Consider the following 57,110-nt stretch of genomic DNA (forward strand, 5'->3'; position numbering starts at 1 on the left):
CGGATAGGCCTGCTTGAGCTGCATGGCGGTGGACATGCCCAGGATGCCGCCGCCGATGATGATGAAATCGTACATGCCGTCCTCTTCTGCCAATGCGACGGCCACGCCGCGATGACGGCGTGGCCTCGTCAGGATAACTGCGTCGTCGGGGCCTTGCGTGGCGCCCGCCTTGCTTCAACGTTGCCGTTAGCCTCGCAGGGTTCTGGCATGAGTGAAATAGCCACGCTGACGCATCAGCTCACGACGCAGCTCCGGATGCGATGTGAAACGATCCCGGCCATGCAGCCAGAAGTGGTTATTGATCAACAGGAAGCTACCCACCGGGTTGGGCACCGAGAGGGTACCCGCGCTGCCCTCCAACGACTCGGAGAGATCGGTCAGCCAGTTGCCTTCCTCGAAGTCCTTGGGCTGCACGAACTGATCGATGTAGGACATGATCGGCCGACCCTCGCCGTCCACGTCGAACACCGCATGATAGACGTCGCGGCCGACGTTCTTGCTGGGCGGCGCGGCCCAGCGCAGCTCGCGGTGCGCCATCGGTTGCGCGAAGAAGCGCGACAGGTCTTCCCAATCGTCCAGGTGCAGCAGCAGCGAGTCGCCACCCTGCATGTGCCGCTCGTCGATCTTCATCATCAGCACATAGTCGGTGTCCTGCTCGACGAAGGTACCGTCGTTGTGCAGCTCCATCACCCGATGCGGCTGACGCAGGTAGCTGTCGGACTCGTCGACGTCCTTGACCACGAAGCGCGCGTAGTACTGACCGCTCATGGCATCGAAGTTGGAGCGCCCCATCAGATGCGCCACGGCGGTGGCGAACTTGACCATCTCGTCGGCCTGCTCGACGTCGTCGAGCCCCTCGGGCACCACCTGCAACCCGCCCGTATCACGATCCACCAGGGTGTTGATCAGCACCGGCTGGAGGGTGTTGCCACACAGGTCGTCGAGGATCTTCGCCACCCGAAAGCGCAGCATCGACTTGTATTCCAGCGCCTGCACCGGCCAGTCGGCCACGGCCTCGACGAAGGCCGCGACGACCTCGCGGGAGAAGGTCATCTGCAGCAGGCGCGGCGACTGCGCCGACGGCGTCAGGGTGAAGCCCTGAAGGTCGGCGGGCAGCGGCATGGCGGGTTCGGGAATCCGGGTCAGTGCGGTCATGTCGGGGGTCTCCATCGTCTCGAGCGTTGATGACTCAAAAATATCTACGTTTTATAAAAACGTCAATATAAACATGTGAGCTAAAAACGCATAGCCGCCAGCCGACGCAAAAAACCCCGGACTCGTAGCCGGGGTTCGGATCGGGTGGCGACAGAGTGTTCGGTCAGCGCTCTACAGGCGGCTCGGCATCCCGCCACTCGCGCCGCATCACGCGGTTGCTGTAGTCGACGCCATAGCGCACCCGCGACCAGCCGTAGAGCGCCAGGCCCAGCAGCATCCAACCACCGAACAGGGACCATTCCAGCAGCGACAGTGCCGAGGGGCTGCCGGGCAGGTAAAGGCCGATCAACATCAACGACAGGATCACCGACAGCGCCCCCACCGTCTTGCCATAACGCACCCTGAAGGGACGCTCCATCCCCGGCTCACGGCGGCGCAACAGCACGAAAGACAGGGCCACGAACAGGTAGGCGACGACGATGCCAAGGCCGCCCGCGACCACTAGCCAGACCAACGCGGGTCGACCGAGAAGAGGCGCGGCGGCGGACAGCAGCCCCATCACCAGGATGGCGTTGGTGGGCGTACGGTACTTGGGATGCAGTTTAGCCAGGAAGGCCGGCAGCATACCGGCGTGCGCCAGGGCGTAGATGGCCCGGGAACCACCGATGTAGAAGGCGTTCCAGCTGGTGATGATGCCAGCGATCCCCGCCAGGACCATCAGGTTGCCGGCCCAGGGCGCCTGGAATACCGCCTGCATGGCATCGGGTACCGCCAGCGAACTCCCGCCCAGCGCCGCCGGGTCCAGCATCAGGGCGGTACCAAGGATGATCAGGGCGTACCAGAACACCGCCAGGATCACCGAGATCATCAGCACTCGGCCGATCTCCTTGAAGGGCAGGTCGATCTCCTCGGCGGCCTGAGGGATGACGTCGAAGCCGACGAACATGAAGGGCACCATGATGATCACCGCCATGATCCCGCCGACCACGCCCTCCTCGACGTTGAACAGCGGCTCCATGGCGGCGGTGCTGCCTTCGAACAGGGCGCCGGTGATAAACATCACGCCCACCGCCAGGATCAGCAGGGTCACCACCTTCTGCACCAGGGCTGCGGTGCGCACGCCGATGTAGTTGATCGCCATCATGATCAACGAGCCGGCCACACCGACCGCCACCCAGGTGGCCTTGACGTCCCAGCCGGCGATGGTCCAAAGCTGCCCCACCGCATAATCGGGGAACAGGTGCTCGACCACCGTGGGCAATGCCACGGCCTCGAAAGCCACCACGCTGACATAGCCCAGGGTGATGGCCCAGGTGCACAGGAAGGACGCGAAATGCCCCATGGCGCGATAGCTGTAGACGTGCTCGCCGCCGACCTGAGGCATGGCCGAGGCCAGCTCTGCGTAGGTCAGGCCTACCAGCACGATCACCGCGCCGCCGAGCAGGAAGGCGGTGATGGCCCCCAGGCTGCCCGCAGACTGAATCCAGTTGCCGGTCATCACGATCCAGCCCCAGCCGATCATGGCGCCGAATGCCAGGGCCAGCACGTCCTTGCGCGCCAGCACGCGGGAGAGATGTGTCGTATCGCTGTTCATCTTATAATGTCCTTGGGTCGCAAGTGGTTGCGTTGTATTTATGCAACGACGTAAAAAATAAGGAACAAACGCCACGAGTTCAATCTGAGTCGCCCATACGTGTGCTGTTTCTTCGATGCGGGCTTCTTGCTCCCCGCCCCGCGCTTCAATGCCCCACGCCACAACCACCCTCCTCCATAAACGGGGCTAGCGAAACGCCGCAAAAGGCTTCATGCTGTGAAGGTCGATTCTTCCTCTGGAGCATCATGAGCACGGCAAGTCCTACCCCCGGCGCCGATTGCGCCGAACCTCCGCCAAGGTGCCCTGACCTCGACGTCAGGGATCTCGAGCAACGCACGCGCCTCATGCGCATCACCACCCGGCTGATCGCCGTCTCGGATCTCGGTAACCGCGAGATCGCCCGCCGCGCGGGCCTGCCCATGCAGAAGATCAGCGACCTGCTCGCCGGGCGCCTGGAGCAGCTCAACCTCGATGAGCTCCAGACACTGCGCACCACCATCGACCACGAACTCACGCCTTCCTAGCCGCCAGGCGAACGCTTCGCCCGCGACCAGGACCCGGGCCGGTGCCGCCGGCCCACTCAGCCCATGGATTCGAGATCAGGGAGATCCCCGATGCGCCACCTCGTGACCGGCCTGCTGTTGGCCGCTTCGCTGCCCGCCCTGGCCGACGGCCAGGCCACCCTGGAGAGCCGCTCCGACCAGGGCAACAACACCATGGAAGTCAGCTGGGCAGGCGATGACCTGCGCATGGACTTCCCCCAGCAGGCCCAGGCGGGCTTCATGCTGCTCAAGGGTGACAAGGGCTACATGGTGAGCCAGGTGCAAGGCCAGACCCTGGTCATGGACATGGCCAAGCTCAAGGAGATGGCCGAGCGCCGGGGCGGCGATCAGGCCGTGGCCGGGCTGACCAGCCAGCAGGCCGACTCGGTCGACACCCTCGAGGCCACCGGCGAGCAGGAGACCATCGCCGGCCTGGAGGGCGACGTCTACCGGCTGGAGTGGACCGACAAGGCCGGCGACGGCCACGACGACACCCTGGTGCTGAGCGACGACAGCCAGGTCCGCGAGCTGATGCGTGCCTTCCACGCCTACCAGCGGACCATGACCGGCGAACCCGACCCCATCGCCACCACGCTGGAGTCCAAGGGGCTCGGCATGCTGCGCTTCGGCGACCGTTTCCAGATCGCCGAGCTGTCCGATGAGACCCCCGCGGCCTCCGCCTTCACGCTGCCCGAGGACGCCGTGACCTTCGAGGACATGATGAATAACGCCATCTCCCAATAGGTCGCAACGCGCTTTCCTACGCTCGACGCCGCCCCTCGGGGCGGCGTCGTCGCGTCTGGCCCCTGACACCGCGCCGCCACGAGACCGCCTGCCCATTAACAAGAGGCGCTCGACTCATTGGAATTAAATTCCCGTTAACGACAACAAAGGGGAAAAAAATTGCGTATCGATGCCTTCGACTCAAAAATCCTTGATCAACTTCAGCGTGATGCTAGCTTATCAGTTGCAAAGATCGCAGAGCGGGTCGGCCTCTCGCCCACCCCCTGCTGGCGGCGCATCCAGCGCCTCGAGAAGGAAGGCTTCATCGAAAAACGCATCGCGGTCCTCAACCCCCACAAGCTCGACCTGGGGCTGACCGTCTTCGTGATGATCAAGACCGACAAGCATCACCAGGAGTGGCTCGATCAGTTCCAGGCCGTCACCCGCTCGATGTCCGAGATCGTCGAGGTCAATCGCCTGGCGGGCGAGTACGACTACCTGCTCAAGGTCATCACCTGTGACAACCAGTCTTTCGATGCCTTCTACAAGCGACTCATTTCCCGAATCGAGCTGAGCAATGTCACATCCTGTTTCTCCATGGAACAAGTCAAGCAAGTCACCGAACTGCCCCTCCCCACAGGCCGGTGAGTGGGTCACGCGCGTTCGCGACGACATCATCGGGGAAGGCCGCGCCATGCCCGGGCCCTTCGGCCCTCGCCCCCTCGTCTATGCCGACTACACCGCCTCGGGCCGTGCGCTGGGCATGATCGAGGGCGCCATCCAGCGCGACGTGCTGCCCTACTATGGCAACACCCACACCGACACCTCCTTCACCGGCATGCACACCACCCGGCTGCGCGAATCGGCCCGCCTGGCGATTCGCGACGCCGTGGGCGCCGCCCCCGAACACGCGGTCATCTTCGCCGGCTCGGGCACCACGGCGGCCATCGATCGCTTCTCGCGCATCCTCGGCCTGCAGGACACCGATCAGCCCGACGGCGTACACCGCCCGGTGGTCTTCATCGGCCCCTTCGAGCACCACTCCAACGACCTGGCCTGGCGCGAGTCCGGGGTCGATCTGGTACGCATCCCACTCGATGAGCACGGCGTGCCCTGCCTGGCGACGCTGGACGCCCGGCTTCAGGAATACGCCGACCGCCGGCGCAAGGTCGTCTCCTTCTCGGTCGCCTCCAACGTCACCGGGGTCGTGATCGATGTCCGCCGCCTGGCCAGCCTGGTGCACCGCCACGGCGGCATCGTCGCCTGCGACTATGCCGCCGGCGGCCCCTACATGCCCATCGACATGGCCGCCAGCGCCCCCGACGGCGACGATCATCTGGACGCCCTCTTCCTCTCGCCGCACAAGTTCATCGGCGGGCCGGGCACCTCCGGCGTGCTGGTCATTCGCCGCGAGCTGTGCACCAACGAGGTCCCCGGCGTGGCCGGTGGCGGCACCGTGGCCTACGTGACGGCCGACGAACACCGCTACGTGGACGACCCCCAACGGCGCGAGGAAGGCGGCACGCCGGGGATCGTCGAGAACATTCGCACCGGGCTGGTATTCGCCCTCAAGAGCCAGGTCGGCGCACAGCATATCGCCGAGCTCGAGGCCACCATGGTGGACAAGGCCATGGCACGCTGGGCGCAACGCGACAACCTGCACCTGCTGGGGCCGCTCGAAGCGCCCCGCCTCGGTATCTTCTCGTTCAACCTCTCCGCCGGGTCACGCATGATCCACCATAATCTGGTGGTGGCCATGCTCAACGACCTCTTCGGCATCCAGGCCCGAGGGGGATGCTCCTGTGCCGGCCCCTACGGCCATGAACTGCTCGACATCGATGACGAGCAGGCACGGCGACATGCCGACCTGGTACAGGAAGGCAAGAGCCTGTATCGCCCGGGCTGGGCGCGGCTCGGTTTCAATTACTTCTTCGACGACGAAACGGTGGACTACATCATCGATGCCGTCGATTTCATCGCCCGCCACGCCGCCGAGCTGATGCGGCTATACAGCGTCGACATGCGAAGCGGCGTCTGGCGGGCCAGCGACGCCCAGCCGCTGCCCGAGACGCCGTCGCTGGCCGAGCTGCTGAGCCCCTGCGAGCCCCGCCAGGGCATGGCGCCCCCACCCGATTTCGCGCAGTGCTTCCGCCAGGCCCAGGCGCTGCTGGAAACGGCACGCGCGACCGACATCGACGCCACGCCCCCGCCGCTCGGCGACGCCGAGGACGCCTTGCGCTGGTTCTGGCTGCCCCACGAAGCCGACCGGGCCGCCGGCCGGGCCGAGTGAAACCAAGCCCCGGCCACCGGTGCGGCCAGGGGCTGCCTGCCACCTAACGACAGCGTCCCGCGCCGGGTACCCGGCGCGGGACGCTGTCGTCACTGCGCGACGCTCACACCGCCGGCCGACGCCATGCCACCAACAGGGCGACCGCGCTGGACGCCAGCAACGCGCCAAGGAAGGGCGCCAGGGTCGGCACCCCATCGGGGAAGCTCGCCGCCAGCAGGCCCGCCCACGGGCTGCCGGTGGCGACCCAGCCGGGCAGCACGGCGCCGAGCATTCCCGCGATGCCACCGGCCAAGGCCGCGGCGGCACTCATCCGCGCCCACAGCCCGAGCAGCACCGGCACCACGATGGCGGCGCACAACAGGTCGGCGATCAGGAACAGCCGCAGCACCGAGAGTCCCTGCAGGGCGATCACCACCACCGGCACCATGATCGCCACGGTCACCAGGCGTGCCGCCCTCAGCGACAGGCCGCGACGACCGCTGCCGGCCACCGCCAGCGAGGCGATGCCGTTCTGCAGCGTATCGACGCTGGAGGCCACCAGGGTCACCGCCAACACCAGAGCCGGCACCGCCAGCCAGCTCGGCGCCTCGGAGAGCAGCGCGAAGAACGGGATCGGCGGCTCACCGAGCGGCACCCCGGCCATGCTGGCGAGCATGCCCAGCCCGCCAACCACCGCCACCACCAGCACGGTGACCGCGCCGCCCAGCCAGGCGCCGCGCCCCAGCGCTCGCTCGTCCCGGGCCGCCCAGACCCGCTGCCAATAGCCCTGATGGAAGAGGTTGGCCGCAGTCACCGCGATCACCAGCGTCAGCGCCACACTCAACGCATCGCCGGCAGGCACCGACGGCAACGCGGCCTCGGCCGGCAGTTCGGGCAGGCGAACCAGCGCCACCCCGCCGACCACCAGCAACAGGGCCAGCAGCAACCAGGCCTGCCAGCGGTCGGTGGCCAGGCTCGCCCGCAGGCCACCCAGCGCGGTATAGAGCAGCGTGGTCACCGCCACACCGACGATCACCAGGTCGACCGGCACGTCGGACAGCAGCCCAGTGATGGCCCCGATGGCGGTCAGCTCGGCGGCCAGGAAGCAGCCCATATAGAGTATCGACACCAGCGACACCCAGCGCCGGATGCCGGCGCCGAAGCAGGCCTCGGCGTACTCGCCGATGCTGCGGCCCTCGGGCAGGCGGCGACGGATCGCCGGGCCGAAGGCGCCGAGCACGATGAACGGCAGCGCCGAGCCGATGGCATAGCCGGCCAGGCCCAGTGGGCCGACGAAGGCACCGATCTCCGGCGGCGCGAAGAGGATCCAGGCGCCCATGCCGGAGGCCAGGAAGGAAAGCCCCAGGGTCGAGGCCGACTGGGAATTGCGGGCGGTGACATAGTCATCGAGCAGGCCATCGGCCCGGCGGGCCCGGAGACCCAGAACGGTAAAGCACAGCAGCGCCGCGCCGAGCACGGCTGACGTCAGGTAGGGCATGTCGCACTTCCTCCGCCGGTATGAACCGGATCAGGTTCCAGGGTCAGCGACGAACGCTCTCTCAGTCCCGCGCATGGCGAGACTCCCCTGGCGACAGTGAATGAATTGTGGGGCGATCCTCACTACACGGCGCGAATGGCCGTCGTCCGGATCGCCCGACCAGCATGACACATCGACGCTCGGATTCGAACGCCCCTCGGCGCGCGGCGGTTGTGTACCATGCTATTCATCGGCGCCAAGAAACATGTCCCTGGGTGCCTGCATCGGGTCTTCGCCGACCTCTACGCCGTCTTCGAAAACCGAGCCGGCGAACGCCTGCTCCACCTGCTCGTGGCCCTGCTGGCGGCGCCGATGCGCCAGGGGCGGGCTCCTGACATTGTGGATGATCCACAACTGGGACAACGCCTGCCGCCCGATCCGCTGCGCGACGCCCGAAGGCACACACCAGATCCACGAGCTCCACCTGGAGGAAGGCGAGTTCGCCATGGTCCTGCCCGTCGGCGGAGCGCTCGGTAACAGCATGCTGCTGCTCCACAAGAGCCAGCTCGAGTTGCTGGATGAGTGTAAAAGCCATCCATCTTGATTAGGATGGCTGAATACGGAAGGCATTCTCCAAGGAGGCAGCTTTGCTGAATATCGACACCCGTATTCGACAAGCGGCCTTCCAGCGCCTGAAGGCAATCTCTCAAGAATACTCTAGCGATGTCCCCTGGAATGAAGTGGCCGAACCGGTCAATTTCGACGATGGCACCTGCTTCCTCGCCAGTCGTGCCATCGGGATCTTCAAACCTAAACAAATGCCGGACGGCATCTTAAGCATCAAGACCGTGGTGCCAAAACAAGGCCGAATCAACATCTATTCCGATGGCGCGAGTGATGATGGCGGCTTCTGGTATTCGCTTGAGTCAGGAGGACTCGCGAAACCAGCGAATCGTCAGCTGGTGATCAGCTACGAACGAAAAGATCCAATCATTTACCTTATGGGGGTCGCGCCTGGTCGATATTTTCCTTTGTGGCCTTGCTATATCGACAGCATCGACACAAGTCGGAAAATGTGCCACATCAGCATGCATGACCATATCGGCGACATACAAAATGTAGCTGAGCCAACAGCAGGCTACCAGGTCGATGACCTGGAGAAACATCACATCATTCGTGAGGTTAAGACTCGAGTACATCAAGCGGAATTTCGTGCCAGAGTCATGCAAGCTTACTCCAATCGCTGTGCGATGACGGGCTTACCCGTACCTCAGTTACTTGAAGCGGCTCATATCATCCCCGACAATCATCAAGCCAGCACTGCCGAAGTAAGCAATGGGATTTCGCTTTCTCGCCTTCACCACCGGGCCTATGATGCCGGGCTGGTCGGCATCGATCCCGACTACATAATCCATCTCAATGAAAAGCTTCTGACAACAAAAGACGGCCCACTACTTGATAGCATGAAGCAGCTCAATGGCCAGAAAATCTCCCTCCCCCACAACACAGGGCAAAGACCCAACCGAGAAGCCCTTGAGCTGCGTTACCAGCAATTCCTTACAAAGTAGCGTGTCTCACTTGTCCCGCGGCACCCGCCCCATCAGGTAGAACTCGTCGTTGGGCGGAGTGGCGGTAAGCGTCACCAGGCGGTTGGAGAGCCCGAAGAAGGCAGCGACGGCCCCGATGTCCCAGATGTCCTCCCGAGTGAACCCCGCCTCCGTCAGCTTGGCCTCCCACGCATCGGTGAGTTCGCCAACCTCCAGGCCGCAGTACAGCGCGAAGTCGAGCATGACCCGGTGGCGTTCGATGAGCGGCGCGGTGCGATGGTTGATCGCCACCTGGTCGGCGAGCAGCGGGTCCTTACCGTAAATGCGCACCAGGGCGCCATGGGCCACCACGCAGTAGAGGCAATGATTGCGGGCGCTGGTGGCCACCACGATCATCTCCTTCTCGGCCTTGGTGAGGGTCTCGGACTCACGCTCCATCAGCGCATCGTGATAGGCGAAGAAGGCCCGGAATTCCGCCGGGCGATGGGCCAGCATCAGGAACACGTTGGGCACGAAGCCGGCTTTCTCCTGCACCGCCAGGATGGCCTCGCGGATGTCTTCGGGGAGTTCGTCGATCGACTCGGGCACGGGGAAACGGCTGATCGGGGCGGTCATGTCGGCTCCTGGTGGTATTGGGGTGATGGCCACTCAATCAGCAGTTAACGTCAACGTCACCACTGTGTCCACTCGCGTCCCTCCCGAACGACCACGGCCCCACCTCTCTCGAGGCGGGGCCGTGGTCATCGGGCGGCGAGGATCAGCTCAACGAGATGGTGCTGTTGATGCCGCTGGAGACGTTCTCCGGCTCGAACCAGCGGGCGGTGATCGTCTTGGTCTGGGTCCAGAAGGCGATCGCCTGCTTGCCGTTGGGGCCCAGGTCGCCAAGCTTGGAGGCCCGCGAGCCGGTGAAACTGAAGTAGGCCACCGGCACCGGGATCGGCACGTTGATGCCGACCTGACCGACGTCGATCTCGGTCTCGAAGCGCCGCGCCACCCAGCCGGAATTGGTGAAGATCGAGGTGCCGTTGCCGTTGGGGTTGGCATTCACGAACTCGATGGCCTCGTCCAGCGTCTCGACGCCGAGCACACAGAGCACCGGGCCGAAGATTTCCTCGCGATAGACGGTCATCTCCGGCGTCACGTCGCTGAACAGGGTCGGGCCGACGAAGTTGCCGTTCGGATAGCCTTCCACCTGGCAGCCGCGTCCATCGACCATCAGCCGGGCGCCCTCCTGCTCGCCGGTGGCGATCAGCTCCTCCACTCGGGCCTGGGCGGCCGGCGATACCAACGGACCCAGATCGGCATCGCGCTGGGTGCCGGGGCCGACCACCATGTGACGGGCGCCCTCGACCAGGTCGTCCAGCCACTCGCGGGCCTCGCCCACCAACAGCACCACCGAGTTGGCCATGCAACGCTGACCGGCGGCACCGAAGGCCGAGCCCAGCAGGTTGTTGATGGCCTGGCTGCGGTTGGCATCGGGCATCACCACGCAGTGGTTCTTGGCGCCCATCATCGCCTGGGCACGCTTGCCGGCCTCGCTGGCGCGGCGATAGAGCTGGGTGCCGACATGCGTCGAGCCGATGAACGACATCGCCTTGACGTCCGGGTGCTCGCAGAGGCGATTGGCCACGTCCGGGCCGCCATGCACCACGTTGAGCACGCCGGCCGGCACGCCGGCCTCATGGGCCAGCTCGACCAGCCGCATGGTGGCGCTAGGGTCCTGCTCGGAGGGCTTGAGCACGAAGGCGTTGCCGGTCGCGATGGCCAGCGGGAACATGAAGCAGGGCAGCATGATCGGGAAGTTGAAGGCGGTGATCCCCACGCCCACGCCCAGCGGCTGGTTGAGGGTATAGACGTCGACCTCGCTGGCGGCGTTCTCGGCCAGCTCGCCGAGCTGCAGCGAGGTGATCGAGCAGGCATGCTCCACCACCTCGAGGCCACGGCCGATTTCGCCGGCGGCATCGGGCAGGGTCTTGCCGTGTTCCTCGGTGATCAGCGCGGCCAGCTCCTCGGTGTGCTCGCGGATCAGTGCCTGTAGCTTGAGCATGATGCGCTGACGCTTGGCCAGCGGCGTCTTGCGCCACTCCCGGAAGGCGGACTGGGCGCTGGCCACGGCCCGATCGACCTCCTCGATGGTGCAGAAGGGCACCCGGGCAACCACCTCCTGGGTGGCCGGATTGACCACATCGCGCCATTCCTGGCTCTGGGAGGCGACGGCCTGGCCATCGAGGTACAACGGAATCTCTCGGACGGACATCTAACGGCTCCTTGGCGGCCCCGGGAAAGGCCCCGCCTTCCCGGACCCCGCGGTTTATGATGGTTCTCCGGCGTCGGGGCCCACCGGCGCCTCATTGAGGCCGGCCCCCTGACGGCGAAACGCTCATGCAAGGCTCACGATTATCGAGCATCGAGTGTAGGGAGGCCGCGAATCGCCAGGCAACCAGGGGGCGACCAATGGACGAGGCAAACGCCGGAATCGTCGATGAACGAATGCCGATAAAGGTTTGCTATCAAGGTGTTCAAGAAAGAAAAATGGCGGCCGCTGTCCTCATCGCTACGCTATGGATAGCACATCGCCACGCACCGAAGGAGAGACGAGATGAGTGATGCAACACAGCCAGGGCAGTGTCCGGTGATGCATGGCGGCCAGACCGCCACCGATCCCTCCAACACAAGCGGGGGGCCGAAGGCGCTGAACCTCGACATCCTTCACCAGCACGATCGCAAGACCGACCCGATGGGCGCCGACTTCGATTACCGCCAGGAGGTCCGCAAGCTCGATGTCGAGGCCTTGAAGAATGATCTCCGCCAGCTGATCAACGGCAGCCAGGCCTGGTGGCCGAGCGACTGGGGTTCCTACGTCGGCATGTTCGCACGCGTCGCCTGGCACGCCGCCGGCTCCTATCGCCTGGCCGACGGCCGCGGTGGTGGCGGCACCGGCAACCAGCGCTTCGCGCCGCTGAACGCCTGGCCGGATAACGTCAACACCGACAAGGGTCGTCGCCTGTTTTTTTTTTTCTGGGCCGACCTGATCATCCTGTCGGGCACCATCGCCTACGAACAGGCCGGCCTCGAGACCTTCGGCTTCGCCTTCGGCCGCGAGGACATCTGGCATCCCGAGAAGGACACCTACTGGGGCGCCGAGCAGGAATGGCTGGCCCCCTCCGACGAGCGCTACGGCGACGTCGACCAGCCCGACAGCATGGAAAACCCGCTGGCCGCGGTGCAGATGGGCCTGATCTACGTGAACCCGGAAGGCGTCAACGGCCAGCCGGACCCGCTGAAGACCGCCGCCCATATCCGCGAGACCTTCGCCCGCATGGCCATGAACGATGAAGAAACCGCCGCCCTGACCGCCGGCGGCCACACCATCGGCAAGTGCCACGGCAATGGTGACGCGGAGGACTTAAGCCCCGACCCCGAGTCCGCGGGCCCCGAATACCAGGGCGTCGGATGGATGAACACCCAGGGTCGCAGCATCGGCCGCGACACCATGGCCTCCGGCATCGAGGGCGCCTGGACCACCGACCCCACCCGTTGGGACATGGGCTGGTTCGAGATGCTCTTCGGCTACGAGTGGGAGCTCAAGAAATCGCCGGCCGGTGCCTGGCAGTGGATGCCCGTGGATATCCGCGAGGAAGACATGCCCGCCGACGTGGAAGACCCGTCGATCAAGTGCCTGCCGATCATGACCGACGCCGACATGGCGATGAAGATGGATCCCGCCTATCACGCGATCTGTCAGCAGTTCATGGCCGACCCGGGGTACTTCTCCGAGACCTTCGCCCGCGCCTGGTTCAAGCTGACCCACCGCGACATGGGGCCGAAGGCCCGCTATATCGGCCCCGACGTGCCCGACGAGGAACTGATCTGGCAGGACCCGGTCCCCGAGGGCCCGACGCAGTACGATATCGGCCGCCTCAAGGCGCAAATCGCCGACAGCGATCTGAGCACCGCCGAGCTGGTATCGACCGCCTGGGACAGCGCCCGCACCTATCGCGGCTCCGACATGCGCGGCGGCGCCAACGGCGCCCGCATCCGCCTGGCCCCGCAGAAGGACTGGCAAGGCAACGAGCCGAAACGCCTGGCACGGGTGCTGGCGGTGCTCGAGCCACTGGCCCAGAAGGCCGGCGCCAGCCTCGCGGACACCATCGTGCTGGCCGGCAATGTGGGGCTGGAACGCGCCGCCGAGGCCGCCGGTCAGCCGATCGAGGTGCCGTTCGCGCCGGGTCGCGGGGATGCCAGCGACGCGATGACCGATGCCGAGAGCTTCGATCCACTCGAGCCACTGGCCGACGGCTTCCGCAACTGGTGCAAGACGGACGAGATCGTCAACCCCGAGGAAATGCTGCTCGACCGCGCCCAGCTGCTGGGGCTGACCGCGCCCGAGATGACCGTGCTGATCGGCGGCATGCGCGCCCTCGGCACCAACCACGGCGGCACCCAGCACGGCGTGTTCACCGCCCGCGAGGGGCAGCTGACCCATGACTTCTTCGTCAACCTGACCGACATGGACAACAGCTGGCACCCCACGGGCAAGGGGCTCTACGAGGTGCGCGACCGCCAGAGTGGCCAGGTGAAGTGGACCGCCACCCGCACCGACCTGGTGTTCGGTTCCCACTCCGTCCTGCGCGCCTATGCGGAGGTCTACGCCCAGGACGACAACCAGGCGAAGTTCGTCGACGACTTCGTGGCCGCCTGGACCAAGGTGATGAACGCCGACCGCTTCGACCTAGCCTGATCGTCAGGCATCGCCGCCGCTGGCGACGGCGGCGGCCTTCTTCCATCCAGTACACACCGCCGCGCCGGCCCGAGGGCCGGCGCGGCGGTGTCGTATGCGCCCTGCCCGGTCGCTCAGGTGCCGCAGAAGGTCCGCAGCACCTTCTCGTCGTCCTGCGGCGGGCGGGTGTAGTCGACCTCGCCGGCCGACGCCTCGAAGGGCCGGGTGATCGCCGCCAGCAGTGACTCGAAGGGGCCGAAGTCGTCCTCCTCGGCCGCCGCGATGGCCTCCGCCACCCGGTGATTGCGCGGAATCACCGCCGGATTGACGGCGCGCAGCCGCCGCGCCAACGCCGCCTCGTCGGCCTCCTCACAGCCCAGCCGCTCGCGCCAGCGCGGCAGCCACGCATCCAGCGCCTCACGCTCACCGAACAGCTCGGCCAAGCTCGCCTCGCCCTCGGCACCTTCCAGGGCATCGGCCAGGCGCCGGAAGGCCAGGGTGAAGTCGGCCTGGCCGGCCTGCATCGCGTCAAGCAGCTCATCGATCAGCGCGGCGTCGCCCTGCTCGGCGGTCTCGAGCCCCAGCTTGGAGCGCATCACCGCCAGGCGCGCCGCCTCATAGCGCTCGCCGAAGGCTTCCAGCGCCACCGTGGCACGCTCGATGGCTCGCTCGCGCTGATCGTCGATCAGCTCGAGCAGCGTCTCGGCGAAGCGCGCCAGGTTCCACTGGGCGATCGCCGGCTGATTGACATAGGCATAGCGGCCTCGCTCGTCGATGGAGCTGAACACGCTGCGCGGGTCATAGGCATCCATGAAGGCGCAGGGGCCATAGTCGAGGGTCTCGCCGGAGACCGTCGCGTTGTCGGTGTTCATCACTCCATGAATGAAGCCGACGCCCATCCAGCGGGCCACCAGCTGGGCCTGGCGCTCGACCACCGCCTCGAGCAACGCCAGGTAGCGCTCGCCCTCCTCGCGTTCGGCGCCATCGGGGCCCAACAGGTGTGGATAGTGGCGCGCGATCGTCTCATCGGCGAGCAGCTTCAGACCCTCGCTGTCGCCGCGCGCGGCGACGTACTGGAAGGTGCCCACACGCAGATGGCTGGCGGCCACCCGCGTCAGCACCGCGCCGGGCTCCGGCACGCGGCGATAGACTCGCTCGCCGGTAGTCACCGCGGCCAGCGCGCGGGTGGTCGGCACGCCCAGGGCATGCATGGCCTCGCTGACCAGGTATTCGCGCAGCACCGGGCCTAGCGGGGCGCGGCCGTCGCCACCGCGAGAGAACGGCGTGCGCCCGCTGCCCTTGAGCTGGAGATCGCGCACCCGGCCGGCATGGTCGGTCACCTCGCCCAGCAGCACCGCCCGCCCATCGCCGAGCTGGGGCACGAAGTTGCCGAACTGATGCCCGGCGTAAGCCAGGGCCACCGGCTCGGCGCCCTCGGGCACGACATTGCCGGCCAGCGCCTGGGTGGCCCGGTCGGGGTCATAGACATCGAGATCGAAGCCCAGCTCCTCGGCCAGCGGCCGGTTGAAGGCCACCAGCCGCGGCCGCTCGACCGGCGTCGGTTGGCATTCGGCACGTAGCCGATCGGGGAAGCGAACATAGCGCAGGGTAAAGGGGGGAAACATCATGCCTCCTGGGTGCGAATAGCCCTAGCTTACCGCTACCGGGGGCCCGCACCCAAGGCGCATGGAAGCGGGCCTCGTCAAGCTGGTCGCGGGCGCCCTAGCGGGGGTCAGCAGGAGGACACCCAGCACCGAATTAACATTTTACCGGCATCTGGTGACTTTTCCTTCTTGATAGAGACCGGTTGGACATTTTTCCATCTTACCAGTAGGGTTGCGCCTTCCGAGCCACCGCGGTTCGGAAGGCCCCGCTCGGGGCCAGAGAGCCTTGCCCTGTTACAGACGGGATCACCGGTACTTTCGACTGTCCGTCGCCGACGTCATCGATAGAAGAGGGAATCCATGTCGCCCCACTACGCTGAAGCGGGCCGCTGCATGCCACGCCGCCCGCCCCCCGCTCGCTTCCCCAAGTAGCGACGCTGCCCACGACGCCTTGCCGTCGCGCCATCGCACGATGACATTCCGCCCCTGACACGCTCAGGTCCGGCGATACCCGTGCGTGCGCGCCCCGGCGTCTCCATCACCGCACCGGACAAGCCGAGCCCGCTCGACACATCCGATGCCTGCCCTGCCACCTACTGAGACACTGCTCTTGAATAACGAATCGCTTTATCAATTCTCGACCCTGACTGTCATCTTGCTGATGCTGGCTTTCTACGGCGGCACTTACCTGCTCACGCTCGGCATCCGCAAGAAGAAAGAAGATGCCGACGCCTTCATGGTCTCCAACCATCGCGTCGGCTTCGGCATTGGGTCGGCGAGCATGACCGCCACCTGGATCTGGGCCGCCTCTTTCTATGCCGCCGCCTCTTCTGGCTACACGTACGGCGTTTCCGGCCCCATCCACTACGGGCTATGGGGCGCGCTGATGATCCTGTTCATCTATCCTTTCGGGCGCCGCTTTCGCAAACTGGCCCCCAATGCCCACACCCTGGGCGAGCTGATCCATGCTCGACATGGCGCCTCCAGCCAGCTGATTCTGGCGCTGTCCAACGTCCTCGGCAGCGTGATCAGCTTGATGGTCAATTTCACCGCCGCAGGCGCCTTGGTCTCCGTACTCTCGCCGCTATCGTTCCAAGCTGGCGTCATCATCGCCGGCGTCGGCGTGCTGTTGTATACCCTGTGGTCAGGCTTCCGTGCCTCGGTGATGACCGACTTCGCCCAACTGATAGCACTGATGGCGATCGCCGTGGTGATCATTCCCGCCGTCTTCTTCGCCATGGGCGGCCCGACCGAACTGGTCGCCGGCCTCGACAACCTGAGCGCCGAGCAGGCCAACTTCTTCTCCGTTGACGCCATCCTCAACCAGGGGGCGCCCTTCTTCGTCGCCGTGCTGGCCTACGCCATCGGCAACCAGACCATTTCCCAGCGCCTCTTTGCGGTGAACGAAGACCACATCAAGCCTACTTTCATCACCGCCACCGTGGGCTACGGCGCCATCGTCATCGGCCTCGGCATGATCGGCTTGATGGCATTGACGCTGGGCATCGAGCCGCTGAACGGCGACATGAACAACCTGATCCCGCAGATGGTCTCCGGTTACCTGCCGCCGCTGTTCATCGCCCTGTTCTTCATCCTGGTCATCGGTTCGCTCTCGTCCACCGCCGACTCCGACCTCTCGGCGCTGTCGGCGATCATGATGGCCGACGTCTATGGCAAGAATATCGCCAAGGGCAAAGCCGACCCCCAGCGCATGCTGCTAGTCGGGCGCTTGACCATGATCATCGCCACCGTAGTAGGCATCGTCTTCGCCAGCTTCTCGCTGGATATCCTGGTCATGCTGGTCTTCGTCGGCGCCTTGTGGGGAGCCATCGTGTTCCCGGTCATTGCCAGCTGCTTCTGGAACCGCATCACCAACGCCGCCTTCACGACCTCGGTGATCGTGGCCATGGTGATGTTCTGCCTGGCGCGCTTCGAATGGCTGCCGCTGGACGGTGCCACAGGCCTGCTCTTTGAACTCCTGGCCAGCATCGGTGGCGGCGTCATCATCGGCTTGATGACGTTCGGTTTCCTCGGCCGCGTCGCCGGGTTCATCGCCGGGATCCTGGCACTGGTGGCGATGCTGGTGTTTGCCACCGACTTCCTGCGCGACTACACGGTGTTGCTGGCCTCCCTGACGGCCTACGGCACCAGCACTCTGGTGTGCGTGGTGATGAGCCTGGCCAGCCGCCAGGAGCGCTTCGACTTCGACAGCATCCGCGAGCGAGTCGGTAACTACGATGACCAGCCTACCGACGCGGACCCCAGCGCAACGGAGCATCAGCCCGCGAGCGCCTCTCTCGCCGCCCAGCACTGACCCCTTATCCCCCTTCGGGGCGCCCGTGCAGCACCGGCGCCCCCTCAACAGGAGAACGATCATGACAACGCTTTTCGCACTTTACGTACTGATATGGCCGGCCTTGACCCTGGGCGTGTTGGTCCTGATCTGCCGCGCCGTCCTGCGCGACCGCCGTGAAGCCCAAAAAGAGCAACGCGAGCTGGTGTGACGCGCCCCGGCCCGCCCGGCCGTTACCGGGCGGGCCGCGCCTCATTGATGATGACCAGGGTTCGAAGCTCGCTCGGCCCACCACTCACGCTAGCGCACGTTAACCCGCACGACGGTAGGCAACACCGGGCAGACGACGCGGATCTACCAGGGCCATAGTTTCCAGAACAGGCTGTTCTCGATCTCCGGGGCCCCTCGACTCCGCTCCTGGAGCGTGGCGTGGTGCAATCATTGCCGCCGGCATGCCATCGAAAAGCAGGATCGAAGAACTCTGCCCCTCCCCGCCGGCATCGAAGATGCCCCCTCCCAGATCAGCAGCCGGCCCAGGCCCGTTTTCGCACAGAGCCTAGAGACGATCGAGGACATCGAAATGATCGCAACCGGGCAGGTCGACGAGCACCGCCTCGCGTCCGGCGGCGTGCAGCGCGGCCACGAAGTCGCTCCCCTGGCGACGCAAGGCCGGCGGGTCGTGCTCGGCGATCACTACCCGACAGCGCGGCAACGCCGAGAGATCGGCGAACATCGGGCTCAATGCGCCTGCCCTCGCCCGGTCGAGGGCAAGCGGCGCATTGATGTAGGTACCCACCAACGGGGTCAGGTCGAAGACGCCGCTGACCAGCAGCAGCGCATCGACGCGAGCCCCGCCCTCGTCGGCCACCCGGCAGGCCAGCTGAGCACCGGCGCTGTGGCCGCCGAGGCTCACGGGGCCGACGCCGCCTCGCTCATCCAGCGCGGCACGGGCCATCGCGAGACCACGGGCGCACTGCGCGGCCATGGCCTCGAGCGGCGTCGCCGGGGCCAGCCCATAGCCCAGCGAGGCGAAGGCCATGCCGCGGGCCAGGTAGCGCTCGGCCAGGAAGTCGGTGGCGGTATGGTCCAGCTCCTGCCAGTAACCGCCGTGGATGAACGCCATCAGCGGCCAGGGCCCCTCACCCTCGGGGAGGAAGAGGTCGAGTCGGGTGGCCGGCTCGTCGGCATCGGCAAGCTCCAAGGGCCTCAGGCGCGCCACCTGCTCGCCGCCCTCGGCGGCCTGCCGCGCCAGGGTGGCCGCCACATCACGGGCGAAGCGGCTCGGTGAATAGGCGTGATCCCGTGCCTCGTCGGTCATGATCCCGGTCCTCGTTCAGGTCACCGCGGCGCGCACCTGGAAGCGTGGTTCCCGGTACGCGCCGCTCTCTACCACCTCGCGGAAGTGTCTTGCCGCCTGCCAGACATCCTCGAAGCTCAGATAGAGCGGCGTGAAGCCGAAGCGCATCAGGCCCGGCTCGCGGTAGTCACCGATCACCCCCCGGGCGATCAACGCCTGGACGATGGCGTAGCCGCTCTCGGTGTCCACCAGCGACACCTGGCTGCCCCGCGCCGCGGGTGCCGGGGTGATGTCCTCGATGCCATGGGCGTCGAGCAGGTCGGCCAGGCACTCGCGGAACAGCTCGCTCATCGCCAGGCTCTTGTCGCGCAGGGCCTGCATGTCGACCTCGGCCCACATCGCAAGCGAGGCCTCCAGGGCCCGATAGGCCAGCGCCGAATGGGTGCCGGTGCGAAAGCGCGTGATGTCGCCGGCCGGCGCATAGTCGGGTTCGAAGGCGAAGGGCGCGGCATGGCCATGCCAGCCCGAGAGCGGTTGCCAGCCGCCATCCTGGTGGTCGCGCCGCACATACAGGAAGGCCGGTGCACCGGGGCCGCCGTTGAGATACTTGTAGGTGCAGCCCACCGCATAGCGCACCCCGCTACCGTTGAGGTCCACCGGCAGCGCGCCGGCCGAGTGGGCCAGGTCCCAGATCACCTCGGCCCCGTGCGCGTGTACCAGCCGGGTGGTCGCGACCATGTCACGTAGTCGGCCGGTACGGTAGTGAACCTGGCTCAGCACCACCACGGCGACGCCCTCCAGGTGCTCGGCCAGCTCGCCGTCTTCCGGCAGGAAGCGATGCGCGTGACCACTGACGCGGCAGAAGCCCTGGGCGATATAGCCATCGGTGGGGAAGTTACCGCCCTCGCTGAGCACCACGCGACGCCCGTCGCCGCACCGCCCGGTGATGTAGCCGAGCAGCTTGAAGAGGTTGAGAGTGATATTGTCGGTGATGACCACCTCGCCATCGGCGGCACCGATCACCGGGGCCAGCCGGTCGCCGAGCCGCTCGGGGGCATCGAACCAGCCCTGGTTCCAGCCCTTGATCAGCTCGTCGCGCCACTGGTCCAGGGTCTCGCCGACCGCCTCGCGGGCCGCCACCGGCTGGGCGCCGAGGGAGTTACCATCGAGGTAGAGCACGCCCTCGGGCAAGGCGAAGCGGCGCTTGAAGCCGGCCAGGGGATCCTGGCGGTCGAGGTCGCGGGCATGGTCCAGGCTTACACTCATATCGGGTCTCCGGAATCAGGAAGCGAAGCGCCTGGGCCCATTCTAGGAGGAGACGGGTGACGACGGCTTGCCTTTTCCTGCGCACCCTCCCGCCTTCCTAGCCACTTTTTGCAGGATGAGGCGCAAGGCGCGATGGTGTATCCGATCGCCGCGCCCCCTTGACCCTCGGGGCATGAGCCCCCGAACAACGAGGAACCACGCCATGACCGACGATGCCCTGGACTACTATCGACCGCCCCAAACCGAGGCCCTGGGGCTGATCCGGCTGAGCGCCTGCCCCGACGGGCTGACCGAGATCACCTTCGTCATGGAAGCAGACGCCCCGGCCCACCCCAACGCCCACACCGACCAGGCGCGAGCCCAGCTCGCCGAGTACTTCGCCGGCGCGCGCCAGGCCTTCGATCTGCCGCTTGAGCCCGCGGGCACCGACTTCCAGCGCCGGGTGTGGCAGGCGCTGGCGACCATCCCCTTCGGCGAGACCCGCTGCTACGCCGAGATCGCCGAACAGCTCGGCTGCAAGGGCGGCCAGCGCGCGGTGGGCGCGGCCAACGGCAAGAATCCCCTGTCCATCGTGGTGCCCTGCCATCGCGTGATCGGCAGCGATGGCCGGCTCACCGGCTACGCCGGCGGCATCGGCCGCAAGCAGTGGCTGCTGGCCCATGAGGCCGGTGAGGTGCCCTTCGCGCTGAGTTAGGCGCCTCGCATCACGGCTGGGCTCGATGGTCGCGGGCGCTGCCCCGGCCACGCCGGGCCGTCGCGACGCGCCACATCTCTGGCGAAGCTTGAACTTCTGCGTTATGTCTGCAATTCTCGACACATGGACACAAAACGCATGCTTGAAGCCTTCACGGCCCTCTCCCAGGCGACCCGGCTGGAAACCTTCCGCCTGTTGGTGCGCCACGAACCCGACGGCCTGCCGGCCGGAGAGATCGCGCGCTTGATGGACGTACCGCACAACACCCTGTCGACCCACCTGGGCGTGCTGTCGCGGGCCGGGCTGGTGGTCTCGCGCCGTCAGAGCCGCTCGGTCATCTACCGCGCCAGCCTCGACCACATGCGCGACACGCTCGGCTTCCTGGTGCGCGACTGCTGCGCCGGCCGCCCCGAGCTCTGCGAGCCGCTGATCGAGGACCTGCGGCCCTGCTGCCCACCCCCGGAGGAGACCCCGACATGATCAGCGTGATCTATCACAACCCGGCCTGCGGCACCTCCCGCAACACCCTGGCCATGCTCCGCGCCTCCGGCGAGGAGCCTCATGTCATCGAGTACCTGAAGACGCCGCCCACCCGGGAAAAGCTGCGGCAACTGCTGGCGGCGATGGCGATGCCGCCGCGGGCACTGCTGCGCCGCAAGGGCACGCCCTACGACGAGCTTGGCCTGGACGACCCGGCGCTGACCGACGAGTCGCTGATCGATGCCATGCTCGAACACCCGATCCTGATCAACCGTCCCATCGTGGTGACCGAGCGCGGCACTCGCCTGTGCCGCCCCTCGGAGCGCGTCCTGGGGCTGCTGCCCACTCCCGTCACCGAGTTCACCAAGGAAGACGGCGAGCTCATCCGCTTCGAGGAACCCGCCTCATGACGCTCGACCCACTCCCCAACATCGACCCCGAGCGGCTCGACCCCATCGATGCCGACGCCCTGGTGGGCCCTGGCGAGCCGCGTCATGCCCCGCGCATCCTGGTGCTCTACGGCTCGCTTCGCGAACGCTCCTATTCGCGCCTGCTGTCCGAGGAGGCCTCCCGCCTGCTGCGCTGGTACGGCTGCGAGGTGCGCACCTTCGATCCCTCCGGCCTGCCGCTGCCCGACGATGCCGACGCCGACCACCCCAAGGTGCAGGAACTGCGCGAACTGGCCGAATGGAGCGAGGGCATGCTGTGGGTCAGCCCCGAACGCCACGGCGCGATGACCGGCATCATGAAGGCCCAGATCGACTGGATACCCCTGGCGCTGGGCGGCGTGAGGCCGACCCAGGGCAAGACCCTGGCGGTGTTGGAGGTCTCCGGCGGCAGCCAGAGCTTCAATGCCGTCAACCAGCTGCGCCTTCTCGGCCGCTGGATGCGCATGCTGACCATCCCCAACCAGTCCTCCGTGCCCAAGGCCTTCAACGAGTTCGACGAGGCCGGTCGCATGCTGCTGTCGCCGCTCTACCTGCGCGTGGTCGATGTCTGCGAGGAACTGGTGAAGTTCACCTGGATGACCCGGGGCCGCTCGGCCTACCTGACCGACCGCTATTCGGAACGGATCGAGAGCGCCGAGGCCGTGTCACGCCGCGTCAACCAATCGACCCACTGAGAGGGCGTTTACAAAAGTCACGAGCGACGGCCAGACAAGGCGAAATTCGGCGAGAACGCGGAGTTTAGCCCTCCTAAATGAGGGCTTCGAGCCGAATTCCAACGCGGTATGGTCGAGCGCAGTCATTTGTCTACACCCTCTGAACCGAACCACCGGGAAAGGAGTCCTCTATGCTGGCGTTCGCCATCTTCTTGATCACCCTGGTGCTGGTCATCTGGCAGCCCAAGGGGCTGGGCATCGGCTGGAGCGCGCTGGGCGGCGCCGCGGTGGCGCTGGCCACCGGCGTGGTCGGCTGGGGTGACGTCGGCACCGTCTGGCAGATCGTCTGGGATGCCACCTTCACCTTCGTGGCGCTGATCATCATCTCGCTGATCCTCGACGAGGCCGGCTTCTTCGCCTGGGCCGCCCTGCACATCGCCCGCTGGGGCAACGGCCGGGGACGGCTGTTGTTCCCGCTGGTCGTGCTGCTCGGGGCGGTGATCGCCGCGCTGTTCGCCAACGACGGCGCCGCCCTGCTGCTGACCCCGATCGTCGTCGCCATCCTGGCACGGCTCGACTTCCGCCCCGGGGCCGCGCTGGCCTTCATCATCGCCACCGGCTTCGTCGCCGACTCGACCAGCCTGCCGCTGATCATCTCGAACCTGGTCAATATCGTCAGCGCCAACTACTTCGATATCGGCTTCAGCCGCTATGCCCAGGTGATGGTGCCGGTCGACCTGGTATCGCTGCTCGCCACGCTCGCGGTGCTGGGCGTCTACTTCCGCCGCGACATCCCCGCCCGCTACGAGGTCGCGCGGCTCGAGGCACCGGCCACGGCGATCCGCGATCGCCAGGTCTTTCACGCCGCCTTCCCGTTGCTCGCCGTGCTGCTGGTCGCGCTGTTCATGACCACCCGCTGGGAGATTCCCTTCGCCGCTATCATGGGCGTGGCGGCGCTGGTACTGATGGCCATCGCCGGGCGCTGGTTCAGCGCGAGCCACACGCACGTCATCTCGCTCAAGAAGGTCATCGGCAACGCCCCCTGGCAGATCGTGCTGTTCTCGCTGGGCATGTACCTGGTGGTCTATGGCCTCGGCAACGCCTGGCTCACCGCCGAGGCCTCGCGGTGGCTGGAGTGGCTCGGCGGGCAGGGCGCGTTCGTGGCCACCGTCGGCACGGGTTTCTCTTCGGCGATCCTCGCCTCGCTGATGAACAACATGCCTTCGACCCTGGTGGGCGCCCTGGCCATCGACCAGGCCCAGGTATCGACGACGACCCAGCAGCTGATGGTCTATGCCAACGTCATCGGCAACGACCTGGGGCCCAAGTTCACGCCCATCGGCAGCCTCGCCACCCTGCTCTGGCTGCACGTGCTGGCCGGCAAGGGCTACCGCATCGGCTGGGGGCAATACATGAAGGTCGGGCTGATCATCACCCCGCCGGTGCTGCTGGCCGCGCTGGTCGCCCTGGCCATCTGGTTGCCCATGCTGCCCTCGCCCTAGGCTTTGTCTGAAAAGCCGGCGAGGTCATGGCGAGGAGGAGCGCACGAGGCGCTCCAGGGCCAGGTGCAACCAGTCGAAGTTGTCCCAGGGCGCGCCCGCCGCGGACGCCGGCTCCTCGAGCCGGCCGCCCTCGAGCGCGTCATCGTCGAGCAGGTCGCTCAACGCGGTGAGGGTCAGCCCCTGGCGCTCGGCCTCGCGCTCCAGGTCCTCCGCGGCCAGCCAGATCTCCTGCAGCACGGTCGGTACGGCGCTCATGGCGCAGGCGTGATCGGCGATCTTGTCGCGCCGGCGCATGGCCCGAATCTGCTCGGCGCGCGCGGTAAGACAGGCACTCAGGCGCGCATGGCCGGGCGCCTGGGAAGCCCCGGCGTCAGGCACGGTCGTCGCCTTCCGCGAGCCGTGCCAGGGTGGCATCGGCCCAGCCGACCTGGCGCAGGGCCGCGATGGCACTCGCCAGGCGCATGGCCTGATCGATGGCGGCGTCGCTTTCGCCGGCCTGCTGCAGGCTGCCCAGATGGCTGCGAAAACACATGTAGCCACCGTTGAGCATCGAGATGGCGATGCAGGCGTAGTGATAGGCGGTGGCATCCTGCACGCCCAGGGCGTCGAAGGGGCGCATCGCCAGGGCCTCGAGGCTGCCGCCCGCCTCCACCTGGGCGAACTGACGGCTGAAGAAGTAGGGGTTGGTCACCCCCATCCGGCTCAGCGCCAGCAGGATGGCGCGACGCGCCTCCCCCTCGAGAGGGCCGCTCAGCGCACGAACGCGAGCGACGATGCCCTCATCGCGAGCGGCCAGGGCAGCCGCCCAGGCGACCCAGTGACGGTGGGGAGCGGCCAGGGCGGAGCGCCCCGAATCCCCGGGGCAAAGGGTCGCCTCGAGCAGCGCCTCGGCATCGGCGGCTTCGAGGGGCAGGGGAGCGTCATCGATCATGGTCGGGTCCTCGGGCATGCGGATCATCGGGCAGAGGCGAACGATCCGAGACCACCGAGATCAGGGTAGCCAAAGGCGATTTCAAGGGGCCGGTCGTCTCGGCGCCGACGCCGTCCCGCTTCATGCCCCCGCCGATTTGCGGCACCATGGCTTCCTGCCCGCCCATCGCGAAGGAATCGCCATGCCCCTCACCGCCCTCCGGCCCCCCGAGCTCACCCCCGGCTTCATGGTGATCCACGGCAACCGCCTGGAGGCGCTGCGCGACCTGGCGGTGGAATGGCTGCGCCACCACCCGCTCTCGCCGCTCGAGGACGAGGTGATCCTGGTGCAGAGCAACGGCATCAGCCAGTGGCTGAAGCTGGCGCTGGCCGCCGACCCGCCCCAGGGCGCCGGCATCGCCGCGGCCATGGACGTCACCCTGCCGGCGCGCTACCTGTGGCAGGCCTACCGCGCGGTGCTCACCCAGCAGGACGGCCCCGACGCCGTGCCGCCGGCCTCCCCGCTCGACAAGCCGCGCCTCGTCTGGCGGCTGATGCGCCTGCTACCGGAGCTCACGGATGACGCCATCTTCGCGCCCCTGGCGCGCTTCCTGGCCGACGATGATGACCTGCGCAAGCGCCACCAGCTGGCCGAGCGGCTGGCCGACCTGTTCGACCAGTACCAGGTCTACCGCGCCGACTGGCTGGCCGCCTGGGCCGAGGGCCGCGACGAGTTGATCGATGCCCGCGGCCAGGCTCGGCCGCTCGCCGAGGACCAGCGTTGGCAGCCGGCGCTGTGGCGGCGGCTGCGCGACGATATCGGCGAGGCCGGCCTGGCCACCAGCCGCGCCTGGGTGCACACCCGCTTCCTCGAGGCCTGTCGCGAATTGACGCCCGAGACGCGGCCGAAAGACCTGCCGCGCCGGGTGGTGGTGTTCGGCATCTCCTCGCTGCCCCGCCAGACCCTGGAGGCGCTGGCCGCGGTGTCTAAGGTCACCCAGGTGCTGCTCTGCGTGCACAACCCCTGCCGCCACTACTGGGCGGACATCATCGAGCACAAGGACCTGCTGCGGGCCGCCCGGCGGCGCCAGCGCCAGCGCCCCGGCATGCCATTGGCGCTTGACGACACCGAGCTGCACCTGCACGCCCAGCCGCTGCTGGCCGCCTGGGGCAAGCAGGGCCGCGACTACCTGCGCCTGCTCGACGAGTTCGACGACCAGGACGCCTACCGCTCGCTGTTCGACGCCGAGGCGATGCGCATCGATCTGTTCGACTCGCCCGCCGAGGGCGAGGCCATGGGCCTGCTGCAACAGCTGCAGGACGACGTGCTCGAACTGCGCCCACCCCAGGAGACCCGCGAGGCCTGGCCGGCGGTGGCCCCGGCCGATGATCGCAGCCTGCGCTTCCACGTCGCCCATAGCGCGCTGCGCGAGGTCGAGATCCTCCACGACCAGCTGCTGGCTGCCTTCGACGCCGACCCCACGCTGCGCCCGCGGGACGTGCTGGTGATGGTGCCCGACATCGACACCTACGCCGCCGCCGTGCAGGCGGTGTTCGGCCGCCTGCCGCCGGACGATTCGCGCCATATTCCCTTTACGCTCTCCGACCAGACCAGCCGCCACCGCCAACCGCTGCTGGTGGCGCTGGAAGCCCTGCTGCACCTGCCGGAGTCGCGGCTCACGGTGAGTGACCTGCTCGACCTCTTGGAGGTGCCCGCGCTGCGTGGGCGCTTCGGGCTAGACGCCGAGGCCCTGCCGGTGCTGCGCCGCTGGATCGAGGGCGCCGGCATCCGCTGGGGGCTCAACGCCGAACAACGCGCCCGACTCGACCTGCCCGGCGGGCTCACCGCCAACACCTGGGCCTTCGGCCTGCGCCGGCTGCTGCTGGGCTACGCGGTGGGTCACGGTCACGACGGCCCCGGCGACGAGGGCCCGTGGCACGACATCGAACCCTATGGCGACATCGGCGGCCTGGAGGCGGCGCTTGCCGGCCCGCTGATGGACCTGCTCGACACGCTCGAGACCCAATGGCGCGCGCTCTCCGAGCCCGCCGACGTGGCCACCTGGTGCCGACGGCTGCGCACCCTCATGGCCGACTGCTTCACCGCCGAGGACGAGGCCGACCTCGCCACCCTGAACCGCCTGGAGGAAGGCCTGGAGACCTGGCAAGAGACCAGCGAAGACGCCAGGCTCAGCGAGGCGCTGCCGCTCTCGGTGGTGCGCGAGCACTGGCTCGGCCAGCTCGACGAGGCCAACCTCTCCCAGCGCTTCCTGGCCGGTGCGGTGAACGTCGCCACCCTGATGCCGATGCGCGCCATCCCCTTCCGCCACGTCTGCCTGCTGGGCATGAACGACGGCGAATACCCGCGGGTCCAGCGCCCGCTGGACATCGACCTGATGGGCCACGACTACCGCCCCGGCGACCGCTCGCGCCGCGAAGACGACCGCTACCTGTTCCTCGAGGCACTGCTCTCGGCCCGCGACAGCCTGATGATCAGCTGGGTCGGCCGCAGCATCCACGACAACGAACCGCGCCCGCCCTCGGTGCTGCTCGGCCAGCTACGCGACCACCTCGCCGCCGGCTGGCGCCTCGCCGGGCGGGAACACCAGGACGACGCCGGCCAGGCCCTGATCGACGCCCTGACCACCGAGCACCCGCTGCAGCCGTTCAGCCGGGAATACTTCCGTGCGGGGTCGGGCACGGTAGAGAGCCGCGCGGCCTCGGGCGCGGTAAAGAGCCGCGCTGGGGCGGGCGCGGTAGAGAGCCGTGCGGAGGACGAGCGGCTGTTCACCTACGCCCGGGAGTGGCGTGCCGTACATGCCGGCCAGCCGACGCCGGCATCCGACGCCGACGGCGAACTACCGCCCATGGCGCTGGACACCGCCCTGCCGCTCTCGCGCCTGGGTGGCTTGCTCAAGGACCCGGTGAAGGCCTTCTTCACCACCCGGCTCGGCGTGTTCCTCGAGCGCGAGGCGCTGGAGAGCCCCGACCACGAGCCCTTCGCCCTGAATGGCCTGGACCACTGGCAGCTTCAGCAGGCGCTGATCGAGGCCGGGCGCCGCGCGGTGGACGACGGTGAATCGCCGATGCCCGCCATCCACGACACCCTGGCGCGCCTGGAGCGCGAGGGGCGCCTCGCCATGGGCGGCTTCGCCGAGCTGATGCGCGAGCACCTGGTCGAGCCGCTGGACGGCGTGTTCAGTGACTACGCCGAACAGCTCGCCGCCTGGCCCCACGCCTGGGAGACGCCGGCCGCCGTGTCGCTGGAACTCGCCACCGACGACGACCCACTGTCGAGCGACCCGCTGCGAGTGGAGGACTGGCTGGACGGCCTGCGCGAGAACGACGCCGGCGAGCGCTGCCGGCTGGTGCTGATGACCAGCAGCCTGGTCCACAAGGGCAAATATCACTGGAAGCACTGGCTGGGCCCGTGGGTCGCCCACCTGGCCGGCCAGCTCGCCCTCGGCCCCATGACCACGGTGCTGATCTCCCGGGCCGGCGGCGGCACCCTGGCGCCGCTGGAGGCGGCCGATGCGCGCCGGCATCTCGAGGCCATCGCCCGCGCCTGGCGCACCGGCATGACCACCCCGCTGCCGCTGGCTCGCGACACCGCCTTCGCCTGGCACGAGAAAGGCGGCGACGAACATGCCCTGGCCCGCGTGTTCGGCAATGAAGAGAAGGCGGAAGAGGCCGACCTCAAGGCCTGGAAGGCCGCCGACACCGCCTTTCACGGCACCGGATTCAACGGCGACCATGGCGAGCTTGGCCGCGATCCCTACCTTGCCCGCCAGTGGCGCGACCTCGAGAGCCTGATACGCCACCGGGCCGCCGGGCGGCACTTCACCGAGCTGACCGCCGCGCTCTACGCCCCGCTGCATGATGCGGTGAAGAACAAGCGCGGCGACAAACAAGCCGGCAAGGGAGGCCGAAGCTCATGACAGCGCCCGAGACCCTGCAGGCAGCCGAGACGCCGCGGCTTGATCCGGTGGCCTTGCCGCTCACCGGCAGCCGGCTGATCGAGGCCAGCGCCGGCACCGGCAAGACCTTCACCATCGCCCTGCTCTACCTGCGCCTGGTGCTCGGCCCCCGGAACGAGGAGGATGCCGCCAGCTTCCCGCGACCGCTGACGCCGCCGGAGATACTGGTGGTCACCTTCACCAACGCCGCCACCCAGGAGCTGCGCGACCGCATCCGCGCCCGGCTGGTGGAAGCGGCAGAGGCCTTCCAGCCCGAGGTGGGGCAGCCCCCTACGCCTGCCGAAGGGGCCAACCTCGAAGATGAGCCGCCCCTGATCGGCGATCTCTTCAGCGACACCTGGGGTCAGACCCCTAAGCCCCCCGAGGGGGCTGGCCCCAAGGGGGGCTCAGGCGACCCGCTGCTGGCCCTGCGCGACAGCTACCCCCGCGAGAGCTGGCCGACCTGCGCCCGGCGCCTGCGGCTGGCCGCCGAGTGGATGGACGAGGCCGCGGTCTCCACCATCCACGCCTGGTGCCACCGCATGCTGCGCGAACACGCCTTCGACAGCGGCAGCCTGTTCGCCCTGGAGATGTCGCTGGACCAGTCGGAGATGGACCTGGAGATCGCCCGGGACTACTGGCGCAGCTTCTACTACGACCTCGACCCCGAGGCGCTGCAAATCATCGCCCGCTACTGGACCACGCCGGACGCCTTGAACGACACCGCCGCCCGGCTGCGCACCCACGCGAGCGCCCTGCCCGCAGCCCCGCCGCCCTTTGAGGCGCTGGCCAACTATCGCCAACAGCGCGCCGCGGCGCTGGCCGAGCTCAAGGCGCCCTGGCCGGCCTGGCTCGACGAGCTGGAGGCACTGCTCGAGGCCGGCGCCAAGCGCAAGGCCTTCAACGGCCAGAAGCTCAACGCCAAGAGCCGCACCAACTGGCTTGCCGCCCTGCGCGACTGGGCGAGCGACCCGGAACTCGCCAAGCCGGCGCTCACCGACGCCGCCTGGAAGCGCCTGACGCCCGAGGGCATCGCCGAGATCTGGAAGGAAGATCCCGTGCCGAATTTGCCGGCGCTGGAGGCCCTGGCCGAACTGCCTGAGGCACTGGCCGAGCTGCCCGACCCGTTCGCCGACCTGCTCGCCCACGCCGTGCACTGGATGGCGAGCCGCCGCGAGGCCGTGCAGCGCCGCCGTGCCGAACTCGGCCCCGACGACCTGCTGCACCGGCTGGACGCCGCCTTCGCGGGCGAGGCCGGCGAGACCCTGGCCGCGCGAATCCGCGCGCAGTTCCCGGTGGCGCTGGTCGACGAGTTCCAGGACACCGACCCGGTACAGTACCGGCTATTCTCGAGGGTCTATCGCCTCGGCGAAGCGTCAGGCCAGGACGACGCAAGCGCATCATCGGGCGCGGCGTCGGGCTCGGAAATGAGCGCCGTGCTGCTGATCGGCGACCCCAAGCAGGCGATCTACGCCTTCCGCGGCGCCGATATCCACACCTACCTGCAAGCCCGGCGCGACACCGCCGGCCGCCACGTCACGCTAGGCACCAACTTCCGCTCCGCCACGCCCATGGTCGAGGCCGTGAACCGGGTGTTCGCCCACGCCGAAGTCAATCACGAGGCGGGCGCCTTCCTGTTCCGTAAAAGACGCTCTGAATCTCTGGAACAATCGAGCAATCCCGTGCCGTTCACGCCCGTGGATGCGAACGGAAGGAAGGACTCACTCACCCGCCACGGCGCCACACAACCGGCACTCACCCTCTGGCACCTGGCCGCCGACGACACCCTGCCCAAGGGCGCCTACCTCGCTGAGCTTGCCAAGCGCTGCGCCACCGAGATGGCCACCCTGCTCCGCGAGGGCCAGGCCGGGCAAACAGGCTTCACCGCCACCCAGGGCGAAGACGACGAGCTACGCCCGTTGGCGCCGTCGGACCTGGCGGTGCTGGTCAACAATGCCGGCGAGGCCCGCGCCATTCGTGGCGCCCTGCAGGCCCGCGGCATCCGCAGCGTCTACCTCTCCGACAAGGAAGGCGTGTTCGAGACCGAGGCCGCCGCCGAGCTAGAGGGGTGGTTGGCCGCCTGCGCCGCGCCGGACGACGAGCGCTGCCTACGCGCGGCGCTCGCCACGCCGAGCCTCGGGCTCTCGCTTGCCGAGCTCGACGCCCTGAACGGCGGCCCCCAGCAAGACGAGCTGGCCTGGGAGGCGCGGGTGATGCAGTTCCGCGACTATCACCGCCAATGGCAGCGCCGCGGCGTGCTGCCCATGCTGCACCGGCTGCTGGCCGACTTCGCGGTGCCCGGCCGGCTCTTGGCGGTGCCCGAGGGTGAGCGACGGCTCACTGACCTCTTGCACCTCGGCGAACTGCTGCAGGAGGCCAGCACCGAGATCGACGGCGAGCACGCCCTGCTGCGCTTCTTGGCCGAGTCCCGCGCGCATCCACAGGCGCAGTCCGACACCCACCGCCTGCGCCTGGAGAGCGACGCCGACCTGGTGCAGGTGGTGACCATCCACAAGTCCAAGGGCCTGGAGTACCCGCTGGTGTTCCTGCCCTTCATCGCCGCCTTCCGCCCGGTGAAGAAAGACGACCTGCCGCTGCGCTGGCACGACGACGACGGCCACCTGCGCCTGACCCTTTCCGCCGACGAGGCGACGCTGGCCCGCGCCGACCACGAGCGCCTGGGCGAAGACCTGCGCAAGCTCTACGTCGCCCTGACCCGCGCCCGCCACGCCACCTGGCTGGGCCTGGCGCCGCTGGAGGCCATGGAGCGCAGCGCCGTCGGCCACCTGATGGCCGGCGGCGAGGCACTGACGCCCGACAACCTGCGCCCGGCGCTCGAGGCGCTGGCCGATGGCAACGGCAGTGGAGATAGCAGAGTCGCCGTGCAGGATGCCCCCGAGGCCGATGCCACCCCGGTCGACCTCGCCAGCGACGACACCCCGCTGGGCGAGGCCCGCGCGCCCACCCGGGCGATTCGCGAGCACTGGTGGATCGCCAGCTACTCGGCGCTGCGCACCGGCGCCACGCCGCTCTCACCAGGCGAGCCGCCGGGCGAAGAAGCCGCCAGCGAGGCCGAGCCGGCCCCCGAGCCCACCACCGCCAATGAAGCCACCGCCATGGAGGTGATCCACGAGCCCTTCGATGCCACGGCGGCCACGGTGAGCGAGGGCTCGCTTCACCGCTTCCCTCGCGGGCCCTCGGCGGGCACCTTCCTGCACGGCCTGCTGGAATGGGCCGGCGAGGAAGGCTTCGCCCGGGTGGCGGACGACGCCGAGCTGCGCGCCGACACCCTGGCCCGGCGCGCCAACCGCCGCGGCTGGGAGGGCCAGATCGCCGCGCTCGAACAGTGGCTGCCGGAGCTGCTGACCACGCCGCTGCCGGTGCCGGTTGATGCCGCGCCGCTGCGCCTCGATGGCCTGGAACGCACCACCGACTACCGCGTCGAACTGGAGTTCTGGTTCGCCGCCCACAAGGTCAATACTTGCAGGCTGGACACCCTCGTAAGCACTCACACACTCGGTGGGCGGCCACGTCCGGCGCTCGAGCCCGACACCCTCAACGGCATGCTCAAGGGCTTCATCGACCTGGTGGTGGAACACGACGGGCGCTTCTTCGTGCTCGACTGGAAGTCCAACCACCTGGGCGCGGATGACGCCGCCTACACCGAGGCGGCGATGAATGACGCCGTGCTCGAGAAGCGCTACGACGTGCAGTACTGCCTCTACCTGCTGGCCCTGCACCGGCTGCTCGAGACCCGGCTGCCGGACTACGACATCGAGCGCCACCTGGGCGGGGCGCTCTACGTCTTCCTGCGCGGCAACCGCGCGCCCTCCCGCGGCGTGCACGCCGAACGCCCGCCGAGCGAGCTGATTCTCGCGCTCGATGCCCTGTTCCGCGCCGCCGAGGAGGCCCCGTCATGACGCCGAACACTCCGAACCACGCCCCCCACCCGGCCGCGGAACACGCACCTAACCCCGAGCAGGCGCACGCTCGAGCGCCCGAAACCGCGCCTATTCAAGCGCCCGAACACGCGCTGGCCGATCACGCGGCGCTGTTCGCCCTGCTCGACCGCTGGGTCGAGCGCGGCTGGCTGCGCTCGCTGGACCGCGCCTTCGCCACCTTCCTGCACCGCGAGGCGAGCCGGGGCAGCGGGGAAAGTGTGGAAAGGGGGGAGAACGAGGTAAGTGAGGCCTCACCCCCGCTACTGCTGGCGGCGGCACTGGCCAGCCACCAGCTCGGCCGCGGCCACGTGTGCCTGGACCTGGCCCAGACGCTTGCCGCCCCGGATTTGGCGCTCTCGCTGCCGCCGGAGGGCGACAGCCTGGAGGACCCACCGCCGCTGCCCAGCCGGGTGATGGCCACGCTGGCGCTCGACGCCTGGCGCGCCGCGCTGGCCCAACCCGCGCTGGTGGCCGATGGCCCCGGCAACACGCCGCTGGTGCTCGCCGGCAGCCGAGAGCGCCCGCGGCTCTACCTGCGCCGCTACTGGCAGCACGAGCAGGATATCCACACCCGGATCCATGAACGGCTCGGGGTAACCGATAGCGACGATGCCCCCGAGGCTGCCCGCCTGCGCCCGATCCTCGATGCCCTCTTCCCCCACCGGGGCGAGGCGAATCCCCCGCTCGACTGGCAGAAGGCCGCCTGCGCGCTGGCCGGGCGCTCGCGCTTCGCGGTGATCACCGGCGGCCCCGGCACCGGCAAGACCACCACCGTGGTGCGCCTGCTCGCCCTGCTCCAGGCTCAAGCGCTAGGTGCCAGCGAACAGGCCCTGCGCATTCACCTGGCCGCGCCCACCGGCAAGGCCGCCGCCCGGCTCAACGAATCCATCGCCGGCCAGGTGGCCAAGCTCGACCTCGACGGCCTGGGCGACGATCCCGAGCGGCTGCGCGAGGTGATCCCCAAGGACGTCTCGACGCTGCACCGCCTGCTAGGCTCGCGCCCCGACACCCGCCGCTTCCGGCACGACCGCCACAACCCGCTGCCGCTGGACGTGCTGGTGGTGGACGAGGCCTCGATGGTCGACGTGGGCATGATGGCCGCGATGCTCGAGGCGCTGCCGCCCCGGGCGCGGGTGGTGCTGCTCGGTGACAAGGACCAGCTCGCCTCGGTGGAGGCCGGCTCGATACTCGGCGACCTGTGCGCCCGGGCCGAGGGCGGCCATTACACCCCGGCCACCACCGAATGGCTGAATGAGGCCACCGGCCAGCCGCTGCCCGCGGACACGCGGGATGCCGACGGCCAGGCCCTGGACCAGGCCATCGCCATGTTGCGCGTCAGCCACCGCTTCACCGCCGATAGTGGCATCGGCCAACTCGCCGCGGCGATCAACGCCGACAAAGAGCCCGCCACCAAGCGCCGCGCCATCACCACGGCGCTGACCCATGGCTTCGCGGACCTCTCGCATCAGAAACTAGGCGCCGACGACGAACGCGGCCTAGCCCACCTGGCCGTGACCGGCTGCCCCGAGCGCTTCCCCGGGGCCGGCAACACCGACGCGCCGCCGGTGGGCTACCGCCACTTCCTGAGCGTGATGGGCGAGCGGCGCCCGCCGGACGACGCGGATCAGGAAGGCTTCGATGACTGGGCAAGAGAGGTGCTCGCGGCCCACGGCCACTTCCAGCTGCTGTGCGCGCTGCGCCGCGGCCCCTGGGGCGTGGAAGGCCTGAACGAGCGGGTGCGCCAGGCGCTGGAACGCGAAAAGCTGATCGACAGCCAGGACGGCCGCCAGCGTTGGTACCCCGGCCGCCCGGTGCTCGTCACCAAGAACGACTACGGCCTGGGGCTGATGAACGGCGATATCGGCATCACCCTGGACATGCCGCGCCCGGGATCGGCTCACGCTTCACAGCGCCCGAACAATGCGCCTGCCGACAACCGCCGCCTGCTGCGGGTGGCCTTCCCCTCCGGCGATGGCACCGGTCGCATCAAGTGGGTGCTGCCCAGCCGCCTGCAATCGGTGGAGACGGTGTTCGCGATGACGGTGCACAAGTCCCAGGGCTCGGAGTTCACCCACGCCGCCCTGGTGCTGCCCGACGCGCCGAACCCCATCCTCACCCGGGAGCTGGTCTACACCGGCATCACCCGTGCCCGCCACTGGCTGACGCTGGTCGAAACCGGCCGCGGCCAGCTGATGGACGCGGCGCAGAGAAGAGTGATGCGGGTGAGTGGGTTGGGGGGTTGAAGGGCCTCTGCTCCCGTGCTCAAACGGAAGAGCTTGTCGTTCGGCTATGGATGGATACTTGGACTACGATCGCCTGAATACAGCAGCGTTTGAGGCACCACGTGCTTTTTCAAAAGTAAAAGTACGTGGCGGGTCATACGTCCGCTGCAATGATTTTTTGAGCATCGTAGCTCCAAGCGTTGGATCAACGAGGCATTGGGACTGATGCACGGACCTTTCCGCGATATTCCTCCAATGCCATTTCAACGATTTCCTTCCATGCACCCTCAGTAGCCATCTGGCGCGTGTCTTCGACATGCACGGATACTGGGATTTGCACACCATTTCGGACGAATTTCAGAGTGGTGCTTACATTTGAATTTAGGGTAATTGCCCAGAAGCCCGGCTTAAACCACGCCCATAACTCATCAATCTGTATTGCCACCGTCTGGTCAGCACCTGCGTTGTCAACGACACGCCACCCAGCATCATTGAAAGCCGCAGTTGCATACTTACGAATTAGTTCTTCGACAGTTTGATTTTCCGGAAGAAAAACATCACCAAGTGCTTTGCCGTAACCATTCCTTTTACGCCCTATTGCACGAGCCTTCATTTCGTCACTCGCAGCATTTGCTCCGTCAAACCCGAGCGATGGCGTCGATGGAATTCTAGGCGCCTCTTCAAACGTCCGATTATCGACTACGGACTCGATGAAGATGGATTCGGTTTGCACACCGCCATCGCGAGCTACAGGCACATCTATAGGAACAACACTGCGACTGGTCGCACATCCAGTAATTGTCAAAAAAGCCAGTACGGAAACCCAAATTTTTGCAAACTTCATGTATTTCTCCATTGTTTCTTCAAGATTCCCAACGCTTGAGGTAAGGGGCAGCCGGAGCACGTAGCGCGGAGGGAACCTGCAAGCACAGCTTGCAGGCTGTCCCTTTGACCGAATTGTTAGGAGCGCGGTGCTGCACGGTTTGGTCTTTCAACGATCTCTGCAATATCAGTAATGCTTCCAATTGTAAGTAGGACAGGATCCAGTTGCGCAACTTGGGCTTGTAGACGCCATGCAAAGCGCCACTCGTGTTGCAAGATGAATTGGAGTGGCTTGGAAAAAACTGCGCCCAACCTGCTTTTACCACCATACACAACGGCAGCATCTATGCCCGACCACTGAGGCAGCGCAAGCTCCGCTGCAGAGTGAAGCCTTTGGCAGAATTCTTCTACTTCATGGATCACAAGACAAGCATCGGTTTCAGGAAAGTCGTCAAATAGCTGTTCATCCCAGCACTTTGAAAAGCAGATAGTCAGATAATTTGTTCCGACCTCTGACCTATAGGTAACATCTCCAATTGGTTTGATTCTCTGCCCTGTGCGCTCAATAGTGATCGATACTGAACTGGCTGGAGATGTTCTGACACGAACCAATTCATCATCGTGTCGTGATGCATCAGCCTCTTGTTACTTATAGTCAGTCGCGGGCCGAAGACGAAACTCGCCTAGCTCCAGCGAGCGTTCTAACCACTGTCTTTCTGAGTATCGATACAGCTTTGGCGGGCGAGTGAGTTCGATTTCCATATACTCTTAACGCTTTGCTCACCGGTAAATTGCGAGCGCAGCGAGTAATTTATCCGCGTGCAGAAACTTGTTATATGCTGGAACTGCCAATTCAGTTCGTCTCACTTAGAGCAGCGTCCAAATTTTCTAAAGCAGAAATCACCTCGTTGACAGTATGCTGATCGAACTCTGGCAAGTCAGTCTCGTCATGTGTACCTTTGTTCAAGTACGACCAATATGCGTTTCTTCCATCTTGACCTAGCACAGCAGTCAGAGCGGACACTATCAGCTCTTTATTAGGTATATTTGACTGTGAACGATTCAGCTTAGATCTTAGATTTTCAGCTAATGCCCTTAGATCCCATGGCGCAGAAGGAGAACGGCGAGAGACACTAATTAGGCTGTCCTTCTGATCACTATGCTTTCCGTAATGAAACCAAGTTTTTTCACATAGGTTCTCTAGCGCTCTTCTTGCCGACATCAACGCGTCGCGATACTCTCCTTGTGCATATAGTTCGCGTGCAGCTAATACATAATTTTTGGGTCGCCTTAATGAGTCAACTTGAATATGACCTTCGCCAGCGCTTGATACGAAAATATATGACTGAGACGCAAGTGACTGACTCTTACCTAGCAGTTGATGTGTGTTATTAAAGAACTCTTCACCATGCACTGCCAAAATTATCTGACAATCCTTGAAAAAATCATCAACAAATAGCGCTTCCCTGATGGCACGACGATGCTCATCATCAATTGCGTTCACTGGGTCATCAAAAATAAGAACCGGACAAAGCTCTTTTACGTTCTTAGCAAGCAATATTGCTAGCCCAAGGCAACGGATATGACCCTCACTCAGAATATGGAGAGCATCAAATAAGGAAGAAGGGTCTTTCAAAAATGAAATGCCCAACCGTTGATTTTGAGATAACGGAAGTTGAACAGAAGCTAATTTATCTGCTTCTGAATCGTAACGATTAAAAGCATTGTAAAGTCTCACAACTAGGTCGCCGAGGTCAGCAACCAACTGGCTCGGCAATCGATTCTTATATGCATTCAATCTTTCAACAAAGCTCTTATAAGAAGCTGCAATCTCCTGATTTATTTGCACTTTGGCATACTCAGCATCCACATCAGCTATAAGTTGAGCATTCTCCGTATCAAAACTAGTGATTGCCTGTTGCGCAGCAATAATTGCTTGTTTAGCTGTGTTTCTGCGTGTTTCTAAGACAGTGATTTGCTCTTTAAGCCAGCGCAAACGATTTAGCTCAGCTTGCTTGTTTGAACGTATTTGAGCGTCCTGATCAGTCTTTTTGTCGGCTTCCTCGAGATGCTTTACCTGGGCTTCCAGGTGCTGCCATGGCGTAAAACCATCCGCTAACTGTTGCTGCAAGGAGTACCACCACCCGATATCTACTTGTGAGCCAGGTGAAATATGAAAATTTCGGATAGCATTGTTTTGTGGCAGAAACGTCAAACAAACATTCAATATTTGCGAGAGGTCCAGCAACCATCTACTAACATTTTGTTGAAGTTGTTGTGCCGTTTTCTGAAGCTCTGCCAAGTGTTGCAGCTTTTGAAGTTCTTCATTAGCGTTACCGTAAGGATTTACGGATACTTGTGTGAGCGGCGTTTTACACGCTGGACAATGTTCTGAACTACTCGATTGTAGCTGAACAACTGCGTCGTATAGATTCTTGAATGATACCTCCTGACTTGCGTTTTCCAGATCTTTTTGCGTCAACTCCAGCTCGCTGAGGCCGCTGCTAATGGAGCTACCAAGTGTTTGCAATGCGCTAATTGTTAAGTTGGTTTTACTTGCTTGGGGCTGTTGCAAACCGGTTTCTAGTCGCTGGATTGATCCTGCATTTTCATCATCACCGTTTAGTTCAAAGACCAATTGGCTAAAGGTTGCTCCGTCACGGTACTGGGTGGCTAGTGTTTGCTCCTCAACATTTAGTTTTTGCAGCTCTGCATTGTTAGTCGCTATCTGCTGCTGAGAACCAGAAAGTGCCTGCTTTTTTTGTGCTAACTGAGCTGCTTTAACACCGGTAAGATCAATATATTTTGGGTCAAACTCAGAAGTAAAATTGCGCACAAACTCGTTGAAAGAGTCTAAGCCAAATAACGTTGATATAAGCTCAGTTTGCTTAGCGGGTGCCTGAGCGGCAATTCTAGAAAAGTTATCGATACGATTTTTTTCAACGAAAAAAAATCTAAATAGTTCCTCATTTGCCTCAATTTCAACCTCAGCGCCTTGCTCGTTTAAGCCTGTAACAACTGGCGTCGCAAAACGATTAACATGTGCGTTTTTCAGGTAATCACCCTGATCTCGAAAACGCTTGCTTTCCGCTTCAGCTACGTTACCCAGCAGGCTATATTCAAGGGCTTCGCAGAAGCTAGATTTGCCAGTACCGTTCGGTCCGTATATGAGGACTAAACGGCTTTCTAAATCAAAAATCTCTTGCCTGGAGAAACCACGAAACGGCCCCACTGCCATACTTTTTATCTGAGTAATGGGGGAAGTTTTCTCGGCGGTTATCTCGGGTAAAGACTGAATCTCTATGCTCAAGTCGTCCCAGTTAGCCTGGGCCAAGGTAACCATTTTCTTAACCCGCTGACCTTGATAGGTTCCGAGAGAAGCAAGCTCATCAAGGTTTGCCAGGACAATGTTCGCCAGCTTGCGCACTCCCGGAAGAACTTCGTCTGAATCGAGAGTTCGCAAAAAACGTAGATATTCAGACTCAATCATAATACTTCCTTAGATTTTAGATTCAGTTCCTTCACTTTGGCATATAACAGGTATTAGATAGCTAACACGTTTATTGACTTGAACGTGCCGGCGCGTTCAAATCAATAAACGAGGCAGCCAAACCGATCACAACCCCATGAAAGCTCTCAACATTAAGCATAAATAGGCCACATAACACGGGTAAACGAGCTGGCTGCATTTTACGGAACCCGCTATCGAGGATTTCGGCCGTTGACGATCCGTAGTGTGTCATTCCACCTGCTCCGTCACCTTGCCTTCATCAAACGCCAACCGCCCGGCAATCGCCGCCATTTCATCGTTTGGCCGCTCATAGCTCCAGGCTACATCGGCAATATCGGGCAGCGAGTAATAGATGGCATCCCCCTTGAACGGGCAATGGGTAACGGTGGACGAAATCGAAAGCTTCGACATATCCACATCCGCTCTCGGGACATACTGACGCTGTGGATAGCCGTGCTCGCGCAATTCGGTCGCGTTGCGGGTATCGGCGACCAGGGTATCGCCAGCAAGGATACGCACCCGCCGGTTGTGCGGGTGTAGGGTCATGCGGGGCTCAGTGAAGTGACCGGCCATCGGCAGTTCCGTTGCTATTGGCTGATCCATCAGCGTAGAGCGATGGAGGTGGAATGTCAGCATTTGAGGACAATTTTTCTTAGGTCAATTCGTCTAGGGTCGTCCTCCCCCTACTACGCCGCGCTCGGCCCAGCGAACCTTCACACTCTTGGCGCCCACGCCCCTGCCCGCCATGATGGTGGCGTTCATGAGCTGCGGGAGACTCTCGGGATGAACCAGACACCACGCGCACCGGCGCCGCTGACGAAATTGAGCGGCCGGTCGATCCTCTTCGTGATGGCGGCTGAGGCCGAATACGGCCCTCATCTTCGAGAGCGGTTCACTCCCTTAATGACCGGCGTGGGGCCGGTCGAGGCGGCAGTGGCGCTCACCGCCGCCCTGGCGGGGCTAGAGGCGCGCGAGAGTCTGCCGGACCTGGTGGTGTCGCTGGGCTCGGCGGGCAGCCGGGCGCTGGAGCAGGCCGAGGTCTATCAGGCGGTGTCGGTGGCCTACCGCGACATGGACGCCACACCGCTCGGCTTCGAGACGGGCGTCACGCCCTTCCTCGACCTGCCGGCCACCCTGCCCCTACCGCTGCGCATTCCCGGGATCTTTGATGCCACGCTCTCGACCGGCGCCGATATCGTCTCGGGCGCGGCCTACAACGCCATCAAAGCCGACATGGTGGATATGGAAAGCTACGCCTGCCTGCGCGCCTGCACGCGCTTCGCGGTGCCGCTGGTCGTGTTGCGCGGCATCTCGGACGGCAAGGCGGAGCTCAACCGCGTCGACGACTGGACGGAATATCTCCACGTCATCGACGCGAAACTGGCCGACGCCGTGGATCGCCTCGATGCCGCTATCGGCGAGGGGCTGCTGACGCGCTAGGCTGGGTGGGAAAGGACATTCCGGCACTGCATAAGGAGTAGGGAAGATGCCCGCCACCCGCACGACCTCGCCCGCGCTGGAACGGGCCCACCTGGTATGGGACCTGTTCATCATCGTGCTGGTGATCGCCAACCTGGCGCTGCTGCTGTTCGATAGCCTCTACCTGCTGCCGCCGCTGAACGCCGCCTTCGAGGCCGCGGCCCCCGGCCTGTACGGCGCCTATGACCAGCATATCCACGCCAACTTCTTCAGCATCGACCTGGCGTTCGTGGCCGTCTTCCTGCTCGATGTGCTGCTGGGCTGGGTGGCGGCCATCGCCCAGCGGCGTTATCACCGCTGGTTCTTCTATCCCTTCGTGCATTGGTACGACGTGCTCGGTTGCATCCCGCTGGGCGGCTTCCGACTGCTGCGTGTGCTGCGCGTCGTCTCACTGCTGCACCGCCTGCAACGGCTGGGGATGATCGACGTGCGCCGCTGGTATCTCTACGGCGTGGCCGCCAAGTATCTCGACATTCTCATGGAGGAGCTCACCGACCGCATCGCCATCCGCATGCTCGATAACGTGCAGAGCGAGCTGAGTGCCGGCGATGGGCTCTCGGGCCCCTTGGTGGAACGGGTGGTGCAGCCCCGCAAGCAGGCGCTGATCCACGAGATCGGCCAGCGGTTGGAGGCCATGGCGGGCGACGCCTATGCCCACCACCGCGACGACACCCTGCGCTATGTGCGTGGGCTGGTCGGCCGCACCCTGGCCCAGAGCCCGGAGCTCAAGCGGCTCGAACGCCTGCCGATGGGCGGGCAGCTGGCCCGCGGGCTCGAGGCCTCGTTCTCCGATCTGGCCTGCCATTTGGTCGATGAGGCCCTGGCGGGGCTGAAGTCGGCGGAGTTCTCCACGCTGGTGGAGCAGCTGGCCGAGAGCGGATTCGATGCCTGGCTGCGCACCGACCCGCAGACCGATCAGATCACCGAGCAGGTGCTGGTCGATATGCTGGAGCTGCTCAAGGAGCGAATCGCGGTCAAGGAGTGGCAGCACAAGTACCAATAAACAGGCGGGGCCGAGCCTCGCGATGAGGCTCGGCCTCGACAGGGCGGTCAGGCCGTCCGGGCTGAGGGGCCGCCGTGCGGCCCCTCGTTCACGCCAGCCGCTTCAGCAGGGCCTCGGCCACCGCCTCGGAGCTGACGGGGTTCTGGCCGGTAATCAGGCGGCCGTCTTCCACGCTGAAGGATTGCCAGTCCTCGCCCTTCTCGTAGCGCGCGCCCAGGCGGATGAACTCGTCCTCGATCAGAAACGGCACCACGTCGCTCAGGCCGACGCCGGCTTCCTCGCCGTTGGTGAAGCCCGTGACCCGGCGCCCCTCGATCAGCGGTGCGCCGTCGGCGCCCTTCACGTGGCGCAGCACGCCCGGCGCGTGGCAGACGAAGCTGATCGGCTTGTCCGCCCGGTCGAAGGCCTCGATCAAGGCGATCGACGTGGACGACTCGGCCAGGTCCCACAGCGGGCCGTGGCCCCCCGGGTAGAACACCGCATCGAAGTCGGCCTCGGCCACCTCGTCCAGGCGCACGGTGCTGGCCAGCTCGCGCTGGGCCTGTTCGTCCTGGCGGAAGCGTTCGGTGGCCGCGGTCTGGAAGTCCGGCTGTTCGCTGTTCGGGTCCAGGGGCGGCTGGCCGCCCTTCGGCGAGGCCAGCACCAGCTCGGCGCCCGCATCGCGGAAGGCGTAATAGGGCGAGGCGAATTCCTCGAGCCAGAAACCGGTCTTGTGGCCGGTGTCACCCAGCGTGTCGTGGGATGTCAGCACCATCAGGATCTTCATGTGTCACCTCGGGGTTGTGTCGTTGGGTCTCTCTTAGGCCGGCTCGGCGACTGTCTCAGCCCTCGAGCGCGGCCTTGAGGTCGGCATGCTTGTCATCATACGGCGCGCGCAGCCACTGGCTGGAGGCGCCCTCCTCGCTTTGCACCACCACCGGCTTGGCATGGGAGAAACGGCGGAAACCGTGCACACCATGATAGGCGCCGATGCCGGAGGGGCCTACGCCGCCGAACGGCAGCTCGTCGATGGAGACGTGGGTCATCACATCATTGATCACCAGCGCGCCGGAGATGGTGCGCTCGGCGAAGGCCCGCTGCGCGTCGGCGTCTTCGCTGAAGTAGTAGGCCGCCAGGGGGCGCGGGTTGCGGGTGATGTAAGCCTCCGCCTCGCGCTCCTGGCGGTAGGTGCGAATCGGCAGCAGCGGCCCGAACACTTCCTCCTGCATGATCGTCATGTCGTCGATCGCGCCGAACACCAGGTGCGGGGCGATCTTGCGGCTGCCGGCCTCATAGGCGGGCTCGTCCTCGGGCCCCAGGTTGACGATCTCGGCGCCCTTCTCGCGGGCATCCTCCAGCAGCGAGATCAGCCGCTGGTAGTGCCGGTCGCTGACGATGGCCGTGTAGTCGTCGTTGTCCTGGATACGCGGATAGCTACGCGCCAGGAAGTCCTTGGCCTGGGCGGTGAAGTCCCCGGCCTGTTCTTCCGGCAGCAGCACGTAGTCGGGTGCGATGCAGATCTGGCCGGCGTTGAGGGTCTTGCCGGTCAGGGTGCGCGCCACGGTCTTGCTCAGGTCGGCCTCGCGGGCCACCAGCACCGGCGACTTGCCGCCCAGCTCCAGCGTCACCGGCACCAGGTTGTCGGCGGCGGCCCGCATCACGTGGCGGCCCACCGCGGTGCTGCCGGTAAACACCAGGTGATCGAACGGCAGGGCGCTGAAGGCCTGGGCCACGTCGGCCTCGCCCAGCACGACGGTCAGCTCCTCGGGGCCGTAGTAGCGCCCGATCAGCTCGGCCAACAGCTCGGAGGTCTTCGGCGTCAGCTCGGAGGGCTTCAGCATGGCGGTGTTACCGGCGGCGAACACGCCGGCCAGCGGGCCGAAGGACAGGTTGATCGGGAAGTTCCAGGGGCTGATGATGCCGACCACGCCCAGCGGCTGATAGTGAATCTCGGTGGTCATTCCGGGGTCGGGGGCGGTGGCAGGCTCGACCCGCATCCAGGCGTCGATATTATCGATGGCGTGCTGCAGCATCTTGATGCTGCCCGCCAGGTCGGAGGAACCGGCCTGGAAGTGGCTGCGATGACCGAAGTCGTCGCTCATCGCCTGGGTCAGCGCCTCGTGGTGGTCACGGATCAGCCGGATACCGCGCTGCAGGCGGTCCTTGCGCAGGGCCGCATCGGCGAAGCCTGCCTCGGCTTGCCGTTGCTTCATGGTGTTGAGGACCTGCAGCAGCTCGGTGCGAGTGTTATCGCTCGACATGCAACCTCCTGTGCCGGTTAGGCATGAAATGACGTTCAGTGGCCGCAGCATAGGCGCGACGGGTGCCGCTCGGGTAACAATGTTAGGCTGCCGGGGTCATAAAAAAATTTATGGAAATGCCATGTCCTTGACCCGTATGCGCACCTTCATCGAGGTGTATCGACAGCGCTCCATCAGCGGCGCGGCACGGGCCCTGAACCTCACCCAGCCCGCCGTCTCGCAGCATATCGCCGGGCTCGAGGTGGCCGTCGGCCGGCCGCTGTTCGAGCGCTCGTCGACCGGCGTGACGCCCACCGCGTCCGCGGAGACGCTGGCCATGGACATCGGCGACAAGCTCGACGCCGTCGAGGCCGCCCTGGCGTCGGCGCGGGCCAGGTCCATGGATATCTCCGGCGTAATCCAGCTGGTCGGCCATGCCGATGTGATGGCGGAGGTTCTCAGCGAACGCCTGCTGCCACTGCTCGAATCCGGGGTGAAGGTGCGCATGCATACGGGCGACGGCGGGATGGTGACCAGCCTGTTGCTGGAGGGGCACTGCGACCTGGGCATCTCAGCCCATCCGGTGGTCGATAGCCGCCTGAAGAGCGAGTGTCTCTTTACCAGCCGTGTCCTGCCCGTGGCCGCGCCGGAGGTGGCGGCGCGGCTGGCGGCGGCCGGCGACTTCCCCCGCGCCATCCGCGAAGAGCCGTTGTTGGCCTACGACCTGGAGCTTTCGCTGGTCGAGCGGTGGCTGCTGAAGAACCGGATCGGGGTCGACGACCTGGCGCCGCATGTGGTCAGCCAGGACCTGCGGGCCCAGCGCCGGCTGCTCATCCAGGGCTTCGGCTGGTCGGTGATGCCGGAGTACCTGTGCCGGCAACCGATCGCACGGGGCGAGCTGGCGGAGATCCCCTCGCCGGTGGGCACCCACGAGATCCATTACTACCTGGTGTGGATGCCCCAGGCCCTGCGCCAGGTACGGGTCGCCCACGCACGCCAGACCCTGCTGCAACAGCTACGCCTGCCCGGGTAGGCGTTACCGCTCCGCCAACGGCTCGCCTTGCTCGCTCTGCAGCTGATGATCGTAGGCCGCCTGCAGGCCGGTCTCTTCCTCGCCGGGCGCCGCGTCGTCGGCCTGCTCGATATGGCCCGGGTAGCAGGGCGAGAGGATCGCCACCAGGATGCCGAGCGCGGCGAACATGGCGAACGCCTCGGCGTAATCGAAGGCGCCGATCAGCCAGCCGACGACCGGCGAGCCGGCGGCTTGGCCGAGCGACACCGCCATGAAGGGCAACACCGGCCCCACCGACAGCCGCCCCGGCAGCAGGCGAATGCCGGTCATCAGGTAGAGCCCGGTCAGGCTCATGTAGGCCAGGCCGAAGACCAGCGCGGAGAAAACCGCCAATACGGCCTGGCCGGGGCTCGCCGCCAGCAGGCTCAGGCTCGCCGCCAGCATCATCAGCATCAGCGCATGGGTGATCGGCGGGTTATTGCGGTCGGCCAGGTCAGCCACCACGGCGCCGCCCAGCCCGGCGATGCCCACCGCCAGCCACAGCCAGCCGGTCGCGGCCGACGGCAGGCCGCCGAGGTTGACCACCAGGTCCGGCGCGAAGATCCAGTACGCCGAGGAGACGACGCCCATCACGAAGGCGAACAGCGTGAGGCGAACCAGCCGCGACCAGGGCAGCTCGCGAAGCGGCACCGGCGGCGCGGCGTTCGAAGGCACGATCCGCGACACCGAGGGCAGGAAGCGCCAGGCGGCGATCACCCCGATGGCGGCGCAGAGGGCGAAGGACAGATAGGCGAACCGCCAGGCACCGGCCAGGAACAGCACCGTCGGCACGGCGACGATCACCCCGATGCTGGTGCCCGCATTCATCACCGAGCTGACGCGGCCGTGCAGCGAGCGTTTCACCAGCGCCTGCATGCCGGCGGTGAGCGCGGGCATCATCAGGCCGGTGCAGATGCCGCAGGCGAACACGCCTGCGCCCAGCATCAGCGCGCCGGACGCCTGGCCGATCAGCGCCAGCCCGCCGACCCCGAATGCCCCGGACAGCACCGCCGTGTAGCGGGCCCCGAGATGGTCGGTGATCAGCGGCGCGACCGCCGTGGCCAACAGGAAGCTGATCAGTGGCAGCGCGCCGATGATGCCGATCACGTTCGGCGCGAGGCCCAGCTCGTCGCGTATCTGCGGCACGAACAGCCCGAAGGCGAAGCGCGCCAGCCCATAACTGATCGCGATCAGCGCGGCCCCGAAGATCGCAAATCCCGTGCTCGAAAAAGATTTCATGGCGGCTCCACCCGATGAATGCCAAGCGTCCGTCGCCATCGCAGCATGGCCCCCATGAGCTTGCCACCCACCCGGGGGACTATGCCACCCTGAAACGACGCTGCCTGGTGGCGTCGAGATCGGCTATCTTCAAGATTCCATTGATCCGCAGACGAAAAGGAGTTGTCCCATGAGCGACAGGAAAGCCTACGAGCAGAAGCTGCGCGCCAAGCTGGACGAACTGCAGGCCGAGATGGACAAGCTGAAGGCGCGTGCCAAGGGCGCCGAAGCGGACAAGCGTATCGAGCATGAGCAGGAGGTCGACCAGCTCGAGCAGAAACGCGAGAACATGCGCCAGAAGCTCGATGAGCTGCGCGATTCCAGCGACGATGCCTGGGACGACATCAAGGCCGGCGCAGAACGCGCCTGGGGTTCGCTGAACGATTCCCTCGAGAAGGCGCGCTCACGCTTCAACAAGTAACCCATCGCCCTGGCCCCTGAACCCCGTCGGGGGCCTTCGCCGGCGCCCCACCGAGACGCCGGCGGCCCGCCGCCCTGCTACGCCCCGTTAGCCCCGAAGCGCGCCTTGAGCCGGCCGATCTGCTGGATGTCGTGCAGGTAGAAATCGACCTTCGAGGCCCCGTAGGCCAGCAGTGCCGAGGCATAGACCAGCCCCGTCAGCACCCACAGATCATTGGCCCAGGCCAACGCCGGCAGGCTCAAAGGGTAGGCCAGCGTGAAGATGCTCATGCCGCCCCAGAACAACGCCAGCAGGCTGCAGGCCATGACCAACACCAGCATCGGCGTGCGCCGGTAATGAGCCGGCGGGCGGGTCTTCCAGAACGGCAGATGGGCGATGGTCAGCTCGCCGTTCATCGCGATCCGTCCCTTGCGACGCAGCAACGGTTCAGCATAGGCCTTGTGCCGCTCGGAGGCGACCGCGGCCAGCACCAGACGCGCATCGATGCCACCCCCCAGGATGCGTCGCACGGCCTCCACGAAACCCGGCGACGGCTCGCCATTGGCACAGCCGCGGGCCGCGTCGGACAGCACCGCCAGGGCCTGATTGACCCGCTCGGGGCGCTCCTCTTCATCCTCGAAGTTGATCGCGTAGTGCACGCTATACACCTGATGGAGCGCGAACGTCACCCCGATGAAAATCAACAACAACGCCACGTAGATCATCATGCCACCACTCGTTCCCTGGATATCGGCCCACTGCCCCGGGCATAGGCGGCCCGCATCGCCGGGGCCGCATCGTCACGGCAAAGATGACAGAAAAGCCAGCGGCATGACAGCGCCGAGCGCCGGCCACGGCGTTTACTTCATCTCGAAGCCACGTTCGACCAGGAAGCCGCGCATATGGGTCCGCAGCTTGGTGTCGAACAGCGGGGCGAGGCTCCGCGACCAATCGCTGTCCTTGGTGCCGCCGGAACGCTCGCCGTAGTAGTGGTGCATCGCCTCGTCGTAGGCATCGACCTGTTCGCGATCATCGGTGTAAACGTCTTCCTTGAGAATCGCCTCCACCGGCAGGCGCGGCTTGATGTCGGGGTCGTGCGCCGGATAGCCGAGGCACATGCCGAATACCGGATAGACGTGGTCCGGCAGTTCGAGCAGCTCGCTGAGCGCCTGGGGATTATTGCGGATGCCGCCGATATAGCAGATACCCAGCCCCTCGGACTCGGCGGCCACCGCCACGTTCTGCGCCATTAGCGCGGTATCCACGCTGGCTACCAGCAGCTGCTCGGTCATGCCGCGCACGACGTGGGCCCCGGCACGCTCGGAGGCGTCGGTGGGGCGCTTCATGTCGGCGCAGAACACCAGGAAGTCGGAGGCGTTGGCCACGTAGCCCTGGCCGCCGGCCAGCTCGGCGATCTGCTTGCGCTTGGCCGGGGTAGTCACATGGATGACGCTGTAGGCCTGAACGTGGCTGGAGGTCGCCGCGGCCTGCCCGGCGCGAATCAGCTCGCGCAGCAGCTCGGGCGAGAGCTTCTGCTCGGTGAACTTGCGGACCGAGCGGTGTGACTTCAGCAGTTCGATGGTCGGGTTCATGGGACCTCGCGGGATTCGGTTTCGACGATATCGGCCTGACAAGATACTTAACCTGCTCATGACATGCCATCACCTCGACAGCCAGCGTGCCGTGTCACGCCATCGTCATCGGACGGTCGCGAGCCTGACTCGCCGGATCGGTTGACTGTAAGCCCCTCATCCGATTGCCAAGGAGTACCGATGAAAACCGCATCCACCGCCCTGCTGCTGGCCACCCTGGGGCTCGGCGGCGTCGCCCAGGCGGAGGAACACGAGTACCCCGTCCGCCTGGCCGGCCACGCCTATCTGCCCGCGCTGTCGATGGTCGCACCGCCACGAGATGCCCCGCAGGATGCCCGGCTGAGCGGCAAGTTCCGCGGCGAGGGACGCAACCGCCAGCCCATGAGCCAACCCGGCGATACCGGCGCTCTGCATGGCAACCGCCAGACCGAACTGGCCACGCCCTTCATCGGCCAGCCGTTGCAGGGGCTGTCCGGCTTCGCCATGCAGCGCGACGCCGACGGCAACTTCTACGTGTTGACCGACAACGGCTTCGGCGCCAAGGCCAACAGCGCCGATGCCCTGCTGTTCTTCCATCGCATGGCGCCGGACTTCGAGTCCGGCCGCGTCCACGTGGCGGAGACCGTCTTCCTGCGCGATCCGAACTTCCGGGTGCCCTTCCGCATCGCCTACGCCGGCACCGAGACCCGCTACCTGACCGGCGCCGACTTCGATCCCGAGAGCCTCCAGGTGATCGACGACGAGGTGTGGATCGGCGAGGAGTTCGGCCCCTACCTGATCCGCGCCGGCCTCGACGGCAATATTCGTGAGGTCTACTCCACACGGCTCGACGGCGAGACGCTGAAGAGCCCCGACCATCCCGGGCTGGATGCCCTCGCCGAGGCCGGTAGCGACTGGCGGGTCTCGCGTTCCGGCGGCTTCGAGGGCATGGCGCTGCAGCCCGAGACCGGGCTCCTGTGGGCCATGCTCGAGAAGCCGCTACTGGGCGCCGACGGCGAGCCTGGGGAACGCGTGCTGGAGGTGATGGCCTTCGACCCGGCCGAGGGCGAATGGACCGGCGAGCGTTTCGGCTTCCCGCTGGCCGAGGGCGCCACCGCCATCGGCGACTTCAACTTCATCGACCACAACCGCGCCCTGGTGATCGAGCGCGACAACGGCGAGGGCGACCCGAGCCTGGCCTGCCAGGGCCAGGCCAACGACGAGTGTTTCCCGCATCCGGCCCGGCACAAGCGGGTGGTACTGATCGATACCGCCCGCCAGGACGACCAGGGCCGGGTGGCGCGCCTGGGCTACCTCGACCTGATGAACATCGCCGACCCCGACAGGATCGGTCGACTCGCTACCGTGGCCGACCGCGACCTGAGCGAGACCTTCACCTTCCCCTTCTTCACCATCGAGGACGTGGTGCGGGTCGACGATACCCACCTGCTGGTGGCCAACGACAACAACCTGCCGAGCTCCACCGGCCGTCAGTTGGACGAGGCCGCCGATAACGAATTCATCCTGCTCGAGGCGGCCGACTTCCTGCAGGCGAAATAAGCGCCGACCCTGGGTTCCTGCCGACGCAGCAGGGCGAGGCGCTCCCTCGCTCCGTTCGTGTCGGCATCGGCATCGGCAAGCGGAGCTTCGGGCACTATACTAGGAGGCTACGCCCGCCACACAGGGAAGATGCCAGCGCGATGTCACTGACCTTCAAACCCCGCCCCCGCGGCGGCCACTGGCCGGTCGTACTGGCCTGGCTGGCCCTACTGCTGCTCGCCCTGGCGGTGGCGCTGGTGGGCGGCGCGGGGCCGGCCTATCGCCTGGAGTGGCTGTCGCTCGACGAGGCATTCTCGCTGCTGCGCCGCGGCGCCCTGCTGGCGGCGGGCGCGGCGGCCATCGGCATCCTGGCCTTGCTGGTCGCCGGAGTCTGCCGGCGTGGCAAGCCGGCCCTGGTAGGCCTGCTGGTGGTTATCGCGACGCTTTCGATGCTCGCACCGCCACTGCAACTGCGCGACATGGCCCGCAGCGTGCCGCCCATCCACGACATCACCACCGACCTCGCCAATCCTCCGCCCTTCGAGGCGCTGGCCGCAGCACGCCGGGAAGCGCCCAACGCGCTCGCCTACCCGCGCACCTTCGCCGAGGCCCAACGTGCCGGCTACCCGAACCTTGGGCCGCGGGAAATTGCCCGACCGCTGCCCGAGGTACGCGACGCCGCCGAGGCCCTGGCCGCCAAGCGCGGCTGGGCCATCGCGGCCGTCACCGAACGCCGGATCGAGGCGGTGGCTACCACCCGCTGGTTCGGCTTCAAGGACGATATCGTCATCCGCCTGACACCGACGGCCGCGGGCACGATGCTCGACATGCGCTCGGCCTCGCGCCTGGGCAAGAGCGACCTGGGCACCAACGCGGCGCGCATCCAGGCCTTCCTCGAGGACCTGGCGACGCGCCTCGCGGTGTAAGCCTGACAGGCTGACACGCCCATCCGGGCCGATTCGTCAGCGTCTCACGCACACGCTACCATCATGACGCCGCGCGCCCTCCGGCTTCGCGCTCCCGCCACGCCCGGCGGATCACCATCACCCACAGGGAGCATCCTTCATGGCGGCCACGTACCGCGCCCCGGGTCAGATCATCACCTCGTTGCTGGATACCGACTGGTACAAGCTCACCATGATGCAGGGTGTGCACCACAACTACCCCAATGCCAGCGTGGCCTGGGAGTTTCGCTGCCGCGATGCCGAGGACCTGCGGCCCTATCTCGACGAGATACGCGCCCAGATCGACGGCCTGGCCTCGCTGTCACTGAGCGAGGCGGAGTCGGCCTACCTGAGCGGCTTCGCGTATATGTCGCCGGACTTCATCCGCTTTCTGGAGCTGTACCGCTTCCGCCCCGACTACGTGGACCTGCACATGGAGGGCAGCGAGCTGTGCATCGTCATCGACGGCCCCTGGACGCACAGCATCCTGTTCGAGATCGTGATCCTCGCGATCATCAGCGAGGTGCGTAACCACACGCTGACACCCGGCGCCAGCGTCGACCAGGCGGTGAACCAGCTGCGCGACAAGATGACCCGGCTACGCCGCGACTACACGCCGACCCAACTGGCCGGCTTCCGGCTCGCCGACTTCGGCACCCGGCGGCGCCTCTCCCAGCCGGTGCAGGAGGCGATCGTCGAGATGCTGGCCGAGGAGTTTCCCGGCCAGTTCGTCGGCACCAGCAACGTCGACATCGCCCGCCGCCACGGCCTGGCGCCGATGGGCACCATGGCCCACGAGTGGATCATGGCTCACCAGCAGCTCGGCAGCCGCCTGGTGGACAGCCAGCGCGCCGCCCTGGAGGCCTGGGTGCAGGAATACCGCGGCCACCTGGGCGTGGCGCTGACCGACACCATCAACCTGGACGCCTTCCTGGCCGACTTCGATCTGTACTTCGCCAAGCTGTTCGACGGCCTGCGCCACGACAGCGGCGACCCCATGCGGTTCGCCGAGAAGTGCATCCGCCATTACGAGCGGCTGGGCATCGACCCACGCAGCAAGACGCTGATCTTCAGCGACGGGCTGACCTTCGATTCGGCGATGGCGATCAAGACCGCACTGGACGGCCGCATCGGTACCAGCTTCGGCATCGGCACCAGCCTGACCTGCGACCTGCCCGAGGTGAAGCCGATGAACATCGTGATCAAGATGGTCGCCTGCAACGGCCAGCCGGTGGCCAAGATCTCCGATGCGCCGGGCAAGACGCTGTCGCGGAATGAGGACTACGTGCGCTATCTGAAGGGCGTGTTCGGCGTCTCGTCCTGAGCGAGACGCACTCCCGGGGCCGAATGCGAATCGCACGCGTAGATAATATCAAACCATTGATATGGCTGGAAAAAATTGACCACCCCCGCACCCCGGACTAGGATGCGTTCTGATACGTTTACCAGGAAGAGTGCTCATGCAAGGCAACCCCGAGATCATCGACGCCCTGAACGGCCTGCTCGCCGCCGAGCTGGCCGCCATGGACCAGTATTTCGTGCATGCCGAGATGTACGCCGACATGGGCCTGACCAAGCTGCACACGCGCATCGACCACGAGTTCCATGACGAGAAGGGCCATGCCCAGAAGCTGATCGAGCGCATCCTGATGCTCGAAGGCAAGCCGGATATCCACACGCGCACCGAGGTGCGCATCGGCCAGGACGTGGAAGAGATGCTCGGCTACGACCTGCAGCTCGAGTACGAGGTGGGTGATGCCCTCAAGACCGCCATCGCACTGTGCGAGCGCGAGCGCGACTTCAATACCCGTGCCATCCTGCTGCCGCTGCTCAGCGACACCGAGGAAGACCACGCCCACTGGCTGGAACAGCAGCTGCGCCTGATCAAGCTGGTCGGCCGCGAGAACTACCTGGTCGCCCAGCTGTAGGCCGCGCTTCAGCCGCCGCCGGTCAGCCCATAGCGAAGGGCGGCACGGCGCAGGCGCCAGACGGTGATCAGGTTGGTCACGAGGATCAGCGTCTCGGCGAGGGTGCCACCGATGGAGCCCGCCAGCAGGTTGCTGATGATCCAGCAGCAAGCCGCCGCGGCCAGCAGCGCGCGCATGGCGATGCCGCGCAGCATGAACATGCCGTAGGTGCCCAGCAGGCCGGCCAGCAGCGCCGGCACGTCGCGCCACCCGCTCCAGGTGAGCGCGGCCACCACCAGGGTCGCGGCCAGCATCGCCGCCATCACGGCACCGTTGCCCGGGTAACGGCGTACCAGGGCGATGCGCAGCACGATCAGCGCCGAGATGCTCGCCGCCACCCAGCTCTGAAACAGCGCGAACTGGGCGGCGAAGGCCAGGTTGGCGACCAGCAGCAGGGCGAACAGCCGGTCGTCGCGCCGGCTGGCGAAACCGGCCACACACAGCGCCAAGGCCACCAGGCTGACGCCCTGCCCCAGCCACTCTCTCACCGCCATCCCGCTCAAGCCGATCTCGTCCATGCCTGCCTCTCTGTGCCGCGACGGCTCAGGCTAGCATGCCGAAGCGCATCCGCGAGACGCCCGCCGGGGCATGGCCCTTCGCTTGGCTCTGGTCAGCTCGGCACCGAAGCGATAGAATTGTTAGGTAGCGAATTATGATACGGCTAGCACTGCCGCATGGTTGGCTGTTTTGTTCGATTTCGGGCCGGCCTCCACCAGGAGGCCGGCCCTTTTTTCGCGCGCCATGACGCTGCCGACCGGCTAGCCCGGACGCTGTGCGAGAGCCTCGCGGAAGGTCGAATGCCAGGCCTCGGCGCGGGCCGCCGGCGCGTCCGGGAAGCGACCCAGCGCCACGGCCAGCTCGAAGAAGCCGGCGCCCGGCAGGCCTTCGCCCTGGCGGCTGACCACCAGCGCGGCGATGAAGGGGCGGCCCGCCGCGGCGTCTTCCTTCATCAGCTGTTCCAGGGCGAGCGCCACGCGGCGTATGGTGCGCGGCGGGGTGAGCTCGAGGGCCTCGGCGAGCTGCTGGTAGGTCACCGGCAGCGCGGCCTCGGGAGCCGCCTGGAGCCATCGGCGGGCGCGCTCGGGCAGCGTGGCATCGGTATCGCTGAGGGGCATCGGGTCTCTCCTGTCGAGGGAAGCGGGCCAGCGGCAGGCACCGAGCGGGAATGATGCCGCCCACGGCACGGCGCGTCGAGGGCTCGGCGAAAAGCCCGGCGCCGACTGGCCGCGTGCGCCCGGGTGGCGTAACCTGCGGCCTCGTTTCCCCGGCCATCACCCCCAGAGAGGAGCGGCGCCTTGCAACCCGAGGACCTGCAACGCCTGGTCACCCAGCGCATGCCCTTCGGCAAGTACGAAGGGACACTGATCGCCGATCTTCCCGGCCCCTATCTCGCCTGGTTCGCCCGCGAGGGCTTTCCCGACAGCCAGATAGGCCGGCTGCTGCAGCTGATGCACGAGGTCGACCATAACGGCCTGAACGAACTGCTGGAACCGCTGCGCCAGCGCCGCTGATCGCTCCCGCCACGCCAACCGCGAGGACCCCATGCTGCGCATCTCCAACTCCGTGGAACTGCCCGACCACGACATCGAGATTCATCAGATCCGCGCCCAGGGCGCGGGCGGGCAAAACGTCAACAAGGTCGCCTCGGCGGTGCACCTGCGCTTCGACATCCCGGCCTCCAGCCTGCCGGCGTTCTACCAGGAGCGCCTGATGGCGCTCTCCGACCAGCGCATCACCAAGGAAGGGGTGATCGTCATCAAGGCCCAGGAACACCGCACCCTGGAGCTCAACAAGGAGGATGCGCTGAACCGCCTGCGCGAGCTGATTCGCCGGGCCATCCAGCAGCGCAAGACCCGCAAGCCGACCAAGCCCACCAAGGGCTCCCAGCGGCGCCGTGTCGACAAGAAGGTCAAGAAGGGCAAGACCAAGGCGCTGCGCGGCAAGGTGACACCCTAGGCTTTGTCTGAAAAGTCGGCGAGCAAAGGTTAGACAAGGCAAAAATCAGCGAGAAGCCGGAGTTTACGGCGTGTAAATGAGGACTTTGAGCTGATTTTTAACGCCGTGTAGCCGAGCGCAGACAGTTTTCAGACATTGCCTAGACCGACGACACCGGCCGGCGCAGGGTGCCGGCGGCATGGCATGCCCCTTGCTCATGCAGGCGTCGGCGCCCCCGGCGCATGGTGCATAACCCGGCGTGACTTTCCGCCGGGGCTTAGTACTATGACGCGGGTGCCTCGCGCACTGCACACCACGATTCCAATACGCAAGGGAACCGACACATGCTGTCATCGAATCATCGCAAGGCTGCGCTGGTGGCCCTGCCACTGTTCTTCCTCAGCGCCGGCGCCCAGGCGCTGGACTGGCAGGCCGCCCCCACCTACGGCACCGTAAGCCTCGCCTCGGGCTTCCAGCCCGACCCCCACATGACCTCACTCACCGCCGGCGGCAATCGCCCGGCCGGCGAGGCAGGCCCCAACTGCAGTGGCTTCGTCAGCGGCGAGCCCGACCTCGATCTCAACTTCGAAGCCGGCCAGTACGCCCTCAACCTCTACGCCAAGGCCTCCGCCGACATCACCCTGGTGGTCTATGACGCCGCCGGCAACTGGCATTGCAACGACGACTACTCCAGCGCGTCCGGCACTAATCCGGGCATCACCTGGAGCAACCCTCCTTCGGGCAACTACAACATCTGGGTCGGTACCTACGAGTCGGGCAGCCTGCCCGAGGCGGTGCTCTACGTCTCGGAGGCGGGCCCCGCCCGGGGTGATAGCGCGGCTTCCACCACTGCCACCCACGGCATCGCCTGGGGCGACAACACCAGCCAGTGGGCCAACGACGGCGAATGCGACGACCCTCGCTTCGCAGGCCCTGGCGCGCACTCGCTCAATATCGACGAGGATCGCTACCACGACGCCAACGATTGCCGCGCCCTCCACGAGCAGGGCCAGCTCTATCTGAAATGATCGCCTGGCACGCATGACCGCCCTGCCGGGCGGTCATGGCACGGCTCCGCGGGTAGGCAGGCTCCGAAGGGCTCAGGCCTCGGCTTCGTGGGCCGCCTTGAGGCGATAGAACTCCTCGACCACACCATCCATGACGCCGGCGTCGTAGTCGCAAAGGCCGCTCACCACGAGCTTCTTGGAGCCGGTCCCCACCTCTTCCCCGGCGGCCACGATGCGAAACTCGAGCAGCGCATCGGCACGCTTGCCGATCACCTTCAGCGAGGCGTCGGCTAGCTCGAGGCCCGGGGCGATGCCGTCCAGGCGCTCCAGCGAGAAGCCCATGCTGTCGTAGATCACCAGCGGCCGCTTGGGATTGAACATCACCCCGCTGTCTTCCATCAGCGGCTTCAGGTAGTGCGGGAAGTTCTTGCCGGAGAACGCCACGTAGCAGCGCGTGAAGGCCTCGACGACGGCCTCGTCGTGGGTGACGTCGCCGCCGCGCTCCACTTCGAGATAGCACTTTCCGCCATCGTCGCGGACCCGAATGCGGCCATCATCGTCTTCGTCGAAGGAAAGCGGCACCCCGGCCCCGACCATGCTCAGGAAGCGGAAGGTCATGCGCTGGGAGAGGCCGAAACGCGCCAGCACCAGGGCGAACAGCAGGTCACCGGGTACGCAGAAGCGTCGCGCATCCGGATTATGGATGGGATTGAAGTCACCGGCGACGCGCTTGGCGAAGCGGCTCGCCTGCTCTGCCGTGATGCAGAACCGCGAATCCGGGCGCGAATGGTAATCATCGAGAAACATGCGTCGAGAGCCTGCCCTGAAGTCATTGGCTTGCGATTCCGGCCATGGCCGGAAGGGCCAGATGATGCCACAAAATTTCCCTCTTCGGGCGCCCAATCCCGACGCCATGCCTGGCGGCGCGTGGATTTTTTTCGCTATCCCCTACCAAAGGGGCAATCCCGTCGGCGACATGGCTCAGTACGCTGGTAGGTGACTCAGCACCTTCCTGGATGCCTCATACTCGCTTCGCTACCGGATGATCGTTGCCATGCAGACACCCCACCGCACGCCGCCCTCCCCTCGTG

At 65.9% G+C, this 57,110-nt stretch carries 51 protein-coding genes and 1 riboswitch (2 of these 52 only partly in view); of the genes, 29 read left to right on the forward strand and 22 right to left on the reverse strand.

The window, feature by feature from the left end; all coding sequences use genetic code 11:
- The 3 genes from lhgD to ETC07_RS09645 all read right to left on the reverse strand — a co-directional run.
- Nucleotides 1-75: the start of an L-2-hydroxyglutarate dehydrogenase gene (lhgD, locus tag ETC07_RS09635; protein WP_136248306.1), read on the reverse strand. 1,128 nt of this gene lie to the left of the window's left edge; only the first 75 of its 1,203 coding nucleotides appear in the window; the start codon lies at nt 73-75; its stop codon lies off the left edge, out of view.
- Between the two features lie 111 nt (nt 76-186).
- Nucleotides 187-1,155: a glutarate dioxygenase GlaH gene (gene glaH / locus ETC07_RS09640; protein ID WP_136248307.1), complete on the reverse strand. Its 969-nt coding sequence runs from the start codon at nt 1,153-1,155 to the stop codon at nt 187-189.
- Between the two features lie 163 nt (nt 1,156-1,318).
- The gene (locus ETC07_RS09645; protein WP_136248308.1) at nt 1,319-2,749 is read right to left on the reverse strand and encodes an APC family permease; all 1,431 of its coding nucleotides are present in this window, start codon (nt 2,747-2,749) and stop codon (nt 1,319-1,321) included.
- 344 nt (nt 2,750-3,093) lie between these two features.
- Here ETC07_RS09645 and ETC07_RS15915 point away from each other — a divergent pair, with 344 nt between their 5' ends.
- From ETC07_RS15915 to ETC07_RS09665, 4 genes are all read left to right on the forward strand, one after another.
- Nucleotides 3,094-3,273 (forward strand): hypothetical protein, encoded by a 180-nt coding sequence (locus tag ETC07_RS15915; RefSeq protein WP_240724610.1) that lies wholly within the window; start codon nt 3,094-3,096, stop codon nt 3,271-3,273.
- 90 nt (nt 3,274-3,363) lie between these two features.
- Nucleotides 3,364-4,035: a hypothetical protein gene (locus tag ETC07_RS09655; RefSeq protein WP_136248310.1), complete on the forward strand. Its 672-nt coding sequence runs from the start codon at nt 3,364-3,366 to the stop codon at nt 4,033-4,035.
- A 159-nt stretch (nt 4,036-4,194) separates the two neighbouring features.
- Entirely contained in the window at nt 4,195-4,662 is a 468-nt protein-coding gene (locus ETC07_RS09660; protein ID WP_205742533.1) for an Lrp/AsnC family transcriptional regulator, read from the forward strand.
- Nucleotides 4,663-4,708: 46 nt separating this feature from the next.
- The gene (locus ETC07_RS09665; protein WP_136248311.1) at nt 4,709-6,304 is read left to right on the forward strand and encodes an aminotransferase class V-fold PLP-dependent enzyme; all 1,596 of its coding nucleotides are present in this window, start codon (nt 4,709-4,711) and stop codon (nt 6,302-6,304) included.
- A gap of 103 nt (nt 6,305-6,407) precedes the next feature.
- Here the strand turns inward: ETC07_RS09665 and ETC07_RS09670 are convergent, their stop codons facing one another.
- Nucleotides 6,408-7,781, reverse strand: coding sequence for a sodium:solute symporter family transporter (locus ETC07_RS09670; RefSeq protein ID WP_136248312.1), 1,374 nt, complete (start codon nt 7,779-7,781; stop codon nt 6,408-6,410).
- Nucleotides 7,771-7,880: riboswitch (TPP riboswitch) on the reverse strand. It overlaps the preceding gene by 11 nt.
- 283 nt (nt 7,881-8,163) lie before the next feature.
- Here ETC07_RS09670 and ETC07_RS15920 point away from each other — a divergent pair.
- Together ETC07_RS15920 and ETC07_RS09680 are read left to right on the forward strand one after the other, a co-directional pair.
- Nucleotides 8,164-8,364 (forward strand): hypothetical protein, encoded by a 201-nt coding sequence (locus tag ETC07_RS15920; protein WP_240724611.1) that lies wholly within the window; start codon nt 8,164-8,166, stop codon nt 8,362-8,364.
- Nucleotides 8,365-8,407: 43 nt separating this feature from the next.
- Nucleotides 8,408-9,328 carry an HNH endonuclease gene (locus ETC07_RS09680; protein WP_136248313.1) on the forward strand — a complete coding sequence of 307 codons (921 nt, stop codon included), beginning with the start codon at nt 8,408-8,410 and terminating at the stop codon, nt 9,326-9,328.
- A gap of 6 nt (nt 9,329-9,334) precedes the next feature.
- Here the strand turns inward: ETC07_RS09680 and ETC07_RS09685 are convergent, their stop codons facing one another.
- Both ETC07_RS09685 and ETC07_RS09690 read right to left on the reverse strand, forming a co-directional pair.
- On the reverse strand, nt 9,335-9,922 hold the full coding sequence (locus tag ETC07_RS09685) for a peroxidase-related enzyme (protein ID WP_136248314.1): 588 nt from the start codon (nt 9,920-9,922) through the stop codon (nt 9,335-9,337).
- A gap of 142 nt (nt 9,923-10,064) precedes the next feature.
- On the reverse strand, nt 10,065-11,564 hold the full coding sequence (locus tag ETC07_RS09690) for a CoA-acylating methylmalonate-semialdehyde dehydrogenase (RefSeq protein WP_136248315.1): 1,500 nt from the start codon (nt 11,562-11,564) through the stop codon (nt 10,065-10,067).
- Between the two features lie 342 nt (nt 11,565-11,906).
- Here ETC07_RS09690 and katG point away from each other — a divergent pair, with 342 nt between their 5' ends.
- Entirely contained in the window at nt 11,907-14,048 is a 2,142-nt protein-coding gene (gene katG, locus ETC07_RS09695) for a catalase/peroxidase HPI (protein ID WP_136248316.1), read from the forward strand.
- 113 nt (nt 14,049-14,161) lie between these two features.
- On the opposite strand, the gene ETC07_RS09700 is transcribed toward katG, so the two are convergent.
- On the reverse strand, nt 14,162-15,652 hold the full coding sequence (locus ETC07_RS09700; protein WP_136248317.1) for a protein adenylyltransferase SelO: 1,491 nt from the start codon (nt 15,650-15,652) through the stop codon (nt 14,162-14,164).
- A gap of 589 nt (nt 15,653-16,241) precedes the next feature.
- On the opposite strand from ETC07_RS09700, the gene ETC07_RS09705 reads away from it, so the two are divergent.
- Nucleotides 16,242-17,945, forward strand: coding sequence for a sodium:solute symporter family protein (locus tag ETC07_RS09705; RefSeq protein WP_240724616.1), 1,704 nt, complete (start codon nt 16,242-16,244; stop codon nt 17,943-17,945).
- Between the two features lie 61 nt (nt 17,946-18,006).
- The gene (locus ETC07_RS15925; RefSeq protein WP_240724612.1) at nt 18,007-18,135 is read left to right on the forward strand and encodes a putative transporter small subunit; all 129 of its coding nucleotides are present in this window, start codon (nt 18,007-18,009) and stop codon (nt 18,133-18,135) included.
- A 345-nt stretch (nt 18,136-18,480) separates the two neighbouring features.
- On the opposite strand, the gene ETC07_RS09710 is transcribed toward ETC07_RS15925, so the two are convergent.
- Both ETC07_RS09710 and kynU read right to left on the reverse strand, forming a co-directional pair.
- Nucleotides 18,481-19,242 carry an alpha/beta hydrolase gene (locus ETC07_RS09710; protein WP_136248318.1) on the reverse strand — a complete coding sequence of 254 codons (762 nt, stop codon included), beginning with the start codon at nt 19,240-19,242 and terminating at the stop codon, nt 18,481-18,483.
- Nucleotides 19,243-19,257: 15 nt separating this feature from the next.
- Nucleotides 19,258-20,487, reverse strand: coding sequence for a kynureninase (gene kynU, locus ETC07_RS09715; RefSeq protein WP_136248319.1), 1,230 nt, complete (start codon nt 20,485-20,487; stop codon nt 19,258-19,260).
- A gap of 202 nt (nt 20,488-20,689) precedes the next feature.
- On the opposite strand from kynU, the gene ETC07_RS09720 reads away from it, so the two are divergent.
- The 5 genes from ETC07_RS09720 (at nt 20,690) to ETC07_RS09740 (ending at nt 24,265) form a co-directional block, all read left to right on the forward strand.
- Complete coding sequence (locus ETC07_RS09720; protein ID WP_136248320.1) at nt 20,690-21,181, forward strand: methylated-DNA--[protein]-cysteine S-methyltransferase; 492 nt, start codon at nt 20,690-20,692, stop codon at nt 21,179-21,181.
- Between the two features lie 138 nt (nt 21,182-21,319).
- Nucleotides 21,320-21,661 carry an ArsR/SmtB family transcription factor gene (locus ETC07_RS09725; protein ID WP_240724613.1) on the forward strand — a complete coding sequence of 114 codons (342 nt, stop codon included), beginning with the start codon at nt 21,320-21,322 and terminating at the stop codon, nt 21,659-21,661.
- Complete coding sequence (arsC, locus tag ETC07_RS09730; RefSeq protein ID WP_136248322.1) at nt 21,658-22,071, forward strand: arsenate reductase (glutaredoxin); 414 nt, start codon at nt 21,658-21,660, stop codon at nt 22,069-22,071. The genes ETC07_RS09725 and arsC overlap by 4 nt, the downstream gene beginning before the upstream one ends.
- Nucleotides 22,068-22,784, forward strand: a complete 717-nt coding sequence (gene arsH, locus ETC07_RS09735) for an arsenical resistance protein ArsH (protein WP_136248323.1) — start codon at nt 22,068-22,070, stop codon at nt 22,782-22,784. The genes arsC and arsH overlap by 4 nt, the downstream gene beginning before the upstream one ends.
- A gap of 170 nt (nt 22,785-22,954) precedes the next feature.
- Entirely contained in the window at nt 22,955-24,265 is a 1,311-nt protein-coding gene (locus tag ETC07_RS09740; protein ID WP_136248324.1) for an arsenic transporter, read from the forward strand.
- A 24-nt stretch (nt 24,266-24,289) separates the two neighbouring features.
- Here the strand turns inward: ETC07_RS09740 and ETC07_RS09745 are convergent, their stop codons facing one another.
- Nucleotides 24,290-24,643 (reverse strand): hypothetical protein, encoded by a 354-nt coding sequence (locus ETC07_RS09745; RefSeq protein ID WP_136248325.1) that lies wholly within the window; start codon nt 24,641-24,643, stop codon nt 24,290-24,292.
- On the reverse strand, nt 24,636-25,196 hold the full coding sequence (locus ETC07_RS09750; protein WP_136248326.1) for a hypothetical protein: 561 nt from the start codon (nt 25,194-25,196) through the stop codon (nt 24,636-24,638). The genes ETC07_RS09745 and ETC07_RS09750 overlap by 8 nt, the downstream gene beginning before the upstream one ends.
- A gap of 181 nt (nt 25,197-25,377) precedes the next feature.
- Here ETC07_RS09750 and recC point away from each other — a divergent pair, with 181 nt between their 5' ends.
- The 3 genes from recC to recD are packed head-to-tail and all read left to right on the forward strand — an operon-like array spanning nt 25,378 to nt 35,314.
- Nucleotides 25,378-29,112, forward strand: a complete 3,735-nt coding sequence (gene recC, locus ETC07_RS09755; protein ID WP_136248327.1) for an exodeoxyribonuclease V subunit gamma — start codon at nt 25,378-25,380, stop codon at nt 29,110-29,112.
- On the forward strand, nt 29,109-33,050 hold the full coding sequence (gene recB / locus ETC07_RS09760; RefSeq protein WP_136248328.1) for an exodeoxyribonuclease V subunit beta: 3,942 nt from the start codon (nt 29,109-29,111) through the stop codon (nt 33,048-33,050). The genes recC and recB overlap by 4 nt, the downstream gene beginning before the upstream one ends.
- Complete coding sequence (recD, locus tag ETC07_RS09765; RefSeq protein WP_136248329.1) at nt 33,047-35,314, forward strand: exodeoxyribonuclease V subunit alpha; 2,268 nt, start codon at nt 33,047-33,049, stop codon at nt 35,312-35,314. The genes recB and recD overlap by 4 nt, the downstream gene beginning before the upstream one ends.
- 184 nt (nt 35,315-35,498) lie before the next feature.
- Here recD and ETC07_RS09770 read toward each other — a convergent pair whose 3' ends face one another.
- The 3 genes from ETC07_RS09770 to ETC07_RS09780 form a co-directional block, all read right to left on the reverse strand.
- Nucleotides 35,499-36,137 (reverse strand): flagellar biosynthesis protein, encoded by a 639-nt coding sequence (locus ETC07_RS09770; RefSeq protein WP_136248330.1) that lies wholly within the window; start codon nt 36,135-36,137, stop codon nt 35,499-35,501.
- Nucleotides 36,138-36,968: 831 nt separating this feature from the next.
- Nucleotides 36,969-39,605 (reverse strand): AAA family ATPase, encoded by a 2,637-nt coding sequence (locus tag ETC07_RS09775; RefSeq protein WP_136248331.1) that lies wholly within the window; start codon nt 39,603-39,605, stop codon nt 36,969-36,971.
- 249 nt (nt 39,606-39,854) lie between these two features.
- Nucleotides 39,855-40,262, reverse strand: coding sequence for a DUF427 domain-containing protein (locus ETC07_RS09780; protein ID WP_306462090.1), 408 nt, complete (start codon nt 40,260-40,262; stop codon nt 39,855-39,857).
- A gap of 147 nt (nt 40,263-40,409) precedes the next feature.
- Between ETC07_RS09780 and ETC07_RS09785 the strand changes: the two genes are divergently transcribed.
- Nucleotides 40,410-41,066, forward strand: a complete 657-nt coding sequence (locus ETC07_RS09785) for a 5'-methylthioadenosine/S-adenosylhomocysteine nucleosidase (RefSeq protein ID WP_136248332.1) — start codon at nt 40,410-40,412, stop codon at nt 41,064-41,066.
- Between the two features lie 46 nt (nt 41,067-41,112).
- A complete protein-coding gene (locus tag ETC07_RS09790; RefSeq protein WP_136248333.1) occupies nt 41,113-42,108 on the forward strand; it encodes an ion transporter in 996 nt (331 codons plus the stop codon).
- Nucleotides 42,109-42,196: 88 nt separating this feature from the next.
- Here ETC07_RS09790 and ETC07_RS09795 read toward each other — a convergent pair whose 3' ends face one another.
- Together ETC07_RS09795 and ETC07_RS09800 are read right to left on the reverse strand one after the other, a co-directional pair.
- Nucleotides 42,197-42,874: a type 1 glutamine amidotransferase domain-containing protein gene (locus tag ETC07_RS09795; RefSeq protein WP_136248334.1), complete on the reverse strand. Its 678-nt coding sequence runs from the start codon at nt 42,872-42,874 to the stop codon at nt 42,197-42,199.
- A 55-nt stretch (nt 42,875-42,929) separates the two neighbouring features.
- Entirely contained in the window at nt 42,930-44,399 is a 1,470-nt protein-coding gene (locus tag ETC07_RS09800; RefSeq protein ID WP_136248335.1) for a coniferyl aldehyde dehydrogenase, read from the reverse strand.
- Between the two features lie 70 nt (nt 44,400-44,469).
- On the opposite strand from ETC07_RS09800, the gene ETC07_RS09805 reads away from it, so the two are divergent.
- Nucleotides 44,470-45,360 (forward strand): LysR family transcriptional regulator, encoded by an 891-nt coding sequence (locus tag ETC07_RS09805; protein ID WP_136248336.1) that lies wholly within the window; start codon nt 44,470-44,472, stop codon nt 45,358-45,360.
- Nucleotides 45,361-45,363: 3 nt separating this feature from the next.
- On the opposite strand, the gene ETC07_RS09810 is transcribed toward ETC07_RS09805, so the two are convergent.
- Entirely contained in the window at nt 45,364-46,617 is a 1,254-nt protein-coding gene (locus ETC07_RS09810; protein ID WP_136248337.1) for an MFS transporter, read from the reverse strand.
- 169 nt (nt 46,618-46,786) lie between these two features.
- On the opposite strand from ETC07_RS09810, the gene ETC07_RS09815 reads away from it, so the two are divergent.
- On the forward strand, nt 46,787-47,077 hold the full coding sequence (locus tag ETC07_RS09815) for a sll1863 family stress response protein (protein WP_136248338.1): 291 nt from the start codon (nt 46,787-46,789) through the stop codon (nt 47,075-47,077).
- Nucleotides 47,078-47,154: 77 nt separating this feature from the next.
- Here the strand turns inward: ETC07_RS09815 and ETC07_RS09820 are convergent, their stop codons facing one another.
- Together ETC07_RS09820 and nfsA are read right to left on the reverse strand one after the other, a co-directional pair.
- On the reverse strand, nt 47,155-47,784 hold the full coding sequence (locus ETC07_RS09820; RefSeq protein ID WP_136248339.1) for a hypothetical protein: 630 nt from the start codon (nt 47,782-47,784) through the stop codon (nt 47,155-47,157).
- Nucleotides 47,785-47,916: 132 nt separating this feature from the next.
- On the reverse strand, nt 47,917-48,648 hold the full coding sequence (gene nfsA / locus ETC07_RS09825; protein WP_136248340.1) for an oxygen-insensitive NADPH nitroreductase: 732 nt from the start codon (nt 48,646-48,648) through the stop codon (nt 47,917-47,919).
- Nucleotides 48,649-48,828: 180 nt separating this feature from the next.
- On the opposite strand from nfsA, the gene ETC07_RS09830 reads away from it, so the two are divergent.
- From ETC07_RS09830 to bfr, 4 genes are all read left to right on the forward strand, one after another.
- Nucleotides 48,829-50,187, forward strand: coding sequence for an esterase-like activity of phytase family protein (locus tag ETC07_RS09830; protein WP_136248341.1), 1,359 nt, complete (start codon nt 48,829-48,831; stop codon nt 50,185-50,187).
- Between the two features lie 140 nt (nt 50,188-50,327).
- On the forward strand, nt 50,328-51,092 hold the full coding sequence (locus ETC07_RS09835) for a DUF1499 domain-containing protein (RefSeq protein WP_136248342.1): 765 nt from the start codon (nt 50,328-50,330) through the stop codon (nt 51,090-51,092).
- Between the two features lie 139 nt (nt 51,093-51,231).
- Nucleotides 51,232-52,434, forward strand: a complete 1,203-nt coding sequence (pncB, locus tag ETC07_RS09840) for a nicotinate phosphoribosyltransferase (protein ID WP_136248343.1) — start codon at nt 51,232-51,234, stop codon at nt 52,432-52,434.
- A 136-nt stretch (nt 52,435-52,570) separates the two neighbouring features.
- Nucleotides 52,571-53,038, forward strand: a complete 468-nt coding sequence (gene bfr / locus ETC07_RS09845) for a bacterioferritin (RefSeq protein ID WP_136248344.1) — start codon at nt 52,571-52,573, stop codon at nt 53,036-53,038.
- Nucleotides 53,039-53,046: 8 nt separating this feature from the next.
- Here the strand turns inward: bfr and ETC07_RS09850 are convergent, their stop codons facing one another.
- The gene (locus ETC07_RS09850; RefSeq protein ID WP_136248345.1) at nt 53,047-53,595 is read right to left on the reverse strand and encodes a YgjV family protein; all 549 of its coding nucleotides are present in this window, start codon (nt 53,593-53,595) and stop codon (nt 53,047-53,049) included.
- A gap of 240 nt (nt 53,596-53,835) precedes the next feature.
- Complete coding sequence (locus ETC07_RS09855) at nt 53,836-54,192, reverse strand: hypothetical protein (protein WP_136248346.1); 357 nt, start codon at nt 54,190-54,192, stop codon at nt 53,836-53,838.
- A gap of 180 nt (nt 54,193-54,372) precedes the next feature.
- On the opposite strand from ETC07_RS09855, the gene ETC07_RS09860 reads away from it, so the two are divergent.
- The 3 genes from ETC07_RS09860 (at nt 54,373) to ETC07_RS09870 (ending at nt 56,040) form a co-directional block, all read left to right on the forward strand.
- A complete protein-coding gene (locus ETC07_RS09860; protein ID WP_136248347.1) occupies nt 54,373-54,588 on the forward strand; it encodes a DUF3820 family protein in 216 nt (71 codons plus the stop codon).
- 31 nt (nt 54,589-54,619) lie between these two features.
- Entirely contained in the window at nt 54,620-55,033 is a 414-nt protein-coding gene (gene arfB / locus ETC07_RS09865) for an alternative ribosome rescue aminoacyl-tRNA hydrolase ArfB (RefSeq protein ID WP_136248348.1), read from the forward strand.
- A gap of 323 nt (nt 55,034-55,356) precedes the next feature.
- A complete protein-coding gene (locus ETC07_RS09870; protein ID WP_136248349.1) occupies nt 55,357-56,040 on the forward strand; it encodes a hypothetical protein in 684 nt (227 codons plus the stop codon).
- A gap of 72 nt (nt 56,041-56,112) precedes the next feature.
- On the opposite strand, the gene ETC07_RS09875 is transcribed toward ETC07_RS09870, so the two are convergent.
- Nucleotides 56,113-56,826 carry a DUF3581 family protein gene (locus ETC07_RS09875; protein WP_136248350.1) on the reverse strand — a complete coding sequence of 238 codons (714 nt, stop codon included), beginning with the start codon at nt 56,824-56,826 and terminating at the stop codon, nt 56,113-56,115.
- A gap of 247 nt (nt 56,827-57,073) precedes the next feature.
- Between ETC07_RS09875 and nhaD the strand changes: the two genes are divergently transcribed.
- Nucleotides 57,074-57,110, forward strand: the start of a protein-coding gene (gene nhaD, locus ETC07_RS09880; RefSeq protein ID WP_136248351.1) for a sodium:proton antiporter NhaD. The gene runs 1,439 nt beyond the window's last position; 37 of the gene's 1,476 nt are visible here — the first part of the coding sequence; its start codon is at nt 57,074-57,076; its stop codon lies beyond the right edge, outside the window.

This window comes from Halomonas borealis (assembly GCF_004798905.1).
GTDB lineage: Bacteria > Pseudomonadota > Gammaproteobacteria > Pseudomonadales > Halomonadaceae > Halomonas > Halomonas borealis.

Coding starts and splice junctions, on each gene's coding strand:
- glaH (WP_136248307.1), bottom strand. CDS start 1,155: ATGACCGCACTGACCCGGATTCCCGAACCCGCCATGCCGCTGCCCGCC.
- ETC07_RS09645 (WP_136248308.1), bottom strand. CDS start 2,749: ATGAACAGCGATACGACACATCTCTCCCGCGTGCTGGCGCGCAAGGAC.
- ETC07_RS15915 (WP_240724610.1), top strand. CDS start 3,094: ATGCGCATCACCACCCGGCTGATCGCCGTCTCGGATCTCGGTAACCGC.
- ETC07_RS09655 (WP_136248310.1), top strand. CDS start 3,364: ATGCGCCACCTCGTGACCGGCCTGCTGTTGGCCGCTTCGCTGCCCGCC.
- ETC07_RS09665 (WP_136248311.1), top strand. CDS start 4,709: ATGCCCGGGCCCTTCGGCCCTCGCCCCCTCGTCTATGCCGACTACACC.
- ETC07_RS09670 (WP_136248312.1), bottom strand. CDS start 7,781: ATGCCCTACCTGACGTCAGCCGTGCTCGGCGCGGCGCTGCTGTGCTTT.
- ETC07_RS15920 (WP_240724611.1), top strand. CDS start 8,164: ATGATCCACAACTGGGACAACGCCTGCCGCCCGATCCGCTGCGCGACG.
- ETC07_RS09685 (WP_136248314.1), bottom strand. CDS start 9,922: ATGACCGCCCCGATCAGCCGTTTCCCCGTGCCCGAGTCGATCGACGAA.
- ETC07_RS09690 (WP_136248315.1), bottom strand. CDS start 11,564: ATGTCCGTCCGAGAGATTCCGTTGTACCTCGATGGCCAGGCCGTCGCC.
- katG (WP_136248316.1), top strand. CDS start 11,907: ATGAGTGATGCAACACAGCCAGGGCAGTGTCCGGTGATGCATGGCGGC.
- ETC07_RS09700 (WP_136248317.1), bottom strand. CDS start 15,652: ATGTTTCCCCCCTTTACCCTGCGCTATGTTCGCTTCCCCGATCGGCTA.
- ETC07_RS15925 (WP_240724612.1), top strand. CDS start 18,007: ATGACAACGCTTTTCGCACTTTACGTACTGATATGGCCGGCCTTGACC.
- ETC07_RS09710 (WP_136248318.1), bottom strand. CDS start 19,242: ATGACCGACGAGGCACGGGATCACGCCTATTCACCGAGCCGCTTCGCC.
- kynU (WP_136248319.1), bottom strand. CDS start 20,487: ATGAGTGTAAGCCTGGACCATGCCCGCGACCTCGACCGCCAGGATCCC.
- ETC07_RS09720 (WP_136248320.1), top strand. CDS start 20,690: ATGACCGACGATGCCCTGGACTACTATCGACCGCCCCAAACCGAGGCC.
- ETC07_RS09725 (WP_240724613.1), top strand. CDS start 21,320: ATGCTTGAAGCCTTCACGGCCCTCTCCCAGGCGACCCGGCTGGAAACC.
- arsC (WP_136248322.1), top strand. CDS start 21,658: ATGATCAGCGTGATCTATCACAACCCGGCCTGCGGCACCTCCCGCAAC.
- arsH (WP_136248323.1), top strand. CDS start 22,068: ATGACGCTCGACCCACTCCCCAACATCGACCCCGAGCGGCTCGACCCC.
- ETC07_RS09740 (WP_136248324.1), top strand. CDS start 22,955: ATGCTGGCGTTCGCCATCTTCTTGATCACCCTGGTGCTGGTCATCTGG.
- ETC07_RS09750 (WP_136248326.1), bottom strand. CDS start 25,196: ATGATCGATGACGCTCCCCTGCCCCTCGAAGCCGCCGATGCCGAGGCG.
- recC (WP_136248327.1), top strand. CDS start 25,378: ATGCCCCTCACCGCCCTCCGGCCCCCCGAGCTCACCCCCGGCTTCATG.
- recB (WP_136248328.1), top strand. CDS start 29,109: ATGACAGCGCCCGAGACCCTGCAGGCAGCCGAGACGCCGCGGCTTGAT.
- recD (WP_136248329.1), top strand. CDS start 33,047: ATGACGCCGAACACTCCGAACCACGCCCCCCACCCGGCCGCGGAACAC.
- ETC07_RS09770 (WP_136248330.1), bottom strand. CDS start 36,137: ATGAAGTTTGCAAAAATTTGGGTTTCCGTACTGGCTTTTTTGACAATT.
- ETC07_RS09775 (WP_136248331.1), bottom strand. CDS start 39,605: ATGATTGAGTCTGAATATCTACGTTTTTTGCGAACTCTCGATTCAGAC.
- ETC07_RS09780 (WP_306462090.1), bottom strand. CDS start 40,262: ATGCTGACATTCCACCTCCATCGCTCTACGCTGATGGATCAGCCAATA.
- ETC07_RS09785 (WP_136248332.1), top strand. CDS start 40,410: ATGAACCAGACACCACGCGCACCGGCGCCGCTGACGAAATTGAGCGGC.
- ETC07_RS09790 (WP_136248333.1), top strand. CDS start 41,113: ATGCCCGCCACCCGCACGACCTCGCCCGCGCTGGAACGGGCCCACCTG.
- ETC07_RS09795 (WP_136248334.1), bottom strand. CDS start 42,874: ATGAAGATCCTGATGGTGCTGACATCCCACGACACGCTGGGTGACACC.
- ETC07_RS09800 (WP_136248335.1), bottom strand. CDS start 44,399: ATGCTGCGGCCACTGAACGTCATTTCATGCCTAACCGGCACAGGAGGT.
- ETC07_RS09805 (WP_136248336.1), top strand. CDS start 44,470: ATGTCCTTGACCCGTATGCGCACCTTCATCGAGGTGTATCGACAGCGC.
- ETC07_RS09810 (WP_136248337.1), bottom strand. CDS start 46,617: ATGAAATCTTTTTCGAGCACGGGATTTGCGATCTTCGGGGCCGCGCTG.
- ETC07_RS09815 (WP_136248338.1), top strand. CDS start 46,787: ATGAGCGACAGGAAAGCCTACGAGCAGAAGCTGCGCGCCAAGCTGGAC.
- ETC07_RS09820 (WP_136248339.1), bottom strand. CDS start 47,784: ATGATGATCTACGTGGCGTTGTTGTTGATTTTCATCGGGGTGACGTTC.
- nfsA (WP_136248340.1), bottom strand. CDS start 48,648: ATGAACCCGACCATCGAACTGCTGAAGTCACACCGCTCGGTCCGCAAG.
- ETC07_RS09830 (WP_136248341.1), top strand. CDS start 48,829: ATGAAAACCGCATCCACCGCCCTGCTGCTGGCCACCCTGGGGCTCGGC.
- ETC07_RS09835 (WP_136248342.1), top strand. CDS start 50,328: ATGTCACTGACCTTCAAACCCCGCCCCCGCGGCGGCCACTGGCCGGTC.
- pncB (WP_136248343.1), top strand. CDS start 51,232: ATGGCGGCCACGTACCGCGCCCCGGGTCAGATCATCACCTCGTTGCTG.
- bfr (WP_136248344.1), top strand. CDS start 52,571: ATGCAAGGCAACCCCGAGATCATCGACGCCCTGAACGGCCTGCTCGCC.
- ETC07_RS09850 (WP_136248345.1), bottom strand. CDS start 53,595: ATGGACGAGATCGGCTTGAGCGGGATGGCGGTGAGAGAGTGGCTGGGG.
- ETC07_RS09855 (WP_136248346.1), bottom strand. CDS start 54,192: ATGCCCCTCAGCGATACCGATGCCACGCTGCCCGAGCGCGCCCGCCGA.
- arfB (WP_136248348.1), top strand. CDS start 54,620: ATGCTGCGCATCTCCAACTCCGTGGAACTGCCCGACCACGACATCGAG.
- ETC07_RS09870 (WP_136248349.1), top strand. CDS start 55,357: ATGCTGTCATCGAATCATCGCAAGGCTGCGCTGGTGGCCCTGCCACTG.
- ETC07_RS09875 (WP_136248350.1), bottom strand. CDS start 56,826: ATGTTTCTCGATGATTACCATTCGCGCCCGGATTCGCGGTTCTGCATC.